Origin of the sequence: Aeromonas hydrophila subsp. hydrophila ATCC 7966 (assembly GCF_000014805.1) — a bacterium.
Taxonomy (GTDB): Bacteria; Pseudomonadota; Gammaproteobacteria; order Enterobacterales; family Aeromonadaceae; genus Aeromonas; species Aeromonas hydrophila.
This window is the reverse complement of record NC_008570.1, coordinates 352501-409183: the sequence shown is the minus strand read 5'-3', so window position 1 is coordinate 409183 and position 56683 is coordinate 352501. Positions and strand designations below refer to the sequence as shown.

Here is a 56683-nt window from a genome sequence, read left to right as displayed (position 1 = left end):
GGCGGATACCATTTGTCGAGCAGCTCGGAGGAGCGCTGCAGTTCGTTCTGCCAGGTGTCCTTCTCCACCACGGTCGGCTTGAGCAGGATCACCAGCTCCACCTTCTTGGTGCTTTCCCGGCGGTTGGTGAAAGCCTCGCCGACCCAGGGAATGTCCCCCAGCAGCGGCACCTTGCTGACGATCTCCTGCTTGTCGGTCTTCATCAGGCCGCCGATGACGATGATGTCGCCATTGTTGGCCTGCACCACGGTATCGGACTCGCGGATCGAGCTCTTGGCCAGTGGCAGGATCAAGGGGTCCGCCGTGCCGACATCGATGGTTTTCTTCTGCTCTTCGGTGTCGATGACGGAGGGGTGGATATGCAGCAGCACCTTGCCCTCTTCGTCGATCTGCGGCGTCACGTCCAGCGCGATGCCGGAGAAAAAGGGAGTCAGCTCTACATTGGGCGTGACTATCGGTGCCGATGTGCCTGAGGTTGTGGTCGTGGTGGAGGCGTTGGTGACGAAATACTCGTCGGTCCCTACCTTGATCACCGCCTTCTGGTTGTTGGTCGCCGTCACCCGCGGGCTGGAGAGGGTATTCACGTCCCCCTGGGTCTTGAGCAGATTGACCGCCACGTTGAAGTTGCCGTCGGAAATCTTGAAGCCGGCCCCGCCACCCAAAGCGCTGAAGATCTGGTTCGGGGTGTTGGCAATCGTGCTCGGTGTCAGCGAACCACCACCGGTGATGCCCTTGTTGCCATCCCAGCTGGCGGAGAGACCGCTCCAGTCCACCCCCTGCTCGTAACCCTCGTTGAGGGCCACCTCCAGGATCCGCGCCTCCAGCACCACCTGGCGCTTCAAGTGGCTCTCTGATTGATTGAGGAACTCGCGCACCGCCTTGAGCTCCTTCGGATAGGCCCGGATAGTCACCAGGCCCGCCTGCGGGCTGGTGATGACGGCGCGGCCGTCGCCGCTGCCGATCAGGGTCTGCAGGGTGTCGCGCAGATCGGTCCAGTAGTCGCTGCTAGTGTCGGTCTCGATGCGGGTGCCGTTGCTGTCGCTGTTTGAGCTGCCGTTGGACGAGCGGTTGCTGGTACTGTTGTTGGTGCTGTTGTTGGCGTTATCGAAGTTGTTGTTATTGCTGCTGTTGTTGTCGTTAGAGGCCACCCCGCCGGTGCTGACCGAGGTGCGGGAGAGACCGCGCCGGGACATCATCAGGTAGTTGACCGGGATGGTCTCGGTGCGCAGCCCGGCCGGATAGACGTGGAACACGTTGCCCTTGCGCTGCACGTCGAAGCCATACATGTCGCCCACCACCGCCAGCACTTCGGTCAGGGTCACGTCCTTGAGCTCGACCGAGATCTGGCCGGCCACCCCGGGGTGCACCGCCACGCTGTAGCGGGAGCCCTTGAACAGGGAGCCGAAAAACTCCACCGCATCCACGTCGTGGGCAGCAATCCGCAGCCGCGGTTCCGGCATGCTGATGGCCTGGGGTGGACGATTGAGCTGCAGCAGTTCGCTCTGTACCGACTTGGGTACGCTGGTCAGCGCCCCGCCCTTGTTCTGCTCGGTCATGGCATGCCTGAGTGCGTCCTTGGCCTGCACGGGTTCGGGGTGCCGATAGCTGGTACAGCCTGCCGTCAGCACGGCGGCGGAGATCAGGCAGAGATGATGTTTTTTCATGTAATAAGTGCACCCTGACTTGCAATTAAACTCGACAAACCTGGCTCCGCCCATCCCGGGTGGAGCGCATTCAGATCCGGACCTTGCTGGCAAACAGGGTCAGCGACTGGCGCTTGCCCCCCTTCTCCAGCACCACGGCATCTGCACCTATGGCCACCACACGATAACCGTCGACCTGCTGGCCGACCCGATAACTGCTGCCGTTGAGCACCGCCAGTGCCGGGCCGTTGCCCAGCATGATGCTCTGCAGCCTGGGCAGACCGGCCTCGCGCTGGCCGGTTGCACTGGCGCCGCTGGTCGCGCCGCTCAAAGGGGCGGTGGGATCCTGCAACAGCTCGGGCTGCGCCTGGGCCAGCAGACTGAACAGACACGCCCACAGGGGAAACCATCTAGCCACGGATAAACTCCTTGCTGGTGCTGAGGGTGTAGATCTCCATCTCCACCACCGCCTTGGGATACTCCTGCACCTGGTAGTCAAACTGTTTCCAGTAGAAGTGGCGCGGCAGCCCCTCCAGCGCCTTGAGATACTGATACACATCGAAATAGCCGCCTTCCAGCTTGAGCCGGATGCCGTGCTTGAACAGGTTGATGCGCTGCTCGCCCGCCATCAGCGGCTCCGGCGTCAGCGAAGTGAGTGCCACCATGTGCAGATTGGCGGAGCGCGACAGCAGGGCCTCCAGCACGGCCGGCATCTCGTGGGCCTGGATCAGATCCACCGTCTGGGCCTTCAGCTCGGCGTCCAGCTTACCCAGCTCGCCATCCAGCTGTGCCAGCTGGGTACGCACGTGCAGATCCGGATCCCGCGCCAGTTTGGCCTGCTTGCCCTGGTTCTCGAGATCCATGATCTCCAGATCCCGCTGAGCAGTGCTCAGCGCCAGCCGCTCCTGCTCCAGCCGCACCGCGGCCCCATCCAGCCAGCCATAGATGGCAACGGCGCCAACCACGACCACCCCGGTCAGCAGGATCAGTACTCGCTCGCGCTGGCTAAGGGCGGCGATCTTGTCGGCCCAGGCCTGCCACTGCTCTTTCAGGCTCATCAGGGCTTCTCCCGCTCGATGCCGCTGAGCTGGAAGGCCAGCCGGCCCTCCTTGTCACGGCTTAACGTCAGCTCACCAAACTGCTTGCCCACCAGCGACGGAGTCTGCTTGAAACGATTGACCCAGGCCGGCACATCCTGGCTGCGCCCGGCGAAGCCGGACAGGTTGACGTAGCCGTCGGCGATCTCGATCCGCTGCAAGGAGAGCTGCGGATCGCGGATGCGGGAGAGATCGGCCATCAGCCCGGCATAGCCCTGGGATTTTTGCAGCGCCAGGCTGCCCAGCTGCCGCATCAGGCCCTGCTTGGCGGTCAGCTCCTCCTGCTTGGTGGCAAGCTGCTGTTGCAGCAGGCCATCGGCCTGGTGACGGGCCAGCTCGGCATCCAGCCGCTGCGCCTCGCCACGCTTGATCTCCAGCGCCGCCCGCACCTGTACCAGCTCGCGCTCGACAGCGTGCTGCTGCCAGGCGATGACGCCGGCGGCGCACAGCAGCAACAGCACGCTGCCGCCCCATACCAGCGCCATCTGGTTGAGGCTGGCCCACTGTCGTCTGGGCCGAAACTCGGCGCCGTAGAGATTGATCTGGCGTTTCATCAGGCATCCTCCCCCAGGACAGTTTCATAGGCCGAGAGATATTCGATGCCAGACAGTAATTCGGACTTGCTGGCCTTGGCAGTCGACATGGCAAGCGCGCTCATTGCTCACCTCCCAGGGCGGCGGCATAAGCCGAGAGATATTCCACGCCGGACAGGATCGCCTTGTTGGCCATGGCGGAGACGGCAAAGCCGAAGGTCTGCTCCATGTGGCGCACCAGGGTACCGATGAAGGGTGAGGCGATGGCGAGCTGCATCTGGCCGAGTTCCGGCAGCTTGAGCTGGCCCACCAGATAGTCGAGGGAGCGCTGGATCTCCAGCGCCAGCGAATCGAGCAGCATGGCGTCAGGCTCATGCTCGCCGGTGAGGGCGCCGAAACCGCGCAACTGGCGGGAGAAGCAGAGCCCCCCCTGATGGAACACCAGCAGCTGCAGATCCTGCCCCTTCGGCTGCCACAGCAGCATGCGCACCGTCTGATCCGGCTCGTACAGCGCGGTCATCGCCAGCTCGTCGCTGACGATGGCGTCCAGGCTGGCGATGCCGTTGACCGCATCCGCCAGCTGCTGCACCCGCGCCTTGGGCACGCAGATCACATTGATGCGCGGCCGGCCCGCCGGCGGGGTGGGCAGATCCACATAATCCATGGCGAGCTGCAGCACGGATTCACTGACGTAATCCTTGATCGCCCAGGGCAGGGCACCCGCCATTTCGGCATCGGGGACGGCGGGCTTGTCGATCTGGACCTGTTGATAAAGGCTGGCCGCGAGGGCGACTCGCACCTTAGACTTGGCGAGGCCGTGGCGGCTGAACAGCTCGGCCATGGCCTGGGGCCACTCTTGCGGACCATTGATGGCGCGGGTGGCGAAGATGGGCGGGTTGCCGAGCGAAGCCAGCATGATCCGATCGCTGGCCAGCAGGAGTCCTACCTGACGGCTGGGGGTCGAACGTCTGAAAAGTTGTTTCATTGAAACCCGCACCTGGCTGCCCAAAACGGATTAAACCTTAGCATAAACAGAGCATTAGCCTCCAGATAAATGACCGATTACTCATTGTCACCCCACTCGTCCCCGATGGCGCTGCCGCCCCTGCCGCCCGCCTTGGTGCCCTCGCCGCTGCAAGCTGTCTCGCACCCGCTGTTGATCGCCTATGGAGTCCAGCTCTGGTGCAAACGGGACGATCTGATCCACCCCGCCATCTCGGGCAACAAGTGGCGCAAGCTCAAGTACCACCTGTTGCATGCCAGGGAGCAGGGCAAACGCCATCTGCTCTCGTTTGGCGGCGCCTACTCCAATCACATCCATGCCCTGGCGGCGGCGGGGTGCCAATCTGGCCTGCGCACTACCGGCATCATACGCGGGGAGCCGCAAGCCGTCAGCAACTGCACTCTGAGCGCTGCAAAAGGCTGGGGCATGGATCTCGTTTTTGTCGACCGTCAAAGCTACCGGCGGCGGCAGGATCCCGCCTGGCTGGCCCAATTCGAAAATGAAGAGACCCTGATAGTGCCGGAAGGGGGCAGCAGCCCGCTGGCCATTCCCGGGGTGGCCGAGCTGGTCGATGAAGTGCCCTTCTCGCCGGATCTCTGGGTGCTGCCCTGCGCCAGCGGCGGCACCCTGGCCGGGCTCATCGCCGGCAAGCGGGCACCGCAGCAGATCCTCGCCATCGCGGTGCTCAAGGGGGGCAGCTTCATCGCCGACGAGGTGCGTCGGCTCCATCCTGCCGCCGCCGACACGCCCGGCTGGCGGATCGCGCTGGATCACCACGACGGTGGCTATGCCAAATTCAGTCCGGCGCTCTGGCAGTGGGTGCAGGCCTTCAGCGCCGAGACGGGCCTGCCGCTGGAGCCCATCTACAGCGGCAAGGCGATGTGGGGGCTGTTTCGCGAACTGGCGGCAGGCCGCATTCCGCGCGGCAGCAAGATCGTCTTCATCCACACCGGTGGCATGCAGGGGCTGGCGGGGCTGAGAGAGCAGGGGCGCCTGTGACGGCGTGCCGGGCGCAATACCAGCGCTGAACCACCACGCTGAACCACCACGCTGAACCACAAAAAGAGAGGGTCGCCCAGGCGACCCTCTCTTGCATTCATCAGGCGCCGGCCGGTTCCAGCACCAGCCGTTCCGGCTCGGCGAACCAGGGGCCCTGCCCGGCGTGCACCCCGAGGTGGCGCAGCATCTTCCACTCGTCGCCGCTCTCCACCCCCACGGCGATGACCCGGGTGCGGGTGTTGGCACAGCCCCCCACCAGGCTGCGCACCGCCATCTGGTTGACCTGGCGGGTATGGATCTCGCGCACCAGGCTGGGGTGCAGCTTGAGGAAGTTGATCTCGAACTCCTTGATGTACTGGGTGCTCACCACATCCTGGCCGGCGTGATCGATGGCCAGCTGGCAGCCCAGCATGCGCAGCGCCCGCAGCGGCCGCTTGAGCGCCTCATAGTGGCGGGTGACCTGAGCCTCGGAGAGTTGCAGGATCAAGCGCTCGTTGGTGCTGCGCGGCAGCTGGAACAGATCGAAGAACAACCAGCGCTGAAACTCCCGGTGCAGCAGGCTCTGGGCGCAGAGGGTCAGGCTGATGGGGCAGCTCTGTTCGGAGCGCTGGCGCAGCAGGCCGAGGGTCTGTTCCGCCACCAGCCGATCCAGCGGCAGCAACAGCCCCGCCTTCTCCGCCATCGGCATGAAGACGCCGGCCTGCAGCTCCCGCCCCTGCTCGTCGTGGATCCGGATCAGCAGATCCTGCTGCAATACCACCTGATCCCGCTCCTGCTGCACCGGCTGCACGTAGAAGTCGATGCCATGCTCCTCGATGCGCCGGCCGATCAGGGTGCGCCAGCGCACCGTACCCTTGCTGCTCTGCTCCTCGTCCAGCTGTTTCTCGTAGAGGAACCAGCCGGTGTGGCCCTGCAGCCGCGCGCTCTTGAGCGCCAGCTCCGCCTCCTCCTGCACTTTTAGCAGGGAATCCTCGGCCTGATAGCAGACCGCGCCGAGATAGACGGCGGTGTCTGGATTGACCGCCTCGGGCCAGTGCAGCCGCTGCAGGCTCTTGTGCAGCTGGCCGGCGCCATCCACCATCTCGCTTTCCGACATGTTGGGCAGCAGCACCGCAAACACCTGGCCGGCATAACGGGCCTGCAGGGCGCCGTTGTGCTTGCGCACGAAGGCGGCGATGGAGGCGCTCGCCTCCATCAGCAGATCCTGGCTCTGGCGGCCGTTCAGCTCGGGATCCAGCTCCTCCAGCCCGGCCAGCTCGATCAGCAGCACGCCGCCGCTCATCACGCTCGCCTCCATGATGGCGCTCTCCAGCCGGTTGTCGAAGAACAGCCGGTTGCCGATGCCGGTCATCTTGTCGACGAAGGCGTTGCTGCGGATGAAGTTGTCGAAGCGGCTGCGCTCCTTGCGGGCATCCGCCAGCTCGGCCAGCAGATAGTCGAGGGCCTGGCTGGCCGGCTGCGGCCACTCGTCGGCCGGATCATGGGCCAGCTTGGTGAGCTTGTTGTCGAGGATCAGCTGGGCGCGCTCGGCCAGCAGCTCGGCCCCCCGCAACTGCAACCGCAGCCAGCGAATGGAGTACCAGAGGCCGAACACCACGATGAAGACGCCGAGGGAGATGCCGGACATCGCCTTGATGGAGTACTCGAACTCCTTGAACGGCCGCTCCAGCTTGAAGTCGGCCTGCATGCCCGGCTGATGGGGCATGGGTTGGTGATAGGGGATCAGCAAGCTCTCGTCGGTCGGCTGCTGTACGTCACGAAACCAGTAGATCCGCTGCTTGTCCTGGCGGATCTCCAGCTCCACCACGTGGGCCGAGCGCAGCAGGGTCGGCAGCCAGCGGGTGAGATCCTGATGATCGTCGGCCACCTCCAGCTGCTTGTCGATGATCTCGACCAGCGAGTTGACCTTCTTCTGTTGCATCTCCATGCCCAGCTCACGAAAGCTGAACACCCCGCCAAGCAGCACCATGGCCATGGCCGCAATGACACACAGGGTAATAAACGAGACAAGCTGAGTGGTCAGTTTCATGTGCCTTTCCGTATGCCCGACAACATCCATGTGGCTTCATCGTATCAGCCAACCTCGAAGCGCGCCTATGGACGAAGATCCCGCTTCTGGAATTAAGCGGGCGAGCATACCCAAACCGGTACGAGAACACCAAGCCCCCGGCGGGGTGACGGCCAAAAAATGACGGATGACGAGAAGAAACGGGAGGGAACTCAGCGCACTGGCTGAACGGCGGGCAGAAAAATGGTCCCACAAAGGGGACCAAAAGAAACACTCATATCAAAACTAACACTCTGTGCTACTGACAAAAAAACAGATACAGGAGTATTGAACACACGGTGAGTCAAACCGCACGGCTACTCTAGCCACTTCAGATAAGCTGGACAATTGTCATTTATGACAGGTCAGCGATTGAATCTTCAGCAGTCGATTTCATAAAACCATTATTTATCAGAAGATTATAAATTCACACAACAAGTGTGACCGCCTCCACTCAAATCGATTCAACTAATGCACTATGATGATGCCACCCATATGCATCCCACCCGCACATCAGGCAGGTATCCCTTGCGACCCATCTCCCCCCTCTGGCTCACCCTGTTGCTGTTCTGCCTGCCCCTGCTGGCCAGCCTGCCTCTCAGTCAACTGCTCAGCAAACAGCTGGCACACCAGTTGTTGCAGGAGAAAAAAGAGGAGATCGAGGCAGCTCTGGTAGAGCGACATCGGGATTTGGACGAGAGCATTCGCGCTCAACTAGCCCAGTTCACGTTTGACTGTGGTCAAAAGGACATGGCGCTGTTGCGGGATCCCCGTTTCTACAGCCGTCACATCCGCATCCAGGGGCTCAAGCTCGCCTCGGGTACTGGCTGCTCCAGTCTGGGGGTGGACCTGCCCTTCACCGCCGCCGATCTTCCTCCCTATCCCAGCCAGGAGCTGTTCGGTCTCGCAGCCACCCAGGCCCGCTTCAACACGGAACAGGAGCTGGTCGCCTATTTTCACGTAGGGAACAATACCGCCTACTGGGTACTAAACAACAGCTGGAGCCATGCGCTGTTGCAATACCCCTGCACCGACTGTTTCTACCTCGAATTCCACCAGCAGACACCGGACGAGGCAATGCCGGTTTTCCCCCGCGGCAACAAGTCCATCAAGGAAGAAGGGGGGAGCCAGAGTCTGAGCTTCTTTGATCCCAACAATCACATCAAGCAGACCCTGTGGGCAGGCAAAGCGCTGGAACACTACGCCCAGCAGCAGGCCCGCCACTACGGGTTCTGGGGCGGCGCGGCGGTCGGGGCCCTGCTGGTCGCCGCCTACTGGGGGCTGCGCAACTACCGGCGCTCGCTCAAAGGGTTGCTGCAAGCCGGGCTGGCACGGCGGGAGTTCGTGCCCTTCTATCAACCCGTGGTCGACAGCCGCAGCCTACAGGTGGTGGGCTTCGAGGCGCTACTGCGCTGGCAGCGGGGTGGTGACCTGATCCCGCCCGGCGCCTTCATCGACTATGCAGAGGAGCAGCAGCTGATCCTGCCGATGACCAGCCAGCTGCTGGAAAAGGTGATCGCGGATCTGCCCAGGCTCGCCCCCGGCCAGTGGGTCAGCGTCAACATAGTGGCCGCCCACCTCGAGCACCCGCATCTGCGCAACCTGCTGTTGCAGCACGGCTGGCCCTCTCCCGCCCAGCTCACCTTCGAGCTGACCGAGCGCAAGCCCATCACCGACATCAAGACAGCCGTCATCGAGATCACCGCATTGCAGCAGCAGGGCTACCACTTCAAGCTGGATGACTTCGGCACCGGTTACGGCGGCTTCGCTTACCTGCAGCGGCTCGGCATCCGCCAGATCAAGATCGACAAGATGTTCGTCGACACCATAGGCACCGACGACCTCAAGCGCAGCGTGCTGGATGCCACCATCGCCTTCGGCCGCGAGTCGGGCATGGAGATGATCGCCGAAGGGGTCGAGCGCCAGGATCAGGTCGACTATCTGCAGCAGCACGGCGTGCACCTGATCCAGGGCTATGTCTATGCACAGCCCATGGCGCTGACCAAGCTGAAAATCTGGCTGCTGGCCTGGTACCAGAACCACACGGGCGAGCGATGAGCCACACTGCCGAGGCCGGCCGCTCATATTTTGCAACAAAATGATTTTCCCTTGAGCGGACAACTCCCTTTATCATGAACAGGCGCGCCACCTCGTGTGGCGCCGCCACCCTGTTCCTTACCCGTCGGCTCACGCCGCCCTGATGATGAGAACCATTGCCTATGAAGTCATTTATCCGGCAAGAGATTGCCCTGCCCGTTGGCCTGCTCACCCTGCTCTTTTTCAAGACGCTCGGCAGCGACCTGCTGACAGAGGCCACTCCGCTCGGGATTTATCTTCCTGTCTCGGCGATGCTGCTTGCCATCGTCACCTGGGCCATCTTCTCGGTGGTGCGCCACTCGGATGCCCTTGCCATCAAGCTTGGCGAGCCTTTTGGCACCCTGATCCTCACCCTGTCGGTCATCTCGCTGGAAGTGGTGATGATCTCCTCGGTCATGCTGACCGGCGAACCCAATCCGGTGATGGCCCGCGACACCATGTTTGCCGTGGTGATGCTGGTGACCAACGGCCTGGTGGGCTTCACCCTGCTGTTCGGCGGCTGGCGCTACCACACCCAGAGCTTCAATCTGGACGGAGTCAAATCCTATCTGGTGGCCATCATTCCGCTGGCGCTGCTCTGCCTGGTGCTGCCCAACTTCACCGAAGGGGGCAACATCGGCAGCATGTCGAGCGCCATGTCCTGGATGCTGATCATCATCTCGGTGCTGCTCTACGGCGTCTTCCTGCTGATCCAGACCCGCAGCCACAGCCACTTCTTCATCGACAGCGATCACGAAGATTACGAAGAACACCACGGCCCGCTGCAGAGCAACGTCTACCACACCCTGTTGCTGCTCGCCTATCTGGTGGTGGTGATCCTGCTGGCCAAGACCCTCGCCATTCCCATCAACCACGGGGTCAAGGTACTGGCGGCGCCGCCGGCGCTGGGCGGCTTCATCGTCGCCTGTATCGTGCTGGCCCCCGAGGCGGTCGGCGCCATCAAGGCCGCCTTCAACAATCAGCTGCAGCGGGCCATGAACCTCTACTTCGGCTCTGTGCTGGCCACCATCGCCCTCACCGTGCCTGCGGTGCTGTTCATCGGCGCCATGCTGGGGCAAGAAGTTCGCCTGGGCCTCTCCGCCGCCGACATGGTGCTGCTGTTTACCACCCTCATGGTGTGCAAGGTGACCTTCAGCAGCGGCCGCACCAATGTGCTGCACGGGGCCACTCACCTGGTGCTGTTCGTGGTGTACCTGTTCCTGATGTTCGAGCACGAATAACCGCGTACCAACGCCAGAAACGCAAAGACCGCCCGATGGGCGGTCTTTTGTTATGGGCGGGATGGCCGCTTACAGGCTCGGCAACACGCCGGCCGGGAGCAGGTCATTGTAGCTGGCACGCCCCAGCAGGGCGGCGGCCGCCTCGATGTCCGGCGCGAAGTACCTGTCCTTGTCGTAGAAGCTGACCTCTTCCCGCAGCCGGCCCTTGGCCAGCTCGATGAGCTCGGTGCTGCGCAGGGGAGCACGGAAATCCAGCCCTTGCGCTGCCGCCAGCAGTTCCACCGCCAGAATGCCGCGGGTGTTCTCGGCCATGTCCGCCAGTCGACGGCCGGCGAAGGTGGCCATGGAAACGTGATCCTCCTGGTTGGCGGAGGTGGGTAGGCTGTCCACCGAAGCCGGATGGGCCAGGGTCTTGTTCTCGGAGGCGAGCGCCGCCGAGGTGACCTGGGCGATCATGAAACCGGAGTTGACGCCGCCGTTGTTGACTAGGAAGGCCGGCAGACCGGACATCCGCGAGTCGATCAGCAGCGCCATGCGCCGCTCGGACAGCGACCCTATCTCGGCGATGGCCAGCGCCAGGTTGTCGGCGGCGAAGGCCACGGGTTCTGCGTGGAAGTTGCCGCCGGAGAGGATGTCTTCATCCTCGGCAAACACCAGCGGGTTGTCGGAGACCGCGTTGGCCTCGCACACCAGCACCTCGGCCGCCTGGCGGATCTGGGTCAGGCAGGCGCCCATCACCTGCGGCTGGCAGCGCAGGGAGTAGGGATCCTGCACCTTCTCGCAGTTGTGATGGGACATGCCGATTTCGCTGCCATCCACCAGCAGGTGGCGATAGCAGGCGGCCGCGTCGATCTGGCCACGCTGACCGCGCACCGCATGGATGCGGGCATCGAACGGGCGGCGGCTGCCAAGGGCGGCCTCCACGCTCATGGCACCGATGGTGATGGCGCCGGCGTAGAGATCCTCGGCGTGGAACAAGCCTTCCAGCGCGAAGGCGGTGCTCGCCTGGGTGCCGTTGAGCAGGGCCAGCCCCTCTTTCGGTGCCAGCGCGATGGGCTCGAGCCCGGCAATCTTCAGGGCCGTGGCGGCATCGATCAGCTCGCCAGCGTGGCGGGCCTTGCCCTCCCCGATCAGCAGACAGCTCATGTGGGCCAGCGGCGCCAGATCGCCGGAGGCACCGACGGAGCCCTTCTTCGGCACCACCGGATAGACTTCGGCGTTGATCAGCCGCATCAGGGCCTCCAGCACCACCAGCCGGATGCCAGAGAAGCCGCGCGCCAGCGAGTTGAGCTTGAGCACCATCATCAGCCGCACGGTGGCGTCATCCATGTACTCGCCAATCCCGGCCGCATGAGAGAGCACGATGGAGCGCTGCAGCTCGTCCAGCTGCTCCACCGGAATGCGGGTGTTGGCCAGCAAGCCAAAGCCGGTGTTGATGCCGTACACCACCCGGTTTTGCTCGATCACCTTGGTGACCACGGCGGCGGAGGCGTGGATCCCCGCCAGGGCGGCGGGATCCAGCGAAACGTGTACCGGCTCGCGGCTGACGCGGCGCAGGGTGGCAAGATCCAGCTCGCCCGGGGTAATAGTCAATTCAAACATGGTGTTACACCTTTCCTTTGACACCGTTAGCGCCGTCAATCATCGGCAGATCCAGTTTCGCCTCGTGGGCACAGTTGATGGCAATCTCGTAGCCGGCGTCGGCGTGACGCATCACCCCGGTGGCAGGGTCGTTGCGCAGCACCCGACCGACCCGCTTGGCGGCGTCATCGGAGCCATCACAGACGATCACCACGCCGGAGTGCTGGGAGAAGCCCATGCCGACCCCGCCACCGTGGTGCAGGGAGACCCAGGTCGCGCCGCCGGCCGTGTTGAGCAGGGCGTTGAGCAGCGGCCAGTCGGAGACGGCATCGGAGCCATCCATCATCGACTCGGTCTCGCGGTTCGGGCTCGCCACCGAGCCGGAATCCAGGTGATCGCGGCCAATGACGATGGGCGCTTTCAGCTCGCCATTCTTGACCATCTCGTTGAAGGCCAGGCCGAGGCGCACCCGATCCTTGACCCCGACCCAGCAGATCCGCGCCGGCAGGCCCTGGAAGGCGATGCGATCGCGAGCCATGTCGAGCCAGTTGTGCAGGTGAGGATCATCGGGGATCAGCTCCTTCACCTTCTGGTCGGTCTTGTAGATATCTTCCGGATCGCCGGAGAGCGCCACCCAGCGGAACGGGCCAATGCCCTCGCAGAACAGCGGGCGAATGTAGGCCGGGACGAAGCCGGGGAAGTCGAAGGCGTTTTTCACCCCCTCCTCCAGCGCCATCTGGCGGATGTTGTTGCCGTAATCCAGCGTGGCGGCACCGCGGCTTTGCAGGGTCAGCATGGCTTCCACCTGACGGGCCATGGAGTGGCGGGCGGCGACGTTCACCTCCTGGGGCGCGGATTTTTGCAGCGCGCGCCACTGGGCCACGCTCCAGCCCTGGGGCAGGTAGCCGTGCACCGGGTCGTGGGCAGAGGTCTGGTCGGTCACCACGTCCGGGGTGATGCCACGGGCCACCAGTTCGGCGAACACATCGGCGGCGTTGCCGAGCAGACCGACGGAGACGGCGCTGCCGCTCTGCTTGGCCTCTTCGATCATGGCCAGCGCCTCATCCAGGCTGTGGGCCTTCTTGTCGACGTAGCGGGTACGCAGACGAAAATCGATGCGGGTCTCGTCGCACTCCACCGCGATCATCGAGAAGCCGGCCATGGTGGCCGCCAGCGGCTGGGCGCCGCCCATGCCGCCGAGCCCACCGGTGAGGATCCAGCGCCCCTTGGGTTCGCCGTTGAAGTGCTGGTTGGCCACCGCGAAGAAGGTCTCGTAGGTGCCCTGCACGATCCCCTGAGTACCTATGTAGATCCAGGAGCCGGCGGTCATCTGGCCGTACATCATCAGGCCCTTCTTATCGAGCTCGTTGAAGTGTTCCCAGTTGGCCCAGTGCGGCACCAGGTTGGAGTTGGCGATCAGCACCCGGGGCGCGTCCTTGTGGGTCTGGAACACCCCGACCGGCTTGCCAGATTGCACCAGCAGAGTCTGATCTTCCTCGAGCCGGGTCAGCACCTCGACGATCTTGTCGAAGCAGGCCCAGTTGCGGGCGGCGCGGCCGATGCCGCCATAGACCACCAGCGACTGGGGATGCTCGGCCACCTCGGGATCCAGGTTGTTCATCAGCATCCGCAGCGGCGCTTCGGTGAGCCAGCTCTTGGCGGTCAGCGTGGTGCCGCGCGGGGCGCGGATCACGCGATTGGGATCGTGACGGGGATCCTGGTGTTGCTGGGACATATACACTCCTTGTTTATCGATGCAGCAGGGTGGCGGCCAGCCGGTGGCAGGCCGCTACTTGATTAACTGATGGACCAGCCGGGCAGCCACGCGGGCACTGCGGTTGTCCTGATCCAGACTCGGGTTGTACTCGGCCAGATCGGCGAGCCTGAGCTTGCCGCTGGCCCGGATATGGGCGATCAGGGGTTCGATGACCGCCAGCTCCACGCCGCGGGCGGCGGGGGCGCTCACTCCCGGCATCACGGCCGCCGGCAACACGTCGAGATCGATGGTCAGATAGAGGTGATCGCAGCGGGCGATAAAGGCATCCAGCCCGCTGAGCAAGGCCGGCAGCTCGGCCGGCGTCATCGCCTCGTCCAGCACGTGCCACACCCCCAGCGCCTCGGCGCGCGCGAACAGCGCCTGGGTATTGGCGGTCTCGGCCACCCCGAGGCAGGCGTAGGTAAAGGGCGTGCCCTGGATGGCGCACTGCTCGGCAATCTGGAAGAAGGGAGTACCTGAGCTCGCCTGCTCCAGCTTCATGCGCAGGTCGAAGTGGGCGTCGAAGTTGATGATGCCGACCCGGCCACGGCCAGCCAGATGACGATTGAGGCCGCTCCAGCTGCCGAAGGCCACCTCGTGGCCACCGCCCAATACCAGCGGGAAGTGCCCCTCGTCCAGCAAGCGGGCCACCCGTTCGGCCAGACGGCCGTGGGCGGCATCGAGATCGCCATCCTCGCAGTTCACGTCACCGCGGTCATAGACGGGCCGACCCAGATGCCAGGCGCTGTTGGCCAGCAGCTTGCGCACCGCCAGCGGGGCACCGGCGGCCCCTACCCGCCCCTTGTTGCGGCGCACCCCCTCGTCACAGGCAAAGCCCACCAGGGCAACGCCTGGAGCGGCGCGGCCTGCTTGTGGCCAGGGTTGTACCTTGTCGTGCCAGCGCAAGGCCAGCTCGCCATCTTCCGGATCCTGGCGCCCCTGCCAGACCGACATGTCGACCGGGTTGAACTTATCCATGGAGGGTCTCCTCGCCGTTGATCACCCGGCTCACCAGCTGATCGACGCCGATGAGGTAGCTGAGCTCGGCCGGATGGCCGCAGTTCCAGACCAGAAAGTCCGCCAGCATGCCCACTCTGAGCTGTCCCAGCTGCTCCTGCTCGCCAAGCGCGCGGGCGGCGTGGCGGGTCACCCCGGCCATGGCCTCCACCGGGGTCAGGCCGAACAGGGTGCAGGCCATGTTCATGGCCATCCGCAGCGAGACGATGGGGGCCGTGCCAGGGTTGATGTCGGAGGAGACCGCCATCGGCACCCCCGCCTTGCGCAGCGCGGCGACCGGCGGCAGCTTGGTCTCCTTGAGGAAGTAGAAGGCGGTGGGCAGCAGGGTGGCGACCACGCCGCGATGGGCCAGCGCCTGGATCCCTTCCGGATCCAGGTACTCCAGGTGATCCACCGAGAGGGCGCCGAAGTTGGCGGCCAGCGTGCTGCCGCCCAGGTTGGAGAGCTGATCCATGTGCCCTTTCACCGCCAGACCGTATTGATCCGCCGCCAGATAGACCTGCTCGGTCTGGGCCAGCGAGAAGCCGATGTGTTCACAGAAGACGTCCACCGCATCGGCCAGGCCCGCCTCGGCAGCAGCCGGGATGATCTCCTGGCAGATGGTCTCGACCCAGGAGTCGGGATCGTCGCGATACTCCGGCGGCACTGCATGGGCTGCCAGCAGGGTGGTCTTGACCCGGATCGGCAGCGCCTCCCCCAGTCGGCGGGCGACCCGCAGCATCTTGAGCTCGTCTTCCAGGGTGAGGCCGTAACCGGACTTGATCTCCACCGTGGTGACCCCTTCCCGGATCAGGGATTTCACTCTCGGCAGTGCCAGCTCAAACAGCTGTTCCTCGCAGGCCGCGCGGGTAGCGCGCACCGTGCTGATGATGCCGCCGCCTTTGCGGGCGATCTCCGCATAGGGCACGCCCTTCTGGCGCAGTTCGAACTCTTCGGCGCGGCTGCCGGCGAAGATGAGGTGGGTGTGGCAATCGATGAGGCCGGGGGTGACCAGCTTGCCCTTCATGTCCTGCCAATGGGCGGGATAGGGGCCTTTGAGATCCTGCATCGGCACCAGGGCGTGGATCCGCCCCTCGTGAACGCCGAGGGCATGGGGTTCCAGCAGACCGTAGTCGGCCAGATCGGAGCGCAGGGTGGCGGGTGTCACGTTGAGCCAGACCCGCTCGCAGTTCAACAGTTCCTTGTTCATACCGACCTCTAAATGTATATACATTAACTTATATCCGATCTCTGACGGGAAAGAAAGGATCAAGTTCACATCTTGATAACAGCGTGTTCATTAGAGCTTAAACACAAAAAAGCCCGCCAGAGGCGGGCTTGGTCAAAAAGAGTTTGTATATACAATTAACTGAGACTGGTCTTGGAACTCAACTTGTAACGGGAGCCCGGCGAGAGCAAACGGGCATAGGAGACCAGATAACCGTCGGACCAAGTACGCCGGTGCAGCAGCAGGCAGGGGGTGTCGACCCGCACCTGCAACAAGCCGGCCTCACCGGCGCTCGGCAGCACCGCCTCCACCACGTGCTCCATCTCGGAGAGAGGGCAGACCTCCATCAGATAGCGGTTGGGGGTCTGGCTGGCAAAATCCTGCTCACCGTACTGTGGCAGCCGCTCGGCATCAACGAAGCGCTCTTCCAGCTGCAGCGGCTCACCATCGGCCTGATGGACGATGAGACTGTGGAAGATGGGGGCGCCGACCCGCAGGCCCAGCTGCACCGCCACCTTCTCGTCGGCGGCCTGGCGCTGCAGCCGGATCACCCGGCCGCTGTACTCGCTGCCCCGCTCGGCGATCTCGTCGGCGATGTTGCGAATGGCCAGCAGCGGCGATTCGGTGCGCCTGTCCGCCACGAAGCTGCCGGAGCCGGCGGTGCGCACCAGCCAGCCCTCGGCCACCAGCTCGCGCAGCGCCTTGTTGACCGTCATCCGGCTCACGGCGAACTGTTCGCACAGGGCGGCCTCGGTCGGGATCCGGTCGCCCGCCTGATAGTGGCGTTCGCGGATCCCGTCCAGGATGTGCTGCTTGATCTGCAGATAGAGGGCCGGTGCCAACGGAATGCTCCTCAGCGACGGCGGTGGGGCGGACGCATGTCCGGCCAGGCGCGATAGACGTCCGGGATCTGCTCGGGCCCGCTGATGCAGAGATCGAGATCGTGCAGCAGACCGTCCTTGATGCCGTAGATCCAGCCGTGTACCGCCAGCTCCTGACCCTTGCGCCAGGCGTTCTGGATGATGGTGGTGTGACAGACGTTGGCCACCTGCTCGGCCACGTTCAGCTCGCACAGGTAGTCGAAGCGCTCGTGCTCATCCTCGATGGCATCCAGCTGCTCGCGATACTTGAAGTAGACATCCTTGATGTTGCGCAGCCAGTTGTCGATGAGCCCCAGCTCCTGGTTCTGCATCGCCGCCTTGACGCCGCCGCAGCCGTAGTGGCCGCAGACGATGATGTGCTTCACCTTGAGCACCTCGACCGCGTATTGCAGCACCGAGAGGCAGTTGAAGTCGGTGTGCACCACCAGGTTGGCGACGTTGCGGTGGACGAACACGTCCCCCGGCAGCAGCCCCATCAGCTGGTTGGCGGGTACCCGGCTGTCGGAGCAGCCGATCCAGAGGTATTCGGGGGCCTGCTGGGCGGAGAGGGTAGCAAAGAATTCGGGATCCTCGGCCTTGATCCGTTCCGCCCACTCGCGGTTGTTGGTAAACAAGTCGTTCAAGAGTTTCACTATCTGCTCTCCCTACTGTGGCAGTGGCGGCAACATACCATACACAAGGGTAACCAAGGCAAGGCCGACCAGATCCCCGTCAAACAAAAACAGGGCCATCAGGCCCTGTTTTTATGGGAGGAAGCATCAGGCTTCCATGGCATCTTTCAGCTTCTTGAGCGCGTTTTTCTCAAGTTGACGGACCCGCTCGGCGGAGACGCCGTAGGTATCGGCCAGCTCCTGCAGGGTGGTCTTGCTCTCATCGTCGAGCCAGCGGGCACGGATGATGTGCTGGCTGCGCTCGTCCAAGGTAGCCAGGGCCGAGCTCAAGCGACGTGTCGCGTGATCGTCCCAGTTGTCGTTCTCGATGGTGGCCGCCAGATCGGAGGATTTGTCCTCCAGATAGTGGACCGGCGCGAAACCGCCCTCTTCTTCGTCATCGCCGACCAGATCGAACGCCTGATCGTAATTGCTCATGCGCGCTTCCATCTCGGTGACGTCGGCGGCGGAGACGCCGAGGTCGGCAGCCACGGCCTGCACCTCTTCGTGGTTCAGCCAGCCCAGACGTTTCTTGGATTTGCGCAGATTGAAGAACAGCTTGCGCTGGGCCTTGGTGGTCGCCACCTTGACCATGCGCCAGTTGCGCAGAACGTATTCGTGAATTTCGGCCTTGATCCAGTGCACGGCAAAGGAGACCAGACGCACACCGACACTCGGGTCGAAGCGCTTGACCGCCTTCATCAGGCCGATGTTGCCTTCCTGCACCAGGTCGGCCTGGGGCAGACCGTAGCCGGCATAACTCTTGGCGACATGAACGACAAAGCGCAGGTGCGACATAACGAGCTGACGGGCAGCCTCAAGATCGCCACCCTGCTGCAAACGCTCAGCCAGCTCACGCTCTTCCTCTGCGCTCAGCACCGGAATCGAGTTAACTGCCTGAATATAGCCTTCCAGACTACCTTGCGGAATCAGAGCCATAGTGCGCTGCAATGAAGTTCCCATGTTCTACCTCTTTCTTTTCAATCGAATCAGTCTAACACCCTGAGAGGGTCTGTCTACTGACCGGACGCCATTCTGCGGCCTGTATCAAACATCATAGTGAGCATGTCTGAACCGGGGTTATCTTAGGCCGGCAGGATGAATCATGAATGAACAGTCAAAAAAAGGGGGTCACAATCAAGGACCCCCGAAAAGTAGCATGCTAAGTCCATTGTTGCGGAGCTCGCAACCTTCACATGCTTGCCAAGTCAGACGAGCAAGGCATAGGGGCCACACCCGTATAAATTCTTCAGCATTTGTAGACTGCTTATAAATCAGAAGGTTCACAGGATCCAGAGAAGATCCCGAAGATCGGCAATGTTCAGATTACTCCCAGAACGGCGGCCGTGCCAGAAACGGCCACTCTTTTACTTGATCCATGTCGCAAAATCCAGCGCTTTAAAACGCTGATAAATTAATCAGGACGGTTCGATGTCGCGAATGTGACGATGGACCGAAAACCAGGAGGCGATCAGCCCCAGCAAGGCGCCCAGCAGGATCAGGTTGATCCCGTCCACCGCCCCCATCCCCACCAGCCGGAAGTTGCTGTTGTAGAGGCCGGCCAGCTCCTTCACCACCCCTTCGCTCCAGATCACCATCACCTCGGTCAACCACCAGGCCAGCATGCCACCGATGACCCCGAACCAGATGCCGGTATAAAGGAAAGGACGATGGATGAAGGCATCGGTCGCCCCCACCAGCTTGAGCACTTCGATCTCGGAGCGCTGGTTGAGAATATTCAGCCTGAGCGTGTTGCCGACGATCAGCAGCACGGCGGAGAGCAGCAGTACCGCGATGCCGGTGATGGTGTGACGCAGCAGGTTCATGATCCCCTGCAGCCGGGTCAGCCACTGCAGATCCAGCTTGCCCTGTTCCACCCCGTCTTCGTTGTTGAGCTTGTTGAGCAGCTCGGCCGCCCCTTCCGGGTTCTGCCAGCGCGGATCCGGGATCACGCTCAGCACCGGCGGCAGCGGGTTGCTGTCGAGGTAGTCGAGCGCATCGCCAAACCCGGAGATCTCGCGAAACTCCTTGAGCGCCTCATCCCGGCTCATGTAGGTGACCGACTCCACCTCCGGGTAGAGCAGGATCCGCTGTTTCATGTCGAGGATGTTCTGCTCGGGCAGATCCTTGCGCAGATAGAGGGAGATCTGGGAGCTGGTCTGCCAGCTGCCCTCCACCACCTCGGCGTTTTTCAGCAGCACGTGGAAACAGGAGGGCAGCGCCAGGCTGACCCCCAGCACCGCTAGCGTCATCAGCGAGGCGAGCGGGTTGCGCCACAGCTCCCCCAGGCTGGAAAAAGCCTGCCGGGCGTGGTCGACCCAGTACATCATGAAGCGCCGTAGCGGTGGCTGTTTATGACGAACAATAGCCATCAGAGCTCCTCCCCTGCCGAATACATGCGACCCGCCTTGAGGGTCAGGGTGCGATAGCGCATGCGGGCGATCAGCCCCAGATCATGGGTGGCAATCAGCACGGAGACGCCGAAGCGGTTGAACTCCTCGAACAGTCGCATGATGTCCATGGAGAGCTGGGGATCCAGGTTGCCGGTCGGCTCATCCGCCAGCAGCAGCGGCGGCTTGTTGACGATGGCGCGGGCGATGCCGACCCGCTGCTGTTCCCCGCCGGAGAGCATGCGCGGCTGGTAGCGTTCCTTGCCGAGCAGCCCCACCTTGTCGAGCGCCGCCGCAACCCGTTTGTTGATGTCTGCATGGCTGTAACCGTCGATCACCAGCGGCAACGCCACGTTGTCGAACACGGTGCGGTCCATCAGCAGCCGGTGATCCTGGAAGATCATGCCGATCTGGCGGCGCACATAGGGGATCTCCCCCCGCTTGATATGGCTGACGTCGTCGCCATGAAAGAACACACGGCCGTCGGTGGGCCGTTCCATCACACTGATGAGTTTGAGGAGGGTACTCTTGCCTGCACCCGAGTGTCCGGTCAGGAAGGCCATCTCCCCCTTGCGCAGGTGAAAACTGACCTTCTGCAGCGCCTGATGGCCGCCGCTGTAGACCTTGCTGACCTTGTCAAAACGGATCATAACGGTTCCCTGACAGTGACCAACCCCGACCAGGGTCGGGGCTGGGGGCGCACGACTCGCGGCGCCCGAGCTTGCTCATCGCGAAGGAGATCACTCCTCGCGACTGAAAAGCGCCTCGATGAAGTCGTTGGCGACGAACGGACGCAGATCGTCGATCCCCTCGCCCACCCCGATGTAGCGGATCGGGATCTGGAACTTGTCGGCCACCGCGAAGATGACGCCGCCCTTGGCGGTGCCGTCCAGCTTGGTGAGGGTGATGCCGGTCAGGCCCACCGCCTCGCTGAACAGCTTGGCCTGACTCAGGGCGTTCTGGCCGGTGCCTGCATCCAGAGTCAGCATGATCTCGTGGGGCGCCGCATCGTCCAGCTTCTTCATCACCCGCACCACCTTCTTGAGCTCTTCCATCAGGTTGCTCTTGTTCTGCAGGCGACCGGCGGTGTCGGCGATCAATACGTCGGCGCCGCGGGAGCGGGCAGCCTCGATGGCGTCATAGATGACGGAGGCGGAATCGGCGCCGGTGTGCTGGGCGATCACCGGGATGTTGTTGCGCTGACCCCACACCTGCAGCTGCTCGACGGCGGCGGCACGGAAGGTATCGCCGGCGGCCAGCATGACGCTCTTGCCTTCGGCCTGGAACTGCTTGGCCAGCTTGCCGATGGTGGTGGTCTTGCCGACGCCGTTCACGCCCACCATCAGGATGACGTAAGGCTTCTTGCTAGTGTCGATCACCAGTGGCTGCTCGACCTTGGCCAGCATTTCGCCCATGTCCTGCTTGAGCAGGCCGTAGAGTGCCTCGGCATCCTTGAGCTGCTTGCGATCCGCGTGCTGCACCAACCCTTCGATGATGCGGCTGGTGGTATCGACGCCGAGATCGGCGGTCAGCAGCTGGGTCTCCAGCTCCTCGAACAGCTCGTCGTCGATCTTCTTGCCACGGAACAGGCCGAAGAAACCGGAGCCAATATTCTCTCTGGTGCGCACCAGACTGCGCTTGAGGCGGGCGAAGAAACCCTCCCGCTGCGGCTTCTCCTGGGTGTCGTCATCCACCTTGGCGGCCAGCGGCAGGGCGGCCAGGGCAGCGGCCTCAGCCTCCATCTCGGCGACCAGGCGCAGATCTTCCACTCGCTGGGCCTCTTTGGCGAGACGGGCTTCCTCGGCAGCTTGCGCTTCGGCAGCAAGACGAGCCTCTTCTGCGGCACGAGCTTCGGCAGCAAGACGAGCCTCTTCTGCGGCACGGGCCTCGGCAGCAATACGCGCCTCTTCTGCGGCGCGGGCTTCGGCAGCAAGACGCGCTTCTTCTGCGGCGCGGGCCTCGGCGGCAATACGAGCCTCTTCTGCGGCGCGGGCTTCGGCAGCAATACGCGTCTCTTCTGCGGCGCTGGCTTCGGCAGCAATGCGAGCCTCTTTCACGGCGCGGGCTTCGGCAGCAACACGAGCCTCTTCTGCGGCACGGGCTTCGGCAGCAAGACGCGCCTCTTCTGCGGCGCGGGCCTCGGCGGCAATACGAGCCTCTTCTGCGGCACGGGCCTCGGCGGCAAGACGCGCTTCTTCTGCGGTACGGGCCTCGGCGGCAATGCGAGCCTCTTCTGCGGCACGGGCTTCGGCAGCAATACGAACTTCTTGCGCAGCCTTGAGCTCGGCAGCAACACGGGCAGCCTCTTGAGCCTGCGCTTGCGCAGCGGCACGCTCCTCTTCGGCCAGCAGGGCTTCATTGACGATCACCGGCTCCAGATCGGAGGCACACTCCTCCACTACCAGCGGACCATGGTCGTCCAGTTCGGCAGGTGGGCAGCAATCATCGTGCAAAACGGAATTCTGTGCGCTGGCGGGCACTTCAGCCGCCACGGCTGGCGTAGGATCGGAAACGGGAGCGGGGGCAGCAGCGACCTCGGGCTCAGCGGTAATCGGGGTGGCTTGCGGTGTCTGTGGTTGGACAGCCTCAGCCTCTTCTTTCTTGCGGCCGAAACCCAGCCAGGAAAACAAACCTTTTGCCATCTAAAAATACTCACATCAAAGGCTGACTGCTAAGATAGCCGTCCCTCGGCGGGTCGGCATAAAAATGAACCGCCTTATACTACCACTTTATTTTCTGACGACGAAACGCGATGCCCAGAGTGAAATCCAGCCGTAACGGCCCGAGCAAGAGCCCAGCCCCGCAGGGGAAATCGGGCTTTGTAAGAATCATCAGCGGTCAGTGGCGAGGCCGCAAACTGCCGGTCAGGGATGTGGAAGGACTCAGACCCACCACGGATCGCGTCAAGGAGACCATCTTCAACTGGCTGGCTCCGCATGTCCGTGGCACCCGCTGTCTGGATCTGTTCGCCGGCAGCGGCGGCCTGGGGCTGGAGGCGCTGTCGCGCTATGCCGAGCAGGTCACCCTGATCGAGATGGACAAGGGCGCCGCCGACCAGATCAAGAAGAACCTGACCACCCTTGGCAGCAGCCAGGGCCAGGTGATCCAGTCCGATGCCGTCAGCTGGCTGCAGGGGCCGGCCACGCCGTTCGATCTGGTGTTTCTGGATCCCCCCTTTCGCCGCGAGCTGCTGCCTCAGGTGTGCGAGCTGCTGGAGCAACGCGGCTGGCTGGCACCGGACGCCCTCATCTATCTGGAGCGGGAGAAGGAGATGGCCGATCTGCCGCTGCCGGCCAGCTGGCAACTACTCAAGGACAAACAGGCAGGCCAGGTCTGCTATCAGCTCTATCTGCGAGACACCAAGCATGACGCTGCGGTTTAAAGGGGGGAGATGGGCGCGGTGCCCCTCCCCGTCAATTTGGACAACGGCTCAAGGACAAGCAGGCCGATCAAATCAGGTCTGCTATCAGCTCTATCTGCGGGAGGTAAACGATGAAGCGGGTGTTTAATCTGTTGGCGATGGGCCTCATCCTGTTCTTCTGGTTCGGCGTGCTGGTCAGCCTGATTGCCCCGCTGCCGGGCAAACTCAACGGCTTTCTGCCGGTGTGCGGCGTGATCGTAGCCCTGATGCACTGGGTGCAGGCCAGCATGGTCAAGGCGGCCTGCAAGCCCTACTTCGCGGTGAGCCGGCTCGAGTTCACCCAGGTGCTGGTGTTCGGGGTGTTCGGCATGGTGGAGATCCGCACCAGGCTGCAGGCCATCGTCGATGCCAAACAGCGCGGCACAGACAACAAAGCCGGGTAATCCCGGCTCTGTCATGGTGGTTCTGGAAGGAGTGCTGGTCACTCCTTCTCTTTTTTCCCCACGCTGATGCCGAGCTTGATGGAGAGCACGGCCAGCAGCAGCAACATCATGATCAGCGAGAAGAAGTTGCTGCCAAGCTCGGGGTACTGCACCTTGACCAGCGCCGAGTGGCCGAACACGCCGATGAAGAAGCAGAGCAGCATGCAAACGGGTGTGTTGCCTTCCAGCGAGACATGACGATAGTGCTGGTAGAGCTGATAGGCAGCCAGCACCAGGGCGATCATCGGGAAGAAGGAGAAGGGCACCACCGACTCTGACAAGACCGTCAGAGAGGCATCACCACAGATGCCGATGAGCAGGGCCAGCAGCAGGGGTTTCTTCGGGATCGGGTTCTGATCATGCATGGAGCTGTCCATCCTTTGACTTAAGAGAGAGGTTCACGGCGCTTCTGGTTCTGGACCTCGGCGCCCATGGCGATCATGCGCAGCTGACGGATGGTGCGATCGGACAGAGCCCGGCACTCCTCGCTGGTCATATCGAGGGCATCGGCACCGGCGCTGAAGACGATGGTCACCATGGCTTCGGCCTGGATGTAGGCCTCTTCCCGCGGCGCCCCCGTGGTGGCCTCGAGGTAATCGGTCAGCTCGGCGATGAAGTGCTGGATCTCCCGCGCTACCGCCTGCCGGAATGCCGCCGAAGTGCCGGAGCGCTCGCGCAGCAGCAGCCGGAAGATGTTCGGATTGTTCTCGACGAACTCCATGAAGGTCTGCACCGAGGTGCTGATGACGCTGCCGCCCCCGGCGATGCGCTGGCGCGCCTGGCGCATCAGCTGGCGCAGTGTCAGGCCGCCTTCATCCACCAGGGTCAACCCCAGCTCCTCCATGTCGCGAAAGTGACGATAGAAGGAGGTGGGCGCTATGCCGGCCTCCCGCGCCACTTCCCGCAGGCTGAGGTTGGAAAAACTGCGGTTGGCGCACAGTTGGCTGAACGCCGCCTCGATCAGAGTACGCCGGGTTTTTTCTTTTTGTTGCGCGCGAATACCCACGAAAACAGTCACCTTCAGGTTATCGAGGCCAAATGATAACCCGAAGGCTGCGCCAGGATCAGGTTTGTCTCCTACTTTTTTCCATTGACCCGAATTCTGGCTGCATGGAGAATGGCGCACAGCTGTTCGCTGAAAGGAACCGAGTGAGATGGAACGCCCCCCGATCATCATGACCAACACCCTGCTGTTTGCCCTCTCCGGGCTGACCGCACTGATCGCCGTGCCCTGGTACGGCATGACCCATGGTTATGACCTCTGGCAGTGGGGCAGCTTCCTGCTGCTGTTCTGCTATTGCGGCATCTCCATCACCGCCGGCTACCACCGGCTCTGGTCCCACAAGGCCTACAAGGCACACCCGATCCTGCAGTGGATCTTCGCCATCGGCGGTGCCCTCGCCCTGCAAAACTCGGCCCTGCACTGGTCTTCCGACCATCGCCGCCACCATCGCCACGTGGATGACAACCAGCAGGATCCCTACAGCGCGGGACGTGGTTTCTGGTACTCCCACATCGGCTGGATGCTGCGCGAATACCAGGGTGAAACCTATCACGACTACAGCAATGTGCGGGATCTGCAGAACAACCCCATCGTCGTTTTCCAGCACAAGCACTATCTGGCGCTGACCCTGGCTACCAACATCGGCATCCCGCTGCTGCTGGGGCTCGTCCACGGCGACCTGCTCGGTATGTTGCTGCTGGCCGGGGTGCTGCGCATGGTGATGACTCATCACACCACCTTCTTCATCAACTCGCTGGCCCACATCTGGGGCAGCCAGCCCTTCACCGACCGCAACAGCGCACGGGACAACGGCATCCTGGCCTTCTTCACCTTCGGCGAGGGTTACCACAACTTTCATCACCTGTTCGAGAACGACTATCGCAACGGCATCCACTGGTGGCAGTTCGATCCCACCAAGTGGCTGATCCGCAGCGCCTCCTGGTGCGGGCTGACCCGGGATCTGCGCGCCTGTCCGGAAGAGCGGATCGAACAGGCCAGGCTGGAGATGCAGCTGAAACGGGCCCAGGCCAAGTTGCGCAAGCAGGATGACAGGGATCTGTGGCAGGCCCTGCTGCAGGAGGAGTACGACAAGCTGAACCAGCAGTTGCAGCACTACTACGCCAGCCGCAAACGCCTGCTGGAGCAGCGCAAGCGCAAGGCGCTGGCCCGCTATGACCAACTGAAGCTGCAGCTGGAGTATCGCAACCTGCACGATGCCTTCATCGCCGCCAAACGCAACTGGAGCCGACTGCTGGCAGGCATCGCCTGACCTAGGACCATCGGGCTGAACAAAGAAAAAGACCGCCAATCGGCGGTCTTTTTCTGGGCACGGCTCAGCCAGCGAGCCATAAAAAATGGGGTGACACTCGCATGTCACCCCCTCGCAAATAGCATGTTCCATATTGGAATCCGGTCCTGCCGGGCTCTGCTCCTGTTTCCTGAGTTTCCGCTACCCATCTGAAGCAGGTGCCTGCTGGAGCAATCCAGTCGGCCAGTTCCCTTCACGACCCTCTTCCGCACGGCGGCAAGCCACCGTGTTGTCCTTGCAGTTGAAATATTACGCAGATAAATAAAATAAAAAACCGTTTTATGCGCCCATGTATGCAAGTAGCCACCCTTCATGGAACTTCAGTCAGAAAACAATACGATTAAAAACAATATGATAAACCAGTTCATCGCCATAGGATGGCAAACGTTATCCTCGAAGGCGCACAAGGCTTTGCGAGATCTCGCACACGCTCGGCCCGCTCACAACCAGCGCTGCAGTGGCAACCAGTCACTGACCCTGGCCAGCAGGCGGCGCAGGGTGGAGGGCGGGGCCGCCACCGAGTGGGAAGAGCGTTGCTGCCAGGTCGCCAGCCACTGCTGCAACTCGGCACACAATGCGGGACAAGCCAGATGCAGCACCAGCTCGGTGTTGAGCAGCAGAGAGCGCGGATCCAGATTGAAGCTGCCGAGCAGCGCCTCCTCCTCCCCCACCAGGATCAACTTGGCGTGCAGACTGAGCGACTCTCCCTCCAGTTCCGACAGTGCGATGCCCTGCCGTATCAGCCAGGGGCGGTGACGGCGATAGGCGCCGTACACCAGCGGCACATCCGTGCTGGCCAGGGAGTTGGTCAGGATGTCAATGTTCACCCCCGCCTGCCGCTGCTGCCTGAGCCGGCGGCGCAGCCCCCGGGTCAGGATGAGATAAGGGGTGACCAGACTCAGGGTGCCTTGATTGTCGGCCAGCTTACGCCAAAGCAGGCGGGCGGTGGTGGGTCGAGACACCAGCCCCTTGCCGGGTCGATCAAACCAAACTTCTGCCTGTCCGGCATGCCAGCGCAGAGGGACGGGTTCTGGATCGAACAGGCTGGCAGGCAGGTCATAGACGGCCGCCACCTGCGGCTCGTTCATGGTCAGCAGAAAGTCGTTCACCACCTGCACCTCGGCCCGTTGCAGCGGGCGCCGCAGCAGACGGCGGATCGGGTGGCTCCAGCGGCTGCGCCAGAATTGATCGAACCCCTGCTCGGCCTGCTGGCAGAGCGGGCCGCGGCAGGCGAGATCCAGATCGACGAACTGAGGCGCCCCACCGAGCCCGAAGTAACGATCCCCGATGTTGCGACCGCCGATCACCGCCTGGCTGCCGTCCACCAGCAACAGCTTGTTGTGCATGCGGTGATTGATGCGGCGAAAGCTGAGCAGCCCTTCCAGCAGCAGAGTCAGCGGCCGCCAGCCACGCAACCAGAAGGGATTGAACAGGCGCACCTCGATGCCCGGCTGATGGGCCACCATCTCCAGGAAACGGTTGTCGCCGGCATAGAGGTCATCGATGAGCAGTTGCACCCGCACCCCACGCCGGGCGGCATGCAGCAGCTCCGCCAACAACAGCTTGCCGCTGCTGTCCTCCTCCCAACTGTAGTACTGGGCCTGGATCCGGCTTCTGGCGCCGCGGATCAGCTGGCAGCGCAGTTTGAGTGCCAGCTCGGGCTGGTCTATCAGGGCGAATTCAGCGGGGATCATGGCGTCATCCGCCTGTCATGAGGAAATGGCATAACGCTGGCTAAGGGCCTCGTAGCAACAGGATGAAGGAATTTACCATGGAACTCACGGATCGCCCCGCCATCAGTCACAGACCGCAGGCTAGTGAGCCGGATCCCTCGCCAAGCGGCCAGCTGACTCCCTGGTATTTGCAGCATAAGGATCAGGCCTGGCAGCCCTTCGCCCCGCCCACCCAACCGCACTAGCAGGACGTCAGGGCTGGGCCACCGCCTCGATGGCGGCCGCCTTGCCCTCTAGCTGGGGCAGGCTGAAACGGTAGGCCACATAGTACTTGTAGATGGTGCTGACATAGTTGATGGGCCCCTGGCCCACCTCATTGGCCACCAGCTGCTCCACGTTGCCGAACCAGACGTTGGGATCCAGCCCGGCGGCCTCGGCCTTGGCCCTGAGCGCCTGCACCCGGTTCGGGCCGGCATTGTAGGCCGCCAGCGCAAACAGATGGCGGTTGAGCACGTCCAGCTTGGGATCATTGAAATAGGTGTCGAGGATCAGCCGCATATAGCGGCAAGCCGCCTCCACATTGCCCTCCAGACTGGCAAGCCGGGCGCCGCGAATGCCCACCTCGCCACCGGTGCTCGGCAACAGCTGCATGATCCCCACCGCCCCCCGTTCGGAACGGATGTTGGCATTGAGCCCTGACTCCTTGTAGGCCAGCGCCGCCAGCATCAGCCAGTCCAGCCGATACTTGTCGGCCTGCTGCTCCAGCACCTTGCGGATGGTCGACAGCCTGCCCAGCGGATCCGGCGCCAGTATGTTGCTCATCTGGTCGTTGCGCGCCAGCAGACGGCGCAGAGCCATGTCGCTGTAAAGGGTACGCTTGCCGGCATCGGCCAGATAGTCGTTGACCGCCTTGAGCAGCTCGGGACTGTTGTTGCGCAGGGCCCAGGCGCTGCGGCCATTGTCCCGCAGCGGGATCAGCTTGTGGGCCCGCAGCCCGCTGATCATGCCGAGCCAGATCCGCCCCTTGAAGCTGTCGGTCACGGTGAGCGGTATGATGCCGGCCGCCACCATCTCCAGCAGATCCCCGTCCTGCAGATATTCAGGCACCGTCTCGATATAGATGGGCGGCAGCCCCAGCTCGCGAAACAGCCAGTTGAGCTGACGCAGGCTCTCGTAATAGCTGGAGCTGGCCCGCACCCAGACCCGCCGGCCGGAGAGCTGGGTAATGCGGTTGAAGGTCGGCAGGCTGTGCTGGCTCACCACCCACTCTTCGATGGGGGCGATCACCGGGTTAGAGAAGGTCACCTGTTCGCGCCGGGTCGGCGTCACCGTCATGTTGGCGGCCACCAGATCTCCCCGCCCCTCGGTGAGGTAGTCCAGCAGCTTGTCCTGACGCACCGGGATGTAGATGATCTTGAGCTTGATCTTCTCCTTGGCCAGGTAGGTCTGATTCAGCCAGCGCTCGAATCCCTGCAGCTGGTTGACCAGGATGCCGTGCTGGGCCCCCTTGTCGAAGAAGAAGAAGCCCCGCTCATAGACCACCAGGGCCCTGAGCTCTTTCTTTTGCAATATGCTGGCGAGATCCCCGGGCTGGGGCAGCCGTTGCGGCTTGAGATCCGCCGCCAGCAGCGGCAGCGCACACAGAGCGAGCAGGCCCCAAAGCCAGCGTCGTCTCATGATGCAAGCGCCTGCGGTTGCTTCGCCGCGAGCGGGAGCCAGTCCAACGGGTGGCAAATAAAGGTGGGGAAAATGGCGAAGAACCAGCGCTGAACCATGATGAGATCGCCTTCTGTTGGCCGACTCGCGTCGGGCAAAACCGTCTGTGGGATAACTAACTATAGAACGTGGACCCACAGCAGAAGGGTCAACACGGCAGGCAAGCCTGCCGTGTCATCAGCAGGCTCAGATAGAGCGGGCACGCATCTCGAAAATGAGTTTTTCGGCGGTGCAGGTGAATTGCAGGCGGGCTTTCAGGATCACGCCGTTGGCGCCCTGACTGAGTTCGCTGCTGCTTGTGGCTTCGGCAGTGACCTGCTTGGCCAGCGCCTCGTAGGCGGCCAGCTTGGCGCGAGCGTCGGCTTCTGCTGCGGCCTCGATCACCAGCTCCATCACATCGTCACCTTCGCCGATGATGGTACCAATTTCGGCGAAGCAGCCGCAGCTGTCACAGGTCTCGTTCAATTCCACTTTCTCTTCTACGGACATCATTCAACTCCCACTTATTTCGGCTGTGATTCATCGTCACGCAAGGCTTTACGAAAATCCCTGATGGCGGTGCCCAGATCTTCCCCGGCGCCGGCAAGGCGTTTGCTACCAAACACCACGACCACGACGACGAGCAGGATCAACAAATGCCAGATATGAATTCCACCGAGTCCCATAGGGATACTCCTGACTGATAGATACCGATTGTTTGTATCAAAAGAAGGCGCAAAGATTGTTGGGCAAAATCAAGACAGGTGCAAGTTTGCAAATAAATCATTCAAAAAATACGGCGACCCAGGGTCGCCGTATTGCTTGATGCTACTTGTCCCCTCAACCACTACATCCTGTACCAGCCGCCATCGAAGGCGAGAGACGTTTCGAGCATAAATTCGCCTAGATATGAAAACAAATGGTATAAATTCATCTAAGAATTGAAGAGGATTCATATCATGTTACTGGAACAGTTGGGGCGCATCGACCTCAATCTATTGATTATCCTGCAAGTATTGCTGGAAGAGCGGAACGGCAGCCGGGCGGCCCGTCGGCTGCACCTGAGTCAGTCTGCCGTCAGCAAGGCGCTCGGCCGGCTGCGGGAAACCTTCGACGACCCCCTGTTCGTGCGCTCGGCCTACGGGCTGGAACCCACCGCCCGCGCCCTCAGTCTGCAGCAGCAACTGCAGCCCATCCTGCTGTCGCTCGACAACCTGATCCAGCCGCCGGATTTTGACCCGACCACTACCGAGCGGGAGTTCGTCATCGCCAGCATGGACAGCGCCTTTACCCTGTTCGCCCCGCTCTACCTGAGCGAGCTGAAACGGCAGGCCCCCGGCATTCGGCTGCGCTACGAGGAGTGGACCGAGAACAGCCTGACCGAGATGAGCCAGGGCCAGGTGGACATCGCCTTCACGGTGCGGGAGAACTGCATCAACTCGGACTTTCGGCTCGACACCCTGCCCAACGCCATCTGCCAGCGGCTGCTCGCCATCGACGATCTGACCTGCCTGGTGCAGCACGACCACCCCGCCCTGCACGAACCGGAGTGGGATCTCACCCGCTACCTGGCCTATCCCCATGTGCAGACCTATTGCGAGGGGCGCGACCGCTGGATGCTGGATCACAAGCTGGCGGAGCAGGATCTCTATCGCCGCATCGAGGCGACCGTGCCCTCCTTCGAGGCGGCGCTGCGGATGGGCATGCACTCGGACATGATAGTGACCCTCTCCCGGCTCTACGCCCGCCACGCGACCCAGGTCTATCCGCTGGTGCCGCTGCCGCTGCCCATCGCCCTCGACAGCATCTCCCACCTGCTGATCTGGCATCAGCGTCACGAGGAGGATCCGGGCCACCGCTGGCTGCGGGAGACCCTGCTGACCCTCATCATGGGCAAGCTGGAGCCAACAGCGGCCGAACCGTCCTGATATCAGTACCGGGACGAAAGACCCTGACGGTCACCACGCCGGCTCACAGGCAAAAAAACGGGGCTCGTCGAGCCCCGTGTCTTTTCTGTTGGCCTGCCGGCCGGTCAGTTCTGACCGGTTACCGCCAAGTAGTGGTGCACCCCGTCGAGCAGCATCTGCACCGAGATCATCACCAGCAGCATGCCCATCAGACGCTCCACCGCGGTGAGTCCTCGCTCACCCAGCAGCTTGTTGAATACCTCGTAGAACATCAGGATCACCGCGCTGGCGCCCCAGGCCATCAACAGCGCCAGCGACCAGTCCGCCATCCGGGTCGGCTCCTGGTTGGCCAGCAGCAGCAAGGACGCCAGGATCGAGGGGCCGGCAATCATGGGGATGGCCATGGGCACCAGGAAGGGCTCCTCACCCGCAGCCAGCCCGGTCACTCCACCTTCACTCGGGAAGATCATCTTGATGGCGATGAGGAACAGGATGATGCCGCCGGCGATGCTGACCGCCTCCTGCCGCAGGTTGAGGAAATTGAGGATCTGCTGGCCGACGAACAGGAAGGCCATCATGATCACCAGTGAAAACAGCAGCTCCCGCATCATCACCTTGCGCCGCCGCTTGGGATCGATATGACGCAGGATCGACAGGAAGACCGGCAGGTTGCCCAGCGGATCCATGATCAGAAACAACATGACGGCAGCGGAGAAAGTGTCCATACAACGCCCAGGCTAAGCCTTCAACAAAAGGAGGGGAAAGAGGGCGAAATATAACAAAGGCGGCGGGATTCGGCGAGCGCGGCGGGCGCTCGCCGGCGGGGATCAGCCGTGGTTGCAGATCTTGTCGGCGTGAGTCTGGAAACCCTGCTCCGATTCGATGAACTTGCCGCGCTTGGCCAGGAAGTCGATCAGGGCCTCGGCATCCATCTCGCTGGCGCTGCAGGTGTGGAAACGAGCCTCGGCACCGAAGCGCTCGTCGATGGCCTGCTTGAGGCTGGCCCGGGTAAACTGGCCGCCATGCGCCAGCATCATCTCCATCACTTCGTGACCGTGTACCGATTGAGTCATTGCAAACCTCTTGAATAGACATATTTGATGCCTATTAAATCCTGCCCCACTGCCGACGACCTTGATATAGGCCAACAAATTGCCGATTTCCCTGCGTCCGTACTGGTGATGGCCGCGGCTTTGTCGATAATGTGGCAACCTGAGCAGGGGATGGCTACACTAACGCCCCTTTTTGCCACCGCAGACCGAATATAAGGACATTGGCGTCATGCTGTTCCATGGACTGGCTTTCAAGCCCTGGCGGATCTGGACCCGCCGCCCGCTCTGGTTGAAGACCCTGCTCGGCATGCTGACGGGGATCGGGCTCGGCGCCGGTTTCAGCGAGCAGGCGTTGCTGCTCAAGCCCATCGGCGTGCTGTTCGTCAACACCATCCAGATGCTGATGGTGCCCCTCATCTTCTGCTCGGTCATCGCCGGCCTCACCTCGCTGCTCAAGGGCAAGACCCTCGATCGGATCGCCGGCAAGGCCATCGGCCTCTACCTCTGCTCCACCGCCGTCGCCATCTGCATCGGCCTGATGATGGGCTGGCTGCTGGAGCCCGGCATGGGCGCCAACATGGGGCCCTATGAGCGGGTCGGCATGGCGGAATCCCCCACCCTAGCCAGCGTGCTAAGCCACTTGGTGCCGCGCAACCCGGTGCAGGCCATGGTGGATGGCAAGATCCTGCAGGTGATCGTGTTCGCAGTGGCCCTCGCCCTCGCCCTCAACGCCACCGGTCGGCGCGGTCGCCCCGCCATCCTGTTCTTCACCTCGCTGGCGGAGGGGATGTTCAAGCTGACCCAGATGGTGATGGCACTGGCCCCTTACGGCGTCTGCGCCCTGATGGCCTGGATGACCGGCAAGTACGGCATGAGCCTGCTGCTGCCGCTGCTCAAGGTGATCGGTGCCGTCTACCTCGGCTGCCTGCTGCACGTGCTCGGCGTCTACAGCAGCCTGCTGATCCTGCTGGCCCGCCTCAATCCGCTGCACTACTTCAAGAGCATCGTCGATGCCCAGGCGGTGGCCTTCACCAGCAGTTCCAGCAACAGCACCCTGCCCATCAGCCTGGCCTGCGCCGAGCGCCGGCTCGGGGTCTCTCCCGCCATCACCGCCAAGGTGCTGCCCATCGGCGCCACCATCAACATGGATGGCACCGCGCTCTATCAAGGGGTTACCGCCCTGTTCGTGGCCCAGGCCTTCGGGGTGGATCTGCACATGGTGGATTACCTGACCATCATCAGCATCGCGACCTTGGCCAGCATCGGCACGGCGGGCACGCCAGGCACCGGCCTGATGCTGCTGACGCTGACGCTGACTGCGGTGGGACTGCCGCTGGAAGGGGTGGCGCTGATCGCCGGGATCGACCGGATCCTCGACATGGCGCGCACCACGGTCAACGTCTCCGGCGATATTCTGGTATCCGTGTTGATTGCCCGCAGCGAGCGGGAACTGGATCTGGCGACCTATCACGACGCCAGCGCGGGCGAGGACATCGACTTCACCCTGCGCTGAGGCAGGGCGAGCGATTAATTTTCGTGGGGATCGTGGTGGCAGCGCCAGCAGACATCGAAGTTGGCGCCGTTCTCCTCCCCGCATTGACCACACAGCCAGCCGTTGCCCTGGCGCTGCTGATAGCGCTCGATGACCCGCCCAGCCTTGCTGCGATCCTGTTCGCGCACCATCAGGGTCACCTGCAGCAGGTCCACCGGCAGTTCGCCCAGGGCGCCCGACAGCGCCTCGCCATTGAGCCGCACCGGCACCCCCTCCACTTCCAGCGCCCCTTTCAGGGCATGGGCCTCCAGCGAATGGGAAGCCCGATACAGATTGATCCAGTGATCCATGTCTTCCCCCTCAGATCCACTCACGATGCCGTGACCACGGCACCGCCTCTGACCGGCTACAGCAGAGTATCGATGCCGTAGTCGGCCCCCTTGGCCACGATGAAGTCGATGAACACCCGCAATTTTCGCGGCATCAACCGCCGTTCCGGAAACAGCAGGTAAATCGGCACCCTGGGCTGCTGCCACTCGGGCAGCACGGACACCAGGGTCCCGCTCGCCAGCTCCTCGTGGCAGAGCATGGCGGGCAGGGAGGCGAGCCCCAGCCCGGCCTTCGCCGCCTCTCTGGCACAGGTTATATTATTAACCCGAAAGCGGGAGGGAGGGTCAACCAGCACCTCCTTGTCATCCCGCTCGAAGCACCAGTGCGACGCCAGAAAGCCGCTGGTCACCGCCACCCGCTCATGATGCACCAGATCCTCGGGATGGGTGATGGCGGGGCTGCGCGCCAGGTACGCCGGACTGGCACAGATCAGGCGGGCGTTGCTCCACAGCCGCCGCGCCGCCAGGTTCGAATCGCTCATGTCGCCGATCCGCACGATCGCATCCAGCCCCTCGTTGATGGGATCCACGATGCGATTGGTCAGCTCCAGCTCCACCTGCAGGCCGGGATAGGCCTGCAAAAACTCCGCCACCAGCCTGCCCACCACCAGCTGCCCTGCCTCGATGGGTACCGCCAGCTTGAGGGTGCCGGTCACCTCCTGCTGGCTGGCACTCACCATCAGCTCGGCCTGGGCCAGCTCGTCCACTGCCTTGCTGCAGCGCAGATAGTACTGCTCGCCGGCCTCGGTCAGGGTGAGCTGGCGGGTCGAACGGTAGAGCAGCCGCACGCCGAGGCGCTGCTCCAGCTCGGCGATGCGCCGGCTCACCGTCGCCTTGGTCATGCCCAGCTCCTGGGCGGCCGCCGTGAAGGAACCCTTGTCGACGATCCGCACTAGAATCAATGCAGCGTTCAGATCCATTGTTGCACCAGTGAAACTGTATATCTCATAAATGGATACTAATCGAAACAGTCGGCCAGTGTTAGCCTGCCTCTCTTAAGTTCAGGAATCCCCCACATGAGTCAACACAAGAAGATCCCCCTGCTGGCAGCCATGATCCTGGCCCTGCTCGGCCTGCTGTTTGCCGGTTACTGGTATCTGCACGGCCGCTATTTCGAGAGCACCGACAACGCCTACCTGCAGAGCGAGGTCACCGGCATCGGTTCCAAGCTGTCCGGCTACATCAGCGAAGTGCTGGTGACCGACAACCAGCCGGTGAAGGCCGGCCAGCTCATCGCCCGCCTCGACGACCGGGAGTACAAGACCAAGGTGGCCGAGGCCGAAGCCGACCTGCGCCTCAATCAGGCGACGGCGGAAAATCTCGCCGCCACCCGCACCCAGCAGCTGAGCCTCATTCGCCAGGCCGAAGCCAAGGTCAGCTCGGCCAATGCCGAACAGGTGCGGGCCCAGCAACAGGTGCGCCGCGTCAGCCAGCTCAACCAGCGCCACTACAGCTCCCAGGACAGCCTGGACGAGGTGCGGGCCGGCCTGCAGGTCAACCAGGCCCAGGAGCAGGAGGCCAAAGCCGCCCTGCAGGCCGCCCGCGAGCGGCTGCTGGTGCTGGATGCCGAGGCCAAGCAGAACCAGGCCAAGCTGGCATTGAGCGCCGCCCAGCTGGAGCAGGCCAAGCTGGAGCTGGCCTATACCGAGCTGCGGGCACCGGCCGACGGCATCATCGGCAAGCGCAGTCTGCGGGCGGGGCTCTACGTCCAGTCCGGCATGCAGGTGGCCAGCCTGGTGCCGCTGCAGCAGGTGTGGGTCGAGGCCAACTTCAAGGAGACCCAGCTGCTCCACATGCAGCCCGGCCAGAAGGTGGAGGTGATCCTGGATGCCTATCCGGATCAGCCGGTCGAGGGGATCATCGACAGCCTGGCCCCCGCCACCGGCGCCAAGTTCGCCCTGCTGCCGCCGGAGAACGCCACCGGCAACTTCACCAAGATCGTGCAACGGGTGCCGGTCAAGATCCGCATTCCGGAGCCGGGGCCGCTGGCGGGCAAGCTGCTGCCGGGCCTATCCACCGAGGTGATCGTCGACACCCGCAGCCCTGATCCCGTGGTCGCGGCCCACTGATGGAACCCATCCCGCGTCGCAACTGGATCGCGGTCATGGGGGGCCTCATCGGCGCCTTCATGGCCATCCTCGACATCCAGATCACCAACGCCTCCCTGAAGGACATTCAGGGGGCCCTGTCGGCTACCTTGAGCGAAAGCTCCTGGATCTCCACCTCCTATCTGGTGGCGGAGATGATCGCCATCCCGCTGAGCGGCTGGCTGAGCCGGGGGCTGAGCGTGCGGCGCTACCTGCTGTGGACCACCGGCGCCTTCATCGTCGCCTCCGTGCTCTGCTCATTCAGCTGGAACCTCACCAGCATGATCGTCTTTCGGGCGCTGCAGGGCTTCACCGGCGGGGCGCTGATCCCGATGGCCTTCTCCCTCATCGTCAGTCTGCTGCCGCTGCACAAGCGGGCCACCGGCATGGCGTTGTTCGGCCTGTGCGCCACCTTCGCCCCCGCCATCGGGCCGACCCTGGGTGGCTGGCTGACCGAGCAGATGTCCTGGCACTACATCTTCTACATGAACGTGCCGCCGGGACTGCTGGTGATGGCCATGCTGGCCCATGGGCTCGACAAGAAGCCGGTGGACTGGGAGGTGATCAAGCGGGTGGATCTCATCGGCATCGTCACCATGGCGGTGGGACTGGGCCTGTTGGAAGTGGTGCTGGAAGAGGGCAACCGGGAGGACTGGTTCGGTTCCAGCTTCATCGTGCGGCTTACCGTCATCTCGGTGGTGGCGCTGGTGTTTTTCGTCATCAGCCAGCTGCTGCGGCGCCACCCGCTGGTCAACCTGCGGCTGCTGCACAACCCGCGCTTCGCGCTGGCCTGCTTCGCCTATCTGGTGCTCGGCATGGCGCTGATGGGTTCCATCTATGTGCTGCCGCTCTACATGACCCAGATCCACAACTACAACGCGCTGGAAATCGGCGAGGTGTTGATGTGGATGGGGCTGCCGCAATTGCTGGTACTACCGCTGGTGCCCAGACTGACCCACAAGATAGATCCGCGCTATCTGGTGAGCTTCGGCTTTCTGGTGTTCGCCGTCAGCTGCTTCATGAACATGAACATGAGTGCCGACTACGCCGGGCCCCAGCTGATCCAGTCGCTCATCGTGCGGGCGCTGGGCCAGCCCTTCATCATGGTGCCGCTCTCCCTGGTGGCGACCGCCAGCCTGACCCACGACGAGATCCCCTCCTCCTCGACCCTGCTCAACGTGCTGCGCAACCTGGGCGGCGCCTTCGGCATCGCCATCATCGCCACCCTGATCGACAACGACACCCGCATCCATGTCAGCCAGATCAGCAGCACCCTAGCCGCCAGCAGCATAGAGGGACAGAGCTACCTGCTGCAGCTGGCCCAGACCATGATGGCGCAGGGCTCCGGCCCCGAACTGGCCCGTCAGCAGGCCCAGGCCATGCTGTCGAACACCATCAGCCGGGAGGCGGCCATCATGGCCTACAACCAGGTGTTCTTCGTGATGGGCATCTTCCTGCTGCTCGCCAGCGGCCTGATGCTGCTACTCAAGCAGCCCGCCCCCAGGGCAGCGGATGCCGAACCGCTCGAGGCGTGAAAAACGATGAAAATGGAATAGCAAAACGGGCCTGAGGGCCCGTTTTTTTGTCTGCACACGCCCCTTGGTGAGGGGACAACTCAGCCACAGTCACCCTGCCAACGAGGCGGCAATCAGAAACTGGGCGGCGAAGTAGCTGGTCATCACCCAGGCGGTGGCATGGGGGAAGGGGCGGCGGAAGCGGTCCAGCGCCAGCATGCTGTCGGAGAAGAGGAACATCAGCGCCCCCACCAGGGCGGCGGCACTGCCGGCGGTGAGGGAGGCATGCCAGGCGCCGGCGGCAACCCAGGCCATGCCGATGATCACCAGCATGTAGCAGAACACGGGCACCTTCATCTCCCCGAGCTTGCCCCACAGCAGGCCGAACACCATGCCGGCCACCAGCAGCAACAGCAGGCCATCCACCAGATTCAGCACCAGCGGCCCCTGGGCGAAGCCGACGATGTAGCAGAGGTGCGCGACAAAAAACGCCGCCAGCCCCTGAATGAAGCGGTCGCTCGGCAACATCAGCAGCACGTCGCCGGCCAGCGACAGGCAGAGACCGAGCAGGATCCAGGCGTGGGAACCGTCGTGGTCATAGCTCTGATAGCCGAAGGCCAGCGCTATGATGAGCAGCATGGTCAACGGCTTGCTGATGTAGAACTGACGGGAGTCTGAGCCATAGGCCGCACGAATGTGCCACCAGCCCGATGCGATGATCAAGAAACTCAATAACATGCCCTGCTCCTCACGTGTTGCTCGCAGTCATACGGCAACATCTTCTTGCTGACAAGCAGAGTAACAAATTCCCCCGCCCAGTGGCAGAGGCGCTCAGCAAACGAGCAGTCTACGCCTAAAGTCTAATTGTCCCGCCCACCCTGTTCGGGCATAAGGGACGGGTCCGGAGGATCACCATGGAAGACGCAATGAAAAACTATCTGCCCGCTATCGATATCATGATGTGCCACCTTGGCATCAGCTTCGAGCAAGCCTGTGAACAGCTGGGCCTGAGCCAGGTGGAACAACAGACCCTGAGCCTGCTGCAGGAGCAGGATCCGCAGGAATAATCCCTCCCGGTGATGGATATCATGATGTGCCACCTTGGCATCAGCTTCGAGCAAGCCTGTGAACAGCTGGGCCTGAGCCAGGTGGAGCAACAGACCCTGAGCCTGCTGCAGGAGCAGGATCCGCAGGAATAAGCCCCCAGCGGGGAGCATGAAAACGGCGCCATGATGGCGCCGTTTTCATTGACCCTGGTTATGCTCGCACCACCCTGCGCCTTTGCAGCCAGACGATTAGCGCAAACAGCAGGAAACCGGGCAGCCACATCAGCTCCTTGCGCCAGCGCTCGGTGGGCGCCTTGACCATCATGATCTCCTGGTCAAACTCCATGCCGGCTGCCGCCGCCGGACTGCCGAAGGTGACGCTGTCGATCAAGGTCTTGCCATCCTGCTCATAGAGCGCGAGCCCCAGGCTGGCGAGGCGGGCTTCCCCATCCTCCCCTGCCGGCACCGCCAGCAGCACGGTCGACTGACGCAGCTTGCCCACCGCATCCTCACCCTGGATCCGCAGCCGCAGAGTGCTCTCCGCCTCCACCTCGCCCAGGGTCTGGGCCAGCTGGGCCGGCGGCGTCTCGCGATAGGGATCGTGCACCATGTCCATCCAGAAACCGGGGCGGAACAGGGTGAAGGCCACCAGCAACAGCAGCACGCTTTCGTACCAGCGACTCTTCACCAGAAAATGACCCTGGGTGGCGGCGGCGAAGATCAGCATGGCAACGGTGGCCACCATGAAGATCAGCACCCCGTGGGCAAAGTCCACGTCGATCAGCAGCAGGTCGGTGTTGAAGATGAACAGGAACGGCAGCGCGGCGGTGCGCAGGCTGTAGTAAAAGGCGGTGATGCCGGTCTTGATGGGATCGCCCTTGGAGACGGCCGCCGCCGCGAACGAGGCGAGCCCCACCGGCGGCGTCACGTCGGCCATGATGCCGAAGTAGAACACGAACAGGTGCACCGCGATGAGCGGCACGATCAGCCCGTTCTGCTGCCCGAGCGTCACCACCACCGGCGCCAGCAGGCTGGAGACCACTATGTAGTTGGCGGTGGTGGGCAGCCCCATGCCGAGGATGAGGCTCAGCAAGGCGGTCAGCAGCAGCATCAGCAGCAGGTTGCCCATGGAGAGCATCTCCACCAGATCCGCCAGCACCAGACCAACCCCGGTCTGGGAGACGGCACCGACGATGATCCCCGCCGTGGCGGTGGCGATGCCGATGCCGATCATGTTGCGGGCACCGGCCACCAGCCCCTCTCGCAGATCGATCAAGCCGTCCTGCAGGGAGCCGTAATCGTGCCGGCCATCGCTGCGCAGCCAGTTGAGCAGCGGCCGCTGGGTCAGCAGTATGATCACCAGCATGACGGTGCCCCAGAAGGCCGACAGCCCGGGCGAGAGCCGCTCCACCATCAGGCACCACACCAGCACCACCACCGGCAGCAGGAAGTGCAGGCCGGAGAGCAGCACGGTACGGGTGTTGGGCAGCTCGGTCAGCGGCTTGTCCGGATCTTCCGCCGCCAGCGGCTCATTGCTGGCGGCAATTTTCAACAGCCCCAGATAGGTGGCGGCCAGCAGCAGGGCGATGCCGGGCAGGGCATAGTCGCCCAGCGCCGGCTTGAGCCAACCAAGGCCGTAGTAGACCGCCATCGACAGCCCGCTGATCAGGGCGGCGCCAAAGGCAAAGCCGGTCAACCGGCGCAGCCAGGGCTTGGGCTGATGGTCGCCGATGGGCTGCATGCCGAGCTTGAGCGCCTCCAGATGGACGATGTAGAGCAGCGCTATGTAGGAGATGGTCGCCGGCAGGAAGGCGTGCTTGATGATCTCGACGTAGGGAATGCCCACGTACTCCACCATCAGAAAGGCCGCGGCCCCCATCACCGGCGGCATGATCTGGCCGTTGACCGAGGAGGCCACTTCCACCGCCCCCGCCTTCTCGGCGCTGAACCCCACCTTCTTCATCATGGGAATGGTAAAGGTGCCGGTGGTCACCACGTTGGCGATGGAGGAGCCGGAGATAAGGCCGGTCAGGCCGGAGGCCACCACCGCCGCCTTGGCCGGGCCGCCGCGCAGGTGACCGAGCAGGCTGAAGGCGAGCTGGATGAAGTAGTGGCCGGCACCGGCCCGCTCCAGCAGGGCACCGAACAGCACGAACAGGAACACGAAGCTGGTGGAGACGCCGAGGGCGATGCCGAACACCCCCTCGGTGGTGATCCACTGGTGGTTGGCCAGCGCGGTGAAGCTCACCCCGCGGTGAGCCAGCAGGCCCGGCATCCAGGGCCCCGCCAGGCTGTAGGCGAGAAATACCAGGGCGATCACCGCCAGGGCCGGCCCCAGCGCACGGCGGGCGGCTTCCAGCAGCAGCGGAATGCCGATGCAGGCGGTCACCAGATCGGCGGTGGTGAGGTTGCCCGGCCGCTGGGCCAGCGCCTCGTACATCACGAACAGATAGGAAGCGGCACCGGCGGCCACCAGCCCGAGCGCCAGATCGCCGAGCGGCACCCGGTCGCGCGGCGAGCGGCGAAAGGCCGGGAACACCAGATAGGCCAGCAGCAGGGCGAAGGTGAGGTGAATGGCACGGGTCTCGGTGTCATTGAGCACGCCGAAGCCCAGCATGAAGGGCAGCGGCGAGGCGATCCAGAGCTGGAACAGCGACCAGGCGAGCGCCAGGGTGGTGATGCACCCACCCATGATGCCGAGCGGCAGACGCGCCCCCACATCCTGGGCGATCAGTTCCTCGGTAGAGAGTTGTTTATCTTGCATAGGGGTTAACTTGTGCCAACGAGTACAACGACACGACACCCGCTGCCACGGGCTGCGGCAGGCGGGTGTCGAAGAGAGTGACAGCGGCCCTTGGGCCCGCTATCAGAGCCAGCCGCGCTCTTTGTAGTAGCGGGCAGCCCCTTCATGCAGCGGGGCGGAGAGACCCACCTTGATCATGTCGGCCTCTTTCAGGTCGGCGAAGGCCGGGTGCAGGCGCTTGAAACGATCCAGGTTGTCGAATACCGACTTCACCAGTTGATAGACCACTTCCGGATCCGCCTTGGCACTGGTGGAGAGCACCGCCTTGCCGCCAATGGACGGGGTCGGCTGGTCGCTGCCCTTGTAGATGCCGCCCGGGATCTCGGCCTTGCTGTAGTAGCTCTTCTCGGCCAGCAGCTTGTCGATGTCGGCGCCGGTGACCGGTACCAGCACGGCGTCGGTGGTGGTGGAGGCTTCCTGGATGGCGCCGTTGGGGTGGCCGACGAAGTAGCTCATGGCGTCGATGTTGTTGTCACCCAATGCCGAGGCCTGCTCGGCCGGCTTGAGCTCGGAGACCAGGCCGAAGTCGCCCTTTTTCCACCCCTTCACCGCCATGATCTCTTCGAAGGTGTCGCGCTGGCCGGAACCCGGGTTGCCGATGTTGACCCGCTTGCCCTTGAGATCGTCGAAGCCGGCGATCTTGGCGTCCTTGCGGGCCAGGATGGTGAACACCTCGCTCTGCAGGGAGAAGACGGCGCGCATGTCGTCCATGGCACCCTCGGCCTGGAACGGCGGCAGCCCCTTCATCGCCTTGTACTGATGGTCGGACTGCATGATGCCGAAGTTGAATTCACCGCTGCGGATGCCGTTGACGTTGGCTACCCCGCCACCGCTGGCCGGGGCGTTGCACTTGATCTGGTGATCGGCGGCGCCGCGATTGAGGAAGCGGCAGATGGACTGGCCCGCCACGTAGTAGACACCGGTCTGACCGCCGGTGCCTATGGTCACGAAGCGCTCCTGCGCCTGCACCGGACCACCGAACGAGACGCCGGCCAGGACAGCCGACAGGGCACACGCCAGGGATAATCCTTTCATGTTGTTCATCCTTTTTGATTGATTCAGCTCGCCCGTTCCACGGGCGAATGCCGGACAAACCACCGTTCTGCGTCGGCGGTTGCCCATGACCTCGATATGAGGAAGCGGGTGAACGGCGAACGTTCCCCAAAAAGCCACCAGCATCCTGTGGTGAGACAGTCGGCTTCATGCCAACCGAAGATAATTGGCCCCGAGGGGGCCAATTAAAGAGTCATAACGGCTTCGATTAAGCACACGGCGCCAACATAAATCAAACAAAAACACAAAATGATGGATATGGATGACGAGAAATTTGAAGCCGATCATTAATTTGCTGATCAGAGATTAATTGAATGTGCTACCGGTCGGCAGACAGAGTGGGAGGAGTGAGATTCTTTTGCAGCCCTTGACTGGCAAGGGCTGCAACTGTGGTGACTTATGCTTGTGGCTTGGCCAGATCCAGAATAAACGCGAACTCCAGCGCGATATCCTCGTAGGCTTTGAAGCGACCCGACTTGCCGCCGTGGCCGGCGTCCATGTCGGTGCTCAGCAACAACTTGTTATCATCCGTCTTCAGCTCGCGCAGCTTGGCCACCCACTTGGCCGGCTCCCAGTACTGCACCTGGGAATCGTGCAAGCCGGTGGTCACCAGCAGGTTGGGATAGGCCTGCGCCTTGACCTGATCGTAGGGGCTGTAGGCCTTCATGTAGTCGTAGTAGCGCTTCTGGTTCGGGTTGCCCCACTCGTCGTACTCCCCGGTGGTGAGGGGAATGGACTCGTCCAGCATGGTGGTGACCACATCGACGAACGGCACCTGGGCCACCACGCCGCGATAGAGCTGGGGCGCCTGATTGATGACGGCCCCCATCAGCAGACCGCCGGCGCTGCCGCCCATGGCGTAGACCTGATCCTTGGCGCCGTAGCCCTGCGCCACCAGCGCCTCGGTCACGTCGATGAAGTCGTTGAAGGTATTCTGCTTTTTCAGCAGCTTGCCATCTTCATACCAGTGGCGGCCCAGCTCCTCGCCACCACGGATGTGGGCGATGGCGTAGACGAAGCCGCGGTCCAGCAGGCTCAGCCTGGCGCTGCTGAAATCCGGGTCCATGCTGGCGCCATAGGAGCCGTAGCCGTAGACCAGCAGCGGATTGGTATGCGTCCCCGCCCCCTCTTGCTTGAACTTGTCCTTGCGATAGACCAGCGACACCGGCACGGCCACGCCGTCACGGGCGGTGATCCAGAGCCGCTCGCTGGCATATTGCTCGGCCTTGAAGCCCGCCACCGGCTGCTGCTTGAGCAGGGTGCGCTTGCCGCTGTTCAGGTCGAGCTCGTAGGTGGACGAGGGGGTGGTCATGGAGGAGTAGCCATAGCGCAGCGCGCTGGTATCCGGCTCCGGGTTGTAGGCGAGCCAGGTGACATAGGCCGGATCGTCGAAGGCGATCTCCTTCTGCTCGCCGCTCTGCCAGTTGACCTGCCGCAGCCGGGTCAGCCCCTGACTGCGCTCCTCCAGCACCAGCCACTCCTTGAACAGGGCATAGCTCTCCAGCAGCACGTCCGGATTGGGGGCGATCACCGCCTTCCAGCGATCCACCGGGCTCTCCTTGGTCTCGTAGAGGCCGAAGTTCTTGCCGTCCTTGTTGGAGCGCACATAGAAGCGGCCGCGGTAGTGATCCAGGCTGTATTCGTGATCCACCTGGCGCGGCAGGAACAGCCGCGGCGCCTGGGTCGGTACGTTGGCATCGATGAGACGCGCCTCGCCCGAGGTGGTGCTGGAGAGGGCGATGACGATGAAATCTTCCGAGGTGGTGGCGTAGAGGCTCACATAGAAGGAGTCGTCCTTCTCCTCATAGACCAGCTGATCCTTGGCCGGCTCCGTGCCCAGCTCGTGGCGATAGACCTGGTAGGGCAGCAGCGTCTTGGGGTGCTTGCGCACGTAGAACACCGTCTTGCTGTCGTTGGCCCAGACCAGGTTGCCGGAGGTGTTCGGAAGCAACTCGGCGGCCCATTTGCCGCTCTCCAGGTCGAGGAACTGGATCTGGTACTGACGGCGGGAGAGGAAATCTTCCGCCACCGCCAGCCAGCGGTTGTTGCGGCTCACCTCGAGCGCCCCCAGGGCGTAGAACTCGTGGCCTTCGGCGCGCTGGTTGCCGTCCAGCAGCAGGCTCGCAGCCTCTTCACCCAGCTTGCTGCGCGAATAGATGGCGTACTCCTTGCCCGGCTCGTAGCGGGTCTGGTAGCGATAGCCGTTCTTCACGTAGGGCACCGACTCGTCCTGCTGCGGAATGCGGGCCACCATCTCCTGATAGAGCTGGTCGCGCAGCGGCTTGATCGGTTTGAGCATGGCGTCGGTGTAGGCGTTTTCAGCCTCGAGGTAGGCCAGCACCTCGGGTTTCTGGCGCTCGTCATCCCGCAGCCAGTAGTAGTTGTCGACCCGGGTATCCCCGTGTTTCTTGATGGCGTGAGGGTGTTTGGCGGCCACGGGAGGCTGGATCAGGGTGTCGCTTGTGGGCATGGCGGACTCATCATTGGCATATGAACAGGGAACGGCGGCCAGACAAGCCAGCAGCAGAAGCCCTCGGGAAAAGGTGAACATGTCGCATCCTTTGCGCTGTAAAAGGGTTGGCGGACCTGAGCCTTGGCTCCTTGGACAGGGGATCAATCTGCCCCTTGTCGCCTTCAGTTGCAAGTTCTCCCGCGCCCTGATGTAAAAGGGCCGCCATCTCGCGATGGCGGCCCCCATACCTGACCGTGAGCGACACGGGCTCGCTCAGGTGTGCCTCACATGATGGAAGTGTGTCTGCTCACGGCCAGTTTTCATCAGCCGGGGTAGCTCGACCAGACCTTGGTCGCGCCCTCGTTGCTGATGCTCAGCACCTGATAGGGCTGACCCGGAATATCCATGCCTGGCGCACTCTGGGGCATGCCCGGAATGGTCAGGCCGCGGATCGCCGGTTTTTCCTTGAGCAGCTTCTGCACGTCGGCGGCGGGTACATGCCCCTCCACCACATAGCCGTTCACCACCCCGGTGTGGCAGGACGCCAGTTGCGGAGTGATGCCGTACTGCTGCTTGACCGGTTCAAGCTGCTCGGTTTCGACGACCTTGACCTCAAAGCCGTTCTCTTCCATGTGCTTGATCCAGGTCTTGCAGCAGCCGCAATACTGGGACTTGTAGACGGTCATCTGCTCGGTTGCCAGAGCAGAAAAACTGACGGTACCGGCCAGCACGGCCAATAACAGGGACTTGTACATAACTCACCTCGGATAAGAAGAAATGCCCAAAAAAACAGGGGGACTCGACTCAACCGAGATGACGGGGCGGACGCTCCAGCCGGTCGGTCGGAACATCCGGCATGAACTGGGAGGGGGAGATGAAATCCGGGGTATCGGGTTCCAGCATGGCAACCGTCAGGCTGTCGCCGGTGAGCACCGTCATGGCGAGCGCCGAGGTGAAGCTGCCGCAGGGCATGGCCTTCTCCAGGGTGCGTTCGCTCTGGCTGCAATGGGGAGTCAGGGTACAGAGATCGGTCGCTGCCCGGCTGCCAAACGACATCAGCACCATCAGCAGACTCCACAGGGGGAGCCAGCGGCGGGCGCGAGCGAGTTGGCGACGGGTCAGAACCATGGGACGACTCATTGACGAAAGGTGGCCTATGGTAACCCTTGGCCCAGGGGGAGGGTCAAGCCCTCCCCCGCTTCCAGTCAGCCGCCATCAAGGTTGCTGACGGGTCGCCGCCAGCATGATCTCGCGCACGCAGACATTGGCCGGCTGGCTCCATGCATAGAGCACGGCGTCGGCGATCACCTCAGGCGCAATGACGCCCCCCATCTGATCCTTCCAGTCGTGGTAGCCGGCCTTGATGCTCTCGTCCGTGGTGTGGCTGAGCAGCTCGGTCTCCACCGCGCCCGGGGCTATGGTCACCATCCGCACGCCGACGTCGGCCACCTCTTCCCGGATGTTCTCGGTCAGGGCGTGCACGGCGAACTTGGTGGCGCAGTAGGCGGCATGGTTCGGGAAGGTCTTGCGACCGGCGATGGAGCTGATGTTGATGATGGTGCCGCTGCGGCGGGCCTTCATGCCGGCCAGCACGGCGTGAACACCGTTCAACACCCCCATCACGTTGATGTTGAGCATCTGCTGCCACTCGGCCGGGTCCTGCACGTCGGCCTGTCCCAGCAGCATGACGCCGGCGTTGTTGACCAGGCAGCCGACCGGGCCGAATTGTGCCTCGGCCTGCTTGATGGCGGCCTTCATGGCGGCGGTGTCGGTCACATCGACCCCGATGCAAAGAGTATCGGGCAGCGCCAGCGCCTGCATGGGCTCGACCCGGCGGGCCAGCAGCAGCAGCGGATGGCCGGCGGCGGAGAAGGCGCGGGCGATGGCGGCACCGATCCCGGCGGAGGCACCGGTGATCACGACGAGAGGCTTGGACATGATGTTTTCCTTCTGATTCAAGAGTCGGTTTGAGCAAACAAGCGGCTGGCCAGCACGGAACGGGATCACTATAGTCACTGCATCCATCAGTGATAAATATTGTTTTCCGCTGGTTATCATCTGAAAAAACTATGGTTGGGCTTATGCTGGATCTGAGACTGCTGCGCTTCTTCATCGCCATCTATGAAGAGAAGAACATCACGGCGGCGGCCGAACGCTGCCACGTCAGCCAACCCTCCCTCTCGGCGGGGCTGCGCCAGCTGGAAGAGACCCTGGGTGACAGCCTGTTCATTCGGGGCAAGAAGGGGGTGGCGGCCAGGGATCAGGCCCATTACCTCTATCCCCACGCGGTCAAGCTGGTGGAAGAGGCACGCCGGCTGCCGGCGCTGTTTCGCCAGAAGGCGACGCGTGCGCGGCTCAACATGGCCATCATGCCGGATCTGAGCCGGCGGCGGGTGGCGGGATTGCTGCAGCAGGTGCAGGCTGTGCTGCCCGAGCTGGATCTCACCCTCTCCGATTACGGGACGCCTGCCGACTGTCGGCTGACCCTGGATGCCCTGCGCAGGGAGGACGAGATCTTCCTGCCGCTGTGGGAGGAGGATTATGTCTTGTGCGTGCGCCGCGACCATCCCCTCGCCAGCCGCCAGCAACTCGAGTTGGCCGAGCTGCAACATTATGATTTTATTGAGTGCCCTCCCTGCGAAGCCCATCAGCAGACCATAGGTCTGCTGGCCTGTGACCGACTGACCCTCAATCTGGTGGCCAAGGCCGAAAGCAAGGGGCTGGTGATGGCGCTGGTGCTGGCCGGAGTCGGCATCAGCTTTCTGCCGGACGGGTTGGTGGAGGACGAAGCGGGTCTGTGTACCGTGCCGGTGCGCGGGCCACGGATGTTCCGGCGCATCGGCCTCTGCTATCCCGCCCACCAGACCCTCAATCCGGCGCTGCGCGAGCTGATCCCGGAACTGGCGAGCCATGGCGCTTCTTGATAACGTCGCTGCTCAATGCATCTTTTTTTCGCCGGTCGCTTGCATCGGTATTTGGCCCCTCTTCAGATCAGGAACCCATGAAACGCATTCTGGTTATCTTTTCACACCCGGCGCTGCAGAGCTCCCGGGCCAACAAGCAGCTGCTGCAGGCCATCGACGGCCTGGAGGGCGTCACCCTGCACGACCTCTACCAGCACTACCCCAACATGTTCATCAACGTGAAGCGGGAGCAGGCCCTGCTGTCTGAACACGACATCATCGTGTTCCAGCACCCCTTCTACTGGTACTCCTGCCCCGCCATCATGAAGGAGTGGATGGATCTGGTGCTGGAGTATGGCTACGCCTACGGCCCGGAAGCCCACGCCCTCAACGGCAAGCAGTGGCTGTCGGCCATCACCACCGGCGGCGCCCCCGAGTCTTATTGCAGCGAGGGCTACAACCAGCGCCCGTTGCTCGACTTTCTGCTGCCGTTCCGGCAGACGGCCCAGCTGTGCGGCATGAGCTGGCTGCCGCCATTCGTGCTGCACTCCTTTCACAAGATCCGGGATCAGGAGGCGCTGCGCCGCTGCGGCCAGGACTATCGCCAGCTGCTGTGTGCCCTGCGCGACGAACAGCTGACCCCGGCCCAGCTTGCCGGCAGCCCCTATCTGCGCGATCTGCTGGAGGTACTCTCATGACCCGCTCTCGATCCGGGCGGCGGCCTGGCCTGCCGACATCGACCTCCACCACAGTGCGGAGGATCCGCTGATGGGACATGGTTTACTGTTCGATGCCTTCATCTACCTCTCTGCCGCGGTGATCGCGGTGCCACTGGCCAAGCGCTGGGGGCTGGGCTCCGTGCTCGGTTACCTGCTGGCGGGCATCATCATAGGTCCCTTCCTGCTGGGGCTGGTGGGTGAACAGAAAGATGTGATGCACTTCGCCGAGTTCGGGGTAGTGCTGATGCTGTTTCTGGTCGGGCTTGAGCTCAGGCCGGCGCTGCTGTGGCAGCTGAAGGGACCGATCCTCGGCACCGGCGGGCTGCAGGTGCTGCTGACCACGGCGGCCCTGACCGGCGTGGCCCACCTCATCGGCCTGCCCTGGCAACAGGGGCTGGCCATCGGCCTCATCCTGGCGCTCTCCTCCACCGCCATCGTGCTGCAGAGCCTGCAGGAGCGCAAACTGATGCAGAGCGAGAGCGGCCGCTCCGCCTTCGCCGTGCTGCTGTTCCAGGACATCGCCGTCATCCCCATCCTGGCGATCCTGCCGCTGCTGGCCATCGCGCCGGTGGCCAGCAGCGGCAGCTCGGAGCTGGCCGGCTGGCAACACGGCCTGCTGGTAGTGGCCGCCATCTCCGGCATAGTGCTGGGTGGTCATTACCTGATGCGACCGGTGTTTCGCGCCATCGCCCAGTCCCACATGCGGGAGATCTTCGTCGCCGCCGCCCTGCTGCTGGTGATCGCCATCGCCGTGCTGATGGAGTCGGTCGGCCTCTCCCCCGCCCTTGGCTCCTTCCTCGCCGGCGTGGTGCTGGCGGACAGCGAGTATCGCCACGAGCTGGAAGCAGACATAGAGCCGTTCAAGGGGCTGCTGCTCGGCCTCTTCTTCATGTCAGTGGGCGCCGGCATCAACTTCGGGCTGTTTGCCGAGCACCCGCTGCTTATCCCGACCCTGGTGGTCGGCCTGATGGTGCTCAAGTGGCTGGTGTTGATGGCGCTCGGTTTTGCCATTCGCATCTCGCCGAGTCAGCGCTGGACCTTCGGGCTGGCGCTGGCCCAGGGCGGGGAGTTCGCCTTCGTGCTGTTCTCGTTCGCCGCCCAGAACAAGGTGCTGCCAGGGGATACCATCGCCCTGCTGACCCTGGTGGTGGCGCTCTCCATGGCGCTGACGCCGCTGCTGCTGATCCTCAACGATCGGGTGATCCAGCCCTGGTTCGACTATCGCAACCAGAGTGAATTGCCGCAGCACGAGCAGCCGGAGCTGGTGGAGCACCCGGTCATCATCGCCGGCTTCGGCCGTTTCGGTCAGATCGTGGGCCGTCTGCTGCACGGCCACGGCATCGGCACCACCATCCTCGAGCAGGATGCCAGCCAGATCGAGATGCTGCGCAAGTATGGCTATCAGGTGTTCTATGGCGATGCCAGCCGGCTTGACCTGCTGCACGCCGCCGGCGCCCACAAGGCCAAGCTGCTGGTGCTTTCCATCAACGATCCGGCCACGTCACTCGAAGTGATTGAAATGGTGAAGAAACACTTCCCGCACCTTAAGATACTGGCGCGAGCCCAGGATCGTCCCCACGCTCACGAGATCCTGCGCCAGGGCGTGGGCAGCGTGTACCGGGAAACCCTGGGTTCTGCCGTGGATCTGGGGGTGGAAGCCCTGACCCAGCTCGGCTTTCGGGCCAACCAGGCCTGGCGGGCCGGCCAGACCTTCAAGCAGCACGACAACTGGCTGCTGCGGGAACAGGTCAACTACCTGGACGACGAACACACCTATATCAACAAGAGCCTGCAATACCGGGACATCCTCTCCGATCTGCTGCAAGACGATCAGGAAGGACAGGAGCGCATTCACGCTCACAACTGGAACAGCGGTCTGCCCGACAACGACAAGGAAGCAATATGATTGCCTATTACCCCATGCTCAAACACCTGCACATGACGCTGGCGCTGGTCAGCGTGCTGCTGTTCCTCTATCGCTGGCTGCTGGCCCTCGGCGGCAGCCCCCGCCTGCAGCAGAAGTGGCTGAAGATCCTGCCCCATGTCAACGACACCTTCCTGCTGCTGTTCGGAGTGCTGCTGGCGGTAACCCTGCAGATGAGCCCGGGCCAACAACCCTGGCTGATGGCCAAGCTGATCGCACTGGTGGTTTACATCGGCCTCGGCGTCATGGCGCTCAAGCGCCCTGCGCGCAGTCAGAAGCTGGTGGCCGGCCTCGCAGCCCTGGCGGTATTCGGCTATATGGTGGGCGCGGCCATCACCAAATCCGCCTTGTCCTGGCTGGCCTGATCCAGCCAAAAAGTACCTGCCTGACGGAGGGGAGCCATCCCCTCCACATCATATTCTGTATTTCCCCGTCATTTCTGTTTTTTCCTCTACCCCAGATCCGTAAGACAGCACTTTCATTTGGTGAATTTTCATCATTTTTTAGCCTCGATTGCTGCCCTAAATGATGGCAATTATGTTTAGGATCATGTGGTTAGCTTGGTTTGTATGAAAATGGCGACAGTTGTCGCAGCAAAACTTGCGACATAGACTGTCGCAAGGCATGGCTAGGATACACTCAACGCTAAACCAGTGAAGGCATGCACCATGAGTAAGAAGCTGTTACGACAACTGACCTTGGCGCGTTGCATCCCGCACCGCCCTTACAAGCTGACCGCCAGCCAACTCCAGGTAAAACTGGAAGAAGAAGGCATCCACGTCAGTCTGCGTACCGTGCAACGGGACCTGGAAGAGATGTCCGGCATGGGGTTGTTCGATCTCACCTCGGATGAACGCAGCAAACCACACGGCTGGTGCTTCGAGCGCCATGGCCTCAACGATTTTGCCAACATCATGCCGCTCTCCTTGGCAGTGGCGCTGAAAACCTGGAGCGATCAGGCCAGCCAGCTGTTGCCGGCCAGCGTCCTGACCGAACTGAACCCCTTGGTCGACAAGGCCAGCCAGGTGATCCGCGACAGCCAGAGTGAACTGGCTGAACGCTGGCTCGAGAGCGTGCACCAGTCACCGCGTCCGTTTGCCGGTAACCCGGAGATCCGCCGCAGCACCTTGATCCGCGATGCGTTGTGGCGCGGTCGCAAGTTCAGTGCAGAGATCCAGCGGGTCATCAAGGAGCGCACTGTATGGCTCTGCTACGACCGCATCAATCCGCTCGGCATCCTGAACCAAGCGGAAGGGCCAACCCTGCTCTGCACCCTGTCCGAGCTGGATCCCAAGGTCTACGGCATCCCGTTCGATCACATCAAGAACGTGGAGCTGACCAACTTCAGCGCGACCCAGCCGAAGGATTTCAACATCCAGAAACTGATCCGCGATCAGGGGTATCAGGATGTCAGCGGGCCAATCCGCTTCGTCGGTCGCATCGATGCCAACTGTCCGACCCTGGTCGACGGGCAAATCCCCGGCCACAACCCGCGCATGACTCGCTACGACAAGCGCAGCGTGGTGGTGGAAACCGAGGTGCAGGACACCCCCGAGTTCCGTACCTGGCTCAACAACATGAGCGGGAATCTGGAAGTGCTGGCACCTGAATCCTTGCGCAAGGCATATCCGACACCGGGTAGCCGCGTCAGCTGACCACCTCAGAAAAAAAGCCGGGCAAAGCCCGGCTTTTTGTATTCTTTTTGAGCATATTTATTCAACTAATTTTTAAGTCTCACCCACCGAATTGAGCCTGTTTGTACCATCGTTTTCGCCCTGTTTTTGCGTGTAAGAGATCCGCCATGGCAGCTGTAAGAGGCCACTGTGTCGAACCGTACGCGAAGCCATCTTTGAATCCACATGCTTTCCCATGAAACAAACTAATCTCATGATTTATATGACTTTATCTCTATGGCATTGGTCATTAATCCGTTATCGCCACGCCAACAACACCGGATCCTCCCTTGTTCCGCCCCCTGGTTCCCTTAATATGGGTCTCACAAGGACGGAGCTGGTTCGGCAGGATGCGGAAACAGCGCATAAGCAGGGAATAAACCACAGGGTGTGGGCAAGGAACACCTCAGGATGAGGCCGGTAACCAGGACGGTTATCAAACGGATTACAGGACACCACGGGACGTGGTTGCGGACACCTCGGGATGAGGCAGAGCAAACAGGATGATTGCTCTTCAGGAAGAATATGGACCTCGCTGGAAGCGAGCAGGACAGCTTCAGGATGAAGCGAGACAACCCGGATGGTTGTCTGTCAGGATGACGCAAGGAACACCACGGGATGTGGTAACGGACACCTCCAGGATGGAGAGAGTGCAGCAATCAGGAGCGATTGCCAGGCTAGGATGGCCACAGGACACCTCAACGGATTGGGAAGGGGATATTCCGAAGGATCAGGATAAAGTCAGGGATTGCAGGGAGCGTTGCAGTTCATGGACTGGACTAGATGACTTGAGGGGACGGCAGCCGCTGTCCCCTTTTCTTTATGTGCATTTTGTACCAAAACGGGTCAATGACATGGGATTCTATTCGCTGCCACAGCACATCCTGTGTGCTCTAGAGTGTGCCCCTCGGTCTCGGCTCCCATATTCATGTCAGCCAAGATGCCAGCTCCTCTCAACCCCGCTTCGCGAACGGGGCTTTGAGCTAGTGTGCAGTGAGCAAGTAACCACTAGCAAAGCTCCCCTACATTCGCCCAGACCTTCTTAAATGTGCTTCAACCAAGGAAGGCTCCCAGTGTAAAGCTGGCTCATTGCCAGCGACCACATACCCGCCAGAAACACAGGGTGGAATGGACCCATCCCGACATGACCACCGTCTGGCTTTGTGTGTTTTACTGAGCCGCGTGAGGGGAAAAGAGGCAATTCGGGGACATGAGTGCGGTGCCGGAAACGAAAAAAAGCCCAGTCGTTAGACTGGGCTTCTTAAGTAGTGGCGGAGCGGACGGGACTCGAACCCGCGACCCCCGGCGTGACAGGCCGGTATTCTAACCGACTGAACTACCGCTCCGCTGTCTGGTTAGCTTTTTGCTAAATTGTCTGCCGCTTCATTGAGGTGTCATCCTCTCGGCCAATTATGCAATTTGTGCATAACTGTTTAATTGGGTGCCTGGCAGTGTCCTACTCTCGCATGGCGAATGCCACACTACCATCGGCGCTACCGCGTTTCACTTCTGAGTTCGGCATGGGTTCAGGTGGTTCCACGGCGCTATGGCCGCCAGGCAAATTCTTCAATCTGAGAAAGCTGACATAAGTAGTTTCGTATTTGTCACAAGGCTCGAAACACTTCTTGGGTGTTGTATGGTTAAGCCTCACGGGTAATTAGTATGGGTTAGCTCAACACGTCGCCGCGCTTACACACCCCACCTATCAACGTTGTGGTCTCCAACGGCCCTTTAGGACCCTCAAGGGGTCAGGGATGACTCATCTCAGGGCTCGCTTCCCGCTTAGATGCTTTCAGCGGTTATCGATTCCGAACTTAGCTACCGGGCAGTGCCACTGGCGTGACAACCCGAACACCAGAGGTTCGTTCACTCCGGTCCTCTCGTACTAGGAGCAACTCCCTTCAATCATCCAACGCCCACGGCAGATAGGGACCGAACTGTCTCACGACGTTCTGAACCCAGCTCGCGTACCACTTTAAATGGCGAACAGCCATACCCTTGGGACCGACTTCAGCCCCAGGATGTGATGAGCCGACATCGAGGTGCCAAACACCGCCGTCGATATGAACTCTTGGGCGGTATCAGCCTGTTATCCCCGGAGTACCTTTTATCCGTTGAGCGATGGCCCTTCCATTCAGAACCACCGGATCACTATGACCTACTTTCGTACCTGCTCGACCTGTCCGTCTCGCAGTTAAGCTGGCTTATGCCATTGCACTAACCTCCTGATGTCCGACCAGGATTAGCCAACCTTCGTGCTCCTCCGTTACTCTTTGGGAGGAGACCGCCCCAGTCAAACTACCCACCAGGCACTGTCCGCGACCCCGATTCAGGGGCCTGCGTTAGAACATCAAACATACAAGGGTGGTATTTCAAGGACGGCTCCAGCGCAACTGGCGTCACGCCTTCAAAGCCTCCCACCTATCCTACACATGTAGGTTCAATGTTCAGTGCCAAGCTGTAGTAAAGGTTCACGGGGTCTTTCCGTCTAGCCGCGGGTACACCGCATCTTCACGGCGAATTCGATTTCACTGAGTCTCGGGTGGAGACAGCATGGCCATGGTTACACCATTCGTGCAGGTCGGAACTTACCCGACAAGGAATTTCGCTACCTTAGGACCGTTATAGTTACGGCCGCCGTTTACCGGGGCTTCGATCAAGAGCTTCGCTTGCGCTAACCCCATCAATTAACCTTCCGGCACCGGGCAGGTGTCACACCCTATACGTCCACTTTCGTGTTTGCAGAGTGCTGTGTTTTTGATAAACAGTCCCAGCCATCTGGTCACTGCGACTCCCAACTGCTCCATCCGCAAGGGACTTCACTGTCAAGAGCGAACCTTCTCCCGAAGTTACGGTTCTATTTTGCCTAGTTCCTTCACCCGAGTTCTCTCAAGCGCCTTGGTATTCTCTACCCGACCACCTGTGTCGGTTTGGGGTACGATGACTTGTAATCTGAAGCTTAGAGGCTTTTCCTGGAAGCAGGGCATCAATGGCTTCCGCACCGTAGTGCGTTCGTCTCGTGTCTCAGTGTTGTGTCTCCGGATTTGCCTAGAAACACCACCTACGCACTTTCACCAGGACAACCGTCGCCTGGCCCACCTAGCCTTCTCCGTCCCCCCATCGCAATTACAAGTCGTGCAGGAATATTAACCTGCTTCCCATCGACTACGCCTTTCGGCCTCGCCTTAGGGGTCGACTCACCCTGCCCCGATTAACGTTGGACAGGAACCCTTGGTCTTCCGGCGAGGAGGCTTTTCACCCCCTTTATCGTTACTTACGTCAGCATTCGCACTTCTGATATCTCCAGCATGCCTCTCGACACACCTTCGCAGACTTACAGAACGCTCCCCTACCACTCACACTTAGTGTGAATCCGCGGCTTCGGTGCCTGGTTTGAGCCCCGTTACATCTTCCGCGCAGGCCGACTCGACTAGTGAGCTATTACGCTTTCTTTAAATGATGGCTGCTTCTAAGCCAACATCCTAGCTGTCTGAGCCTTCCCACATCGTTTCCCACTTAACCAGAACTTTGGGACCTTAGCCGGCGGTCTGGGTTGTTTCCCTCTTCACGACGGACGTTAGCACCCGCCGTGTGTCTCCCGGATATTACTTACTGGTATTCGGAGTTTGCATGGGGTTGGTAAGTCGGGATGACCCCCTAGCCCAAACAGTGCTCTACCCCCAGTAGTATTCGTCCGAGGCGCTACCTAAATAGCTTTCGGGGAGAACCAGCTATCTCCGAGTTTGATTGGCCTTTCACCCCCAGCCACAGGTCATCCCCTAACTTTGCAACGTTAGTGGGTTCGGTCCTCCAGTTGATGTTACTCAACCTTCAACCTGCCCATGGCTAGATCACCCGGTTTCGGGTCTACACCTTGCAACTAGACGCCCAGTTAAGACTCGGTTTCCCTACGGCTCCCCTATACGGTTAACCTCGCTACAAAATGTAAGTCGCTGACCCATTATACAAAAGGTACGCAGTCACCCCGAAGGGCTCCCACTGCTTGTACGTACACGGTTTCAGGT

At 62.2% G+C, this 56683-nt stretch carries 51 protein-coding genes, 1 tRNA gene and 2 rRNA genes (2 of these 54 running past the window's edge); 18 read left to right on the top strand and 36 right to left on the bottom strand.

Going from position 1 to position 56683, the window contains the following annotated elements:
* From mshL to mshI, 5 genes are all read right to left on the bottom strand, one after another.
* Positions 1–1664 carry the 5' portion of a pilus (MSHA type) biogenesis protein MshL gene (gene mshL / locus AHA_RS01935; RefSeq protein WP_011704365.1) on the bottom strand. Its footprint begins 10 nt before the window's first position, so only the first 1664 of its 1674 coding nucleotides appear in the window; its start codon is at positions 1662–1664; its stop codon lies off the left edge, out of view.
* A gap of 70 nt (positions 1665–1734) precedes the next feature.
* Positions 1735–2061, bottom strand: a complete 327-nt coding sequence (gene mshK, locus AHA_RS01930; RefSeq protein ID WP_016349155.1) for an MSHA fimbrial biogenesis protein MshK — start codon at positions 2059–2061, stop codon at positions 1735–1737.
* Complete coding sequence (gene mshJ / locus AHA_RS01925) at positions 2054–2701, bottom strand: MSHA fimbrial biogenesis protein MshJ (protein ID WP_011704364.1); 648 nt, start codon at positions 2699–2701, stop codon at positions 2054–2056. Before mshJ ends, mshK begins: the two co-directional genes overlap by 8 nt.
* Positions 2701–3294, bottom strand: a complete 594-nt coding sequence (gene mshI1, locus AHA_RS01920) for an MSHA fimbrial biogenesis protein MshI1 (RefSeq protein ID WP_011704363.1) — start codon at positions 3292–3294, stop codon at positions 2701–2703. Before mshI1 ends, mshJ begins: the two co-directional genes overlap by 1 nt.
* 100 nt (positions 3295–3394) lie before the next feature.
* Entirely contained in the window at positions 3395–4258 is an 864-nt protein-coding gene (gene mshI / locus AHA_RS01915; protein WP_011704361.1) for an MSHA fimbrial biogenesis protein MshI, read from the bottom strand.
* A gap of 69 nt (positions 4259–4327) precedes the next feature.
* Here mshI and AHA_RS01910 point away from each other — a divergent pair, with 69 nt between their 5' ends.
* Positions 4328–5275 (top strand): 1-aminocyclopropane-1-carboxylate deaminase/D-cysteine desulfhydrase, encoded by a 948-nt coding sequence (locus AHA_RS01910; protein WP_011704360.1) that lies wholly within the window; start codon positions 4328–4330, stop codon positions 5273–5275.
* Between the two features lie 100 nt (positions 5276–5375).
* Here the strand turns inward: AHA_RS01910 and AHA_RS01905 are convergent, their stop codons facing one another.
* Positions 5376–7304: an RNase E specificity factor CsrD gene (locus tag AHA_RS01905; RefSeq protein WP_039212856.1), complete on the bottom strand. Its 1929-nt coding sequence runs from the start codon at positions 7302–7304 to the stop codon at positions 5376–5378.
* 546 nt (positions 7305–7850) lie between these two features.
* On the opposite strand from AHA_RS01905, the gene AHA_RS01900 reads away from it, so the two are divergent.
* Together AHA_RS01900 and AHA_RS01895 are read left to right on the top strand one after the other, a co-directional pair.
* Complete coding sequence (locus AHA_RS01900; RefSeq protein WP_164927516.1) at positions 7851–9380, top strand: EAL domain-containing protein; 1530 nt, start codon at positions 7851–7853, stop codon at positions 9378–9380.
* A gap of 161 nt (positions 9381–9541) precedes the next feature.
* A complete protein-coding gene (locus AHA_RS01895) occupies positions 9542–10639 on the top strand; it encodes a calcium:proton antiporter (RefSeq protein ID WP_011704357.1) in 1098 nt (365 codons plus the stop codon).
* A gap of 69 nt (positions 10640–10708) precedes the next feature.
* Here AHA_RS01895 and hutH read toward each other — a convergent pair whose 3' ends face one another.
* The 10 genes from hutH to ftsY all read right to left on the bottom strand — a co-directional run bounded on the left by hutH (position 10709) and on the right by ftsY (position 22763).
* Complete coding sequence (hutH, locus tag AHA_RS01890) at positions 10709–12241, bottom strand: histidine ammonia-lyase (protein WP_011704356.1); 1533 nt, start codon at positions 12239–12241, stop codon at positions 10709–10711.
* A 4-nt stretch (positions 12242–12245) separates the two neighbouring features.
* Positions 12246–13955: a urocanate hydratase gene (hutU, locus tag AHA_RS01885; protein ID WP_011704355.1), complete on the bottom strand. Its 1710-nt coding sequence runs from the start codon at positions 13953–13955 to the stop codon at positions 12246–12248.
* A 54-nt stretch (positions 13956–14009) separates the two neighbouring features.
* Positions 14010–14954, bottom strand: a complete 945-nt coding sequence (gene hutG / locus AHA_RS01880) for a formimidoylglutamase (RefSeq protein ID WP_011704354.1) — start codon at positions 14952–14954, stop codon at positions 14010–14012.
* On the bottom strand, positions 14947–16182 hold the full coding sequence (hutI, locus tag AHA_RS01875; protein ID WP_164927515.1) for an imidazolonepropionase: 1236 nt from the start codon (positions 16180–16182) through the stop codon (positions 14947–14949). Before hutI ends, hutG begins: the two co-directional genes overlap by 8 nt.
* A gap of 155 nt (positions 16183–16337) precedes the next feature.
* Positions 16338–17042, bottom strand: a complete 705-nt coding sequence (hutC, locus tag AHA_RS01870) for a histidine utilization repressor (RefSeq protein WP_011704352.1) — start codon at positions 17040–17042, stop codon at positions 16338–16340.
* An 11-nt stretch (positions 17043–17053) separates the two neighbouring features.
* Positions 17054–17713, bottom strand: coding sequence for a carbonate dehydratase (gene can, locus AHA_RS01865; protein ID WP_005308055.1), 660 nt, complete (start codon positions 17711–17713; stop codon positions 17054–17056).
* A 126-nt stretch (positions 17714–17839) separates the two neighbouring features.
* The gene (rpoH, locus tag AHA_RS01860) at positions 17840–18694 is read right to left on the bottom strand and encodes an RNA polymerase sigma factor RpoH (RefSeq protein ID WP_011704351.1); all 855 of its coding nucleotides are present in this window, start codon (positions 18692–18694) and stop codon (positions 17840–17842) included.
* A 455-nt stretch (positions 18695–19149) separates the two neighbouring features.
* Positions 19150–20103 carry a permease-like cell division protein FtsX gene (gene ftsX, locus AHA_RS01855; RefSeq protein ID WP_011704350.1) on the bottom strand — a complete coding sequence of 318 codons (954 nt, stop codon included), beginning with the start codon at positions 20101–20103 and terminating at the stop codon, positions 19150–19152.
* Complete coding sequence (gene ftsE, locus AHA_RS01850) at positions 20103–20771, bottom strand: cell division ATP-binding protein FtsE (RefSeq protein ID WP_011704349.1); 669 nt, start codon at positions 20769–20771, stop codon at positions 20103–20105. The genes ftsX and ftsE overlap by 1 nt, the downstream gene beginning before the upstream one ends.
* Positions 20772–20861: 90 nt before the next feature.
* Positions 20862–22763, bottom strand: a complete 1902-nt coding sequence (ftsY, locus tag AHA_RS01845) for a signal recognition particle-docking protein FtsY (protein ID WP_011704348.1) — start codon at positions 22761–22763, stop codon at positions 20862–20864.
* A gap of 110 nt (positions 22764–22873) precedes the next feature.
* On the opposite strand from ftsY, the gene rsmD reads away from it, so the two are divergent.
* The gene (rsmD, locus tag AHA_RS01840) at positions 22874–23503 is read left to right on the top strand and encodes a 16S rRNA (guanine(966)-N(2))-methyltransferase RsmD (protein ID WP_011704347.1); all 630 of its coding nucleotides are present in this window, start codon (positions 22874–22876) and stop codon (positions 23501–23503) included.
* Positions 23504–23613: 110 nt separating this feature from the next.
* A complete protein-coding gene (locus tag AHA_RS01835) occupies positions 23614–23925 on the top strand; it encodes a DUF1145 domain-containing protein (protein WP_011704346.1) in 312 nt (103 codons plus the stop codon).
* Between the two features lie 38 nt (positions 23926–23963).
* On the opposite strand, the gene AHA_RS01830 is transcribed toward AHA_RS01835, so the two are convergent.
* Together AHA_RS01830 and fabR are read right to left on the bottom strand one after the other, a co-directional pair.
* Positions 23964–24329, bottom strand: a complete 366-nt coding sequence (locus AHA_RS01830) for a YijD family membrane protein (protein WP_113995426.1) — start codon at positions 24327–24329, stop codon at positions 23964–23966.
* Positions 24330–24349: 20 nt separating this feature from the next.
* Positions 24350–24970 (bottom strand): HTH-type transcriptional repressor FabR, encoded by a 621-nt coding sequence (fabR, locus tag AHA_RS01825; RefSeq protein WP_005308043.1) that lies wholly within the window; start codon positions 24968–24970, stop codon positions 24350–24352.
* 148 nt (positions 24971–25118) lie between these two features.
* Here fabR and AHA_RS01820 point away from each other — a divergent pair, with 148 nt between their 5' ends.
* Positions 25119–26237 carry a fatty acid desaturase gene (locus AHA_RS01820; RefSeq protein WP_011704344.1) on the top strand — a complete coding sequence of 373 codons (1119 nt, stop codon included), beginning with the start codon at positions 25119–25121 and terminating at the stop codon, positions 26235–26237.
* Between the two features lie 479 nt (positions 26238–26716).
* Here the strand turns inward: AHA_RS01820 and AHA_RS01815 are convergent, their stop codons facing one another.
* Positions 26717–27970, bottom strand: coding sequence for a phospholipase D family protein (locus AHA_RS01815; RefSeq protein WP_011704343.1), 1254 nt, complete (start codon positions 27968–27970; stop codon positions 26717–26719).
* 77 nt (positions 27971–28047) lie between these two features.
* Between AHA_RS01815 and AHA_RS21665 the strand changes: the two genes are divergently transcribed.
* The gene (locus tag AHA_RS21665; protein WP_165444123.1) at positions 28048–28194 is read left to right on the top strand and encodes a hypothetical protein; all 147 of its coding nucleotides are present in this window, start codon (positions 28048–28050) and stop codon (positions 28192–28194) included.
* 7 nt (positions 28195–28201) lie between these two features.
* On the opposite strand, the gene AHA_RS01810 is transcribed toward AHA_RS21665, so the two are convergent.
* The 3 genes from AHA_RS01810 to tatA all read right to left on the bottom strand — a co-directional run bounded on the left by AHA_RS01810 (position 28202) and on the right by tatA (position 30330).
* Positions 28202–29626, bottom strand: a complete 1425-nt coding sequence (locus AHA_RS01810) for an MltF family protein (protein ID WP_045528755.1) — start codon at positions 29624–29626, stop codon at positions 28202–28204.
* Positions 29627–29851: 225 nt separating this feature from the next.
* Complete coding sequence (locus AHA_RS01805; RefSeq protein ID WP_011704341.1) at positions 29852–30154, bottom strand: DUF406 family protein; 303 nt, start codon at positions 30152–30154, stop codon at positions 29852–29854.
* A 14-nt stretch (positions 30155–30168) separates the two neighbouring features.
* Positions 30169–30330 (bottom strand): twin-arginine translocase TatA/TatE family subunit, encoded by a 162-nt coding sequence (gene tatA, locus AHA_RS01800; protein WP_005308036.1) that lies wholly within the window; start codon positions 30328–30330, stop codon positions 30169–30171.
* Between the two features lie 273 nt (positions 30331–30603).
* On the opposite strand from tatA, the gene AHA_RS01795 reads away from it, so the two are divergent.
* Positions 30604–31572 (top strand): LysR substrate-binding domain-containing protein, encoded by a 969-nt coding sequence (locus AHA_RS01795; protein WP_011704340.1) that lies wholly within the window; start codon positions 30604–30606, stop codon positions 31570–31572.
* A gap of 104 nt (positions 31573–31676) precedes the next feature.
* On the opposite strand, the gene AHA_RS01790 is transcribed toward AHA_RS01795, so the two are convergent.
* Both AHA_RS01790 and AHA_RS01785 read right to left on the bottom strand, forming a co-directional pair.
* On the bottom strand, positions 31677–32276 hold the full coding sequence (locus tag AHA_RS01790; protein ID WP_010635400.1) for a YhgN family NAAT transporter: 600 nt from the start codon (positions 32274–32276) through the stop codon (positions 31677–31679).
* Between the two features lie 102 nt (positions 32277–32378).
* Positions 32379–32624 (bottom strand): YecH family metal-binding protein, encoded by a 246-nt coding sequence (locus AHA_RS01785; RefSeq protein WP_019839960.1) that lies wholly within the window; start codon positions 32622–32624, stop codon positions 32379–32381.
* Between the two features lie 208 nt (positions 32625–32832).
* On the opposite strand from AHA_RS01785, the gene AHA_RS01780 reads away from it, so the two are divergent.
* The gene (locus tag AHA_RS01780; RefSeq protein WP_026080178.1) at positions 32833–34116 is read left to right on the top strand and encodes a dicarboxylate/amino acid:cation symporter; all 1284 of its coding nucleotides are present in this window, start codon (positions 32833–32835) and stop codon (positions 34114–34116) included.
* A 14-nt stretch (positions 34117–34130) separates the two neighbouring features.
* Here the strand turns inward: AHA_RS01780 and AHA_RS01775 are convergent, their stop codons facing one another.
* Together AHA_RS01775 and AHA_RS01770 are read right to left on the bottom strand one after the other, a co-directional pair.
* Complete coding sequence (locus AHA_RS01775; protein ID WP_011704337.1) at positions 34131–34445, bottom strand: putative signal transducing protein; 315 nt, start codon at positions 34443–34445, stop codon at positions 34131–34133.
* Positions 34446–34501: 56 nt separating this feature from the next.
* The gene (locus AHA_RS01770; RefSeq protein WP_011704336.1) at positions 34502–35404 is read right to left on the bottom strand and encodes a LysR family transcriptional regulator; all 903 of its coding nucleotides are present in this window, start codon (positions 35402–35404) and stop codon (positions 34502–34504) included.
* Positions 35405–35500: 96 nt separating this feature from the next.
* Here AHA_RS01770 and AHA_RS01765 point away from each other — a divergent pair, with 96 nt between their 5' ends.
* Complete coding sequence (locus tag AHA_RS01765; protein WP_011704335.1) at positions 35501–36553, top strand: HlyD family secretion protein; 1053 nt, start codon at positions 35501–35503, stop codon at positions 36551–36553.
* Positions 36553–38106: a DHA2 family efflux MFS transporter permease subunit gene (locus AHA_RS01760; RefSeq protein WP_011704334.1), complete on the top strand. Its 1554-nt coding sequence runs from the start codon at positions 36553–36555 to the stop codon at positions 38104–38106. The genes AHA_RS01765 and AHA_RS01760 overlap by 1 nt, the downstream gene beginning before the upstream one ends.
* 90 nt (positions 38107–38196) lie before the next feature.
* On the opposite strand, the gene AHA_RS01755 is transcribed toward AHA_RS01760, so the two are convergent.
* Positions 38197–38823, bottom strand: a complete 627-nt coding sequence (locus AHA_RS01755; protein ID WP_011704333.1) for a lysoplasmalogenase — start codon at positions 38821–38823, stop codon at positions 38197–38199.
* Between the two features lie 188 nt (positions 38824–39011).
* On the opposite strand from AHA_RS01755, the gene AHA_RS01750 reads away from it, so the two are divergent.
* Together AHA_RS01750 and AHA_RS21925 are read left to right on the top strand one after the other, a co-directional pair.
* Positions 39012–39152 carry a hypothetical protein gene (locus tag AHA_RS01750; RefSeq protein WP_016349126.1) on the top strand — a complete coding sequence of 47 codons (141 nt, stop codon included), beginning with the start codon at positions 39012–39014 and terminating at the stop codon, positions 39150–39152.
* A gap of 9 nt (positions 39153–39161) precedes the next feature.
* Complete coding sequence (locus AHA_RS21925; RefSeq protein ID WP_269146588.1) at positions 39162–39284, top strand: hypothetical protein; 123 nt, start codon at positions 39162–39164, stop codon at positions 39282–39284.
* A 58-nt stretch (positions 39285–39342) separates the two neighbouring features.
* On the opposite strand, the gene AHA_RS01745 is transcribed toward AHA_RS21925, so the two are convergent.
* The 6 genes from AHA_RS01745 to AHA_RS01720 all read right to left on the bottom strand — a co-directional run bounded on the left by AHA_RS01745 (position 39343) and on the right by AHA_RS01720 (position 47377).
* The gene (locus AHA_RS01745; protein WP_011704330.1) at positions 39343–41895 is read right to left on the bottom strand and encodes a TRAP transporter permease; all 2553 of its coding nucleotides are present in this window, start codon (positions 41893–41895) and stop codon (positions 39343–39345) included.
* A 102-nt stretch (positions 41896–41997) separates the two neighbouring features.
* On the bottom strand, positions 41998–42969 hold the full coding sequence (locus tag AHA_RS01740) for a TAXI family TRAP transporter solute-binding subunit (protein WP_016349123.1): 972 nt from the start codon (positions 42967–42969) through the stop codon (positions 41998–42000).
* A gap of 415 nt (positions 42970–43384) precedes the next feature.
* Positions 43385–45538, bottom strand: coding sequence for a S9 family peptidase (locus AHA_RS01735; RefSeq protein ID WP_164927514.1), 2154 nt, complete (start codon positions 45536–45538; stop codon positions 43385–43387).
* A gap of 224 nt (positions 45539–45762) precedes the next feature.
* Entirely contained in the window at positions 45763–46194 is a 432-nt protein-coding gene (locus tag AHA_RS01730; RefSeq protein ID WP_011704327.1) for a DUF411 domain-containing protein, read from the bottom strand.
* 49 nt (positions 46195–46243) lie between these two features.
* Positions 46244–46567: a hypothetical protein gene (locus AHA_RS01725; protein ID WP_011704326.1), complete on the bottom strand. Its 324-nt coding sequence runs from the start codon at positions 46565–46567 to the stop codon at positions 46244–46246.
* 87 nt (positions 46568–46654) lie between these two features.
* Positions 46655–47377 (bottom strand): SDR family oxidoreductase, encoded by a 723-nt coding sequence (locus tag AHA_RS01720; protein WP_164927513.1) that lies wholly within the window; start codon positions 47375–47377, stop codon positions 46655–46657.
* Positions 47378–47520: 143 nt separating this feature from the next.
* Between AHA_RS01720 and AHA_RS01715 the strand changes: the two genes are divergently transcribed.
* The 5 genes from AHA_RS01715 (at position 47521) to AHA_RS01695 (ending at position 52640) form a co-directional block, all read left to right on the top strand.
* Complete coding sequence (locus tag AHA_RS01715; RefSeq protein WP_042066814.1) at positions 47521–48363, top strand: LysR family transcriptional regulator; 843 nt, start codon at positions 47521–47523, stop codon at positions 48361–48363.
* 77 nt (positions 48364–48440) lie between these two features.
* On the top strand, positions 48441–49040 hold the full coding sequence (kefF, locus tag AHA_RS01710) for a glutathione-regulated potassium-efflux system oxidoreductase KefF (RefSeq protein ID WP_016349118.1): 600 nt from the start codon (positions 48441–48443) through the stop codon (positions 49038–49040).
* A gap of 70 nt (positions 49041–49110) precedes the next feature.
* Entirely contained in the window at positions 49111–50967 is a 1857-nt protein-coding gene (locus tag AHA_RS01705) for a monovalent cation:proton antiporter-2 (CPA2) family protein (protein WP_011704322.1), read from the top strand.
* On the top strand, positions 50964–51350 hold the full coding sequence (locus AHA_RS01700) for a SirB2 family protein (protein WP_011704321.1): 387 nt from the start codon (positions 50964–50966) through the stop codon (positions 51348–51350). Before AHA_RS01705 ends, AHA_RS01700 begins: the two co-directional genes overlap by 4 nt.
* Before the next feature lie 303 nt (positions 51351–51653).
* Complete coding sequence (locus AHA_RS01695; RefSeq protein WP_005308002.1) at positions 51654–52640, top strand: helix-turn-helix transcriptional regulator; 987 nt, start codon at positions 51654–51656, stop codon at positions 52638–52640.
* A 1287-nt stretch (positions 52641–53927) separates the two neighbouring features.
* Here the strand turns inward: AHA_RS01695 and AHA_RS01685 are convergent.
* The 3 genes from AHA_RS01685 to AHA_RS01675 all read right to left on the bottom strand — a co-directional run.
* Positions 53928–54004: transfer RNA gene (locus AHA_RS01685), tRNA-Asp, on the bottom strand.
* A 97-nt stretch (positions 54005–54101) separates the two neighbouring features.
* Positions 54102–54216: ribosomal RNA gene (rrf, locus tag AHA_RS01680) — 5S ribosomal RNA — on the bottom strand.
* Positions 54217–54294: 78 nt separating this feature from the next.
* A 23S ribosomal RNA gene (locus AHA_RS01675) occupies positions 54295–56683 on the bottom strand; it runs 500 nt beyond the window's last position.

Bases quoted from the DNA above. Each gene is read 5' to 3' on its own strand.
- mshJ (WP_011704364.1), bottom strand. From the start codon at position 2,701: ATGAGCCTGAAAGAGCAGTGGCAGGCCTGGGCCGACAAGATCGCCGCC.
- mshI1 (WP_011704363.1), bottom strand. From the start codon at position 3,294: ATGAAACGCCAGATCAATCTCTACGGCGCCGAGTTTCGGCCCAGACGA.
- mshI (WP_011704361.1), bottom strand. From the start codon at position 4,258: ATGAAACAACTTTTCAGACGTTCGACCCCCAGCCGTCAGGTAGGACTC.
- AHA_RS01910 (WP_011704360.1), top strand. From the start codon at position 4,328: ATGACCGATTACTCATTGTCACCCCACTCGTCCCCGATGGCGCTGCCG.
- AHA_RS01905 (WP_039212856.1), bottom strand. From the start codon at position 7,304: ATGAAACTGACCACTCAGCTTGTCTCGTTTATTACCCTGTGTGTCATT.
- AHA_RS01895 (WP_011704357.1), top strand. From the start codon at position 9,542: ATGAAGTCATTTATCCGGCAAGAGATTGCCCTGCCCGTTGGCCTGCTC.
- hutH (WP_011704356.1), bottom strand. From the start codon at position 12,241: ATGTTTGAATTGACTATTACCCCGGGCGAGCTGGATCTTGCCACCCTG.
- hutU (WP_011704355.1), bottom strand. From the start codon at position 13,955: ATGTCCCAGCAACACCAGGATCCCCGTCACGATCCCAATCGCGTGATC.
- hutG (WP_011704354.1), bottom strand. From the start codon at position 14,954: ATGGATAAGTTCAACCCGGTCGACATGTCGGTCTGGCAGGGGCGCCAG.
- hutI (WP_164927515.1), bottom strand. From the start codon at position 16,182: ATGAACAAGGAACTGTTGAACTGCGAGCGGGTCTGGCTCAACGTGACA.
- rpoH (WP_011704351.1), bottom strand. From the start codon at position 18,694: ATGGGAACTTCATTGCAGCGCACTATGGCTCTGATTCCGCAAGGTAGT.
- ftsX (WP_011704350.1), bottom strand. From the start codon at position 20,103: ATGGCTATTGTTCGTCATAAACAGCCACCGCTACGGCGCTTCATGATG.
- ftsE (WP_011704349.1), bottom strand. From the start codon at position 20,771: ATGATCCGTTTTGACAAGGTCAGCAAGGTCTACAGCGGCGGCCATCAG.
- ftsY (WP_011704348.1), bottom strand. From the start codon at position 22,763: ATGGCAAAAGGTTTGTTTTCCTGGCTGGGTTTCGGCCGCAAGAAAGAA.
- rsmD (WP_011704347.1), top strand. From the start codon at position 22,874: ATGCCCAGAGTGAAATCCAGCCGTAACGGCCCGAGCAAGAGCCCAGCC.
- AHA_RS01835 (WP_011704346.1), top strand. From the start codon at position 23,614: ATGAAGCGGGTGTTTAATCTGTTGGCGATGGGCCTCATCCTGTTCTTC.
- AHA_RS01830 (WP_113995426.1), bottom strand. From the start codon at position 24,329: ATGCATGATCAGAACCCGATCCCGAAGAAACCCCTGCTGCTGGCCCTG.
- AHA_RS01820 (WP_011704344.1), top strand. From the start codon at position 25,119: ATGGAACGCCCCCCGATCATCATGACCAACACCCTGCTGTTTGCCCTC.
- AHA_RS01815 (WP_011704343.1), bottom strand. From the start codon at position 27,970: ATGATCCCCGCTGAATTCGCCCTGATAGACCAGCCCGAGCTGGCACTC.
- AHA_RS21665 (WP_165444123.1), top strand. From the start codon at position 28,048: ATGGAACTCACGGATCGCCCCGCCATCAGTCACAGACCGCAGGCTAGT.
- AHA_RS01810 (WP_045528755.1), bottom strand. From the start codon at position 29,626: ATGAGACGACGCTGGCTTTGGGGCCTGCTCGCTCTGTGTGCGCTGCCG.
- AHA_RS01805 (WP_011704341.1), bottom strand. From the start codon at position 30,154: ATGTCCGTAGAAGAGAAAGTGGAATTGAACGAGACCTGTGACAGCTGC.
- tatA (WP_005308036.1), bottom strand. From the start codon at position 30,330: ATGGGACTCGGTGGAATTCATATCTGGCATTTGTTGATCCTGCTCGTC.
- AHA_RS01795 (WP_011704340.1), top strand. From the start codon at position 30,604: ATGTTACTGGAACAGTTGGGGCGCATCGACCTCAATCTATTGATTATC.
- AHA_RS01790 (WP_010635400.1), bottom strand. From the start codon at position 32,276: ATGGACACTTTCTCCGCTGCCGTCATGTTGTTTCTGATCATGGATCCG.
- AHA_RS01785 (WP_019839960.1), bottom strand. From the start codon at position 32,624: ATGACTCAATCGGTACACGGTCACGAAGTGATGGAGATGATGCTGGCG.
- AHA_RS01780 (WP_026080178.1), top strand. From the start codon at position 32,833: ATGCTGTTCCATGGACTGGCTTTCAAGCCCTGGCGGATCTGGACCCGC.
- AHA_RS01775 (WP_011704337.1), bottom strand. From the start codon at position 34,445: ATGGATCACTGGATCAATCTGTATCGGGCTTCCCATTCGCTGGAGGCC.
- AHA_RS01770 (WP_011704336.1), bottom strand. From the start codon at position 35,404: ATGGATCTGAACGCTGCATTGATTCTAGTGCGGATCGTCGACAAGGGT.
- AHA_RS01765 (WP_011704335.1), top strand. From the start codon at position 35,501: ATGAGTCAACACAAGAAGATCCCCCTGCTGGCAGCCATGATCCTGGCC.
- AHA_RS01760 (WP_011704334.1), top strand. From the start codon at position 36,553: ATGGAACCCATCCCGCGTCGCAACTGGATCGCGGTCATGGGGGGCCTC.
- AHA_RS01755 (WP_011704333.1), bottom strand. From the start codon at position 38,823: ATGTTATTGAGTTTCTTGATCATCGCATCGGGCTGGTGGCACATTCGT.
- AHA_RS01750 (WP_016349126.1), top strand. From the start codon at position 39,012: ATGAAAAACTATCTGCCCGCTATCGATATCATGATGTGCCACCTTGGC.
- AHA_RS01745 (WP_011704330.1), bottom strand. From the start codon at position 41,895: ATGCAAGATAAACAACTCTCTACCGAGGAACTGATCGCCCAGGATGTG.
- AHA_RS01740 (WP_016349123.1), bottom strand. From the start codon at position 42,969: ATGAAAGGATTATCCCTGGCGTGTGCCCTGTCGGCTGTCCTGGCCGGC.
- AHA_RS01735 (WP_164927514.1), bottom strand. From the start codon at position 45,538: ATGTTCACCTTTTCCCGAGGGCTTCTGCTGCTGGCTTGTCTGGCCGCC.
- AHA_RS01730 (WP_011704327.1), bottom strand. From the start codon at position 46,194: ATGTACAAGTCCCTGTTATTGGCCGTGCTGGCCGGTACCGTCAGTTTT.
- AHA_RS01725 (WP_011704326.1), bottom strand. From the start codon at position 46,567: ATGGTTCTGACCCGTCGCCAACTCGCTCGCGCCCGCCGCTGGCTCCCC.
- AHA_RS01720 (WP_164927513.1), bottom strand. From the start codon at position 47,377: ATGTCCAAGCCTCTCGTCGTGATCACCGGTGCCTCCGCCGGGATCGGT.
- AHA_RS01715 (WP_042066814.1), top strand. From the start codon at position 47,521: ATGCTGGATCTGAGACTGCTGCGCTTCTTCATCGCCATCTATGAAGAG.
- kefF (WP_016349118.1), top strand. From the start codon at position 48,441: ATGAAACGCATTCTGGTTATCTTTTCACACCCGGCGCTGCAGAGCTCC.
- AHA_RS01705 (WP_011704322.1), top strand. From the start codon at position 49,111: ATGGGACATGGTTTACTGTTCGATGCCTTCATCTACCTCTCTGCCGCG.
- AHA_RS01700 (WP_011704321.1), top strand. From the start codon at position 50,964: ATGATTGCCTATTACCCCATGCTCAAACACCTGCACATGACGCTGGCG.
- AHA_RS01695 (WP_005308002.1), top strand. From the start codon at position 51,654: ATGAGTAAGAAGCTGTTACGACAACTGACCTTGGCGCGTTGCATCCCG.